56 protein-coding genes (1 of these 56 cut by a window edge) are annotated in these 56191 nt (G+C 61.2%); 31 read left to right on the top strand and 25 right to left on the bottom strand.

The window, feature by feature from the left end:
* The 14 genes from M5B99_RS22425 to recX all read left to right on the top strand — a co-directional run.
* Positions 1 to 1612: the 3' portion of a phage tail protein gene (locus M5B99_RS22425; protein ID WP_248806050.1), read on the top strand. The gene continues 926 nt to the left of window position 1, outside the view; only the last 1612 of its 2538 coding nucleotides appear in the window; the start codon falls outside the window, past its left edge; its stop codon occupies positions 1610 to 1612.
* A complete protein-coding gene (locus tag M5B99_RS22420; RefSeq protein WP_248806049.1) occupies positions 1593 to 2879 on the top strand; it encodes a DNA circularization protein in 1287 nt (428 codons plus the stop codon). The genes M5B99_RS22425 and M5B99_RS22420 overlap by 20 nt, the downstream gene beginning before the upstream one ends.
* 3 nt (positions 2880 to 2882) lie before the next feature.
* Positions 2883 to 3929 (top strand): phage baseplate assembly protein, encoded by a 1047-nt coding sequence (locus M5B99_RS22415; protein ID WP_248806048.1) that lies wholly within the window; start codon positions 2883 to 2885, stop codon positions 3927 to 3929.
* Between the two features lie 165 nt (positions 3930 to 4094).
* On the top strand, positions 4095 to 4604 hold the full coding sequence (locus tag M5B99_RS22410) for a phage baseplate assembly protein V (protein ID WP_248806047.1): 510 nt from the start codon (positions 4095 to 4097) through the stop codon (positions 4602 to 4604).
* Positions 4604 to 5002: a phage GP46 family protein gene (locus M5B99_RS22405; RefSeq protein ID WP_248806045.1), complete on the top strand. Its 399-nt coding sequence runs from the start codon at positions 4604 to 4606 to the stop codon at positions 5000 to 5002. Before M5B99_RS22410 ends, M5B99_RS22405 begins: the two co-directional genes overlap by 1 nt.
* Positions 4992 to 6032, top strand: a complete 1041-nt coding sequence (locus M5B99_RS22400; protein ID WP_248806044.1) for a baseplate J/gp47 family protein — start codon at positions 4992 to 4994, stop codon at positions 6030 to 6032. The genes M5B99_RS22405 and M5B99_RS22400 overlap by 11 nt, the downstream gene beginning before the upstream one ends.
* Positions 6020 to 6619, top strand: coding sequence for a YmfQ family protein (locus M5B99_RS22395; RefSeq protein WP_248806043.1), 600 nt, complete (start codon positions 6020 to 6022; stop codon positions 6617 to 6619). Before M5B99_RS22400 ends, M5B99_RS22395 begins: the two co-directional genes overlap by 13 nt.
* Positions 6620 to 6630: 11 nt before the next feature.
* A complete protein-coding gene (locus tag M5B99_RS22390) occupies positions 6631 to 8124 on the top strand; it encodes a gp53-like domain-containing protein (protein ID WP_248806042.1) in 1494 nt (497 codons plus the stop codon).
* A 5-nt stretch (positions 8125 to 8129) separates the two neighbouring features.
* On the top strand, positions 8130 to 8708 hold the full coding sequence (locus M5B99_RS22385; RefSeq protein WP_248806041.1) for a hypothetical protein: 579 nt from the start codon (positions 8130 to 8132) through the stop codon (positions 8706 to 8708).
* Positions 8709 to 9019: 311 nt separating this feature from the next.
* On the top strand, positions 9020 to 9649 hold the full coding sequence (locus tag M5B99_RS22380; protein WP_248806040.1) for a glycoside hydrolase family 19 protein: 630 nt from the start codon (positions 9020 to 9022) through the stop codon (positions 9647 to 9649).
* Positions 9631 to 10167, top strand: coding sequence for a lysis system i-spanin subunit Rz (locus tag M5B99_RS22375; RefSeq protein ID WP_248806039.1), 537 nt, complete (start codon positions 9631 to 9633; stop codon positions 10165 to 10167). Before M5B99_RS22380 ends, M5B99_RS22375 begins: the two co-directional genes overlap by 19 nt.
* 192 nt (positions 10168 to 10359) lie before the next feature.
* The gene (locus tag M5B99_RS22370; protein WP_248806038.1) at positions 10360 to 10860 is read left to right on the top strand and encodes a CinA family protein; all 501 of its coding nucleotides are present in this window, start codon (positions 10360 to 10362) and stop codon (positions 10858 to 10860) included.
* Between the two features lie 83 nt (positions 10861 to 10943).
* On the top strand, positions 10944 to 12008 hold the full coding sequence (gene recA, locus M5B99_RS22365) for a recombinase RecA (protein ID WP_248806037.1): 1065 nt from the start codon (positions 10944 to 10946) through the stop codon (positions 12006 to 12008).
* 8 nt (positions 12009 to 12016) lie between these two features.
* Complete coding sequence (recX, locus tag M5B99_RS22360; RefSeq protein ID WP_248806036.1) at positions 12017 to 12484, top strand: recombination regulator RecX; 468 nt, start codon at positions 12017 to 12019, stop codon at positions 12482 to 12484.
* Between the two features lie 13 nt (positions 12485 to 12497).
* On the opposite strand, the gene M5B99_RS22355 is transcribed toward recX, so the two are convergent.
* Together M5B99_RS22355 and M5B99_RS22350 are read right to left on the bottom strand one after the other, a co-directional pair.
* The gene (locus M5B99_RS22355; RefSeq protein WP_248806035.1) at positions 12498 to 13613 is read right to left on the bottom strand and encodes an LOG family protein; all 1116 of its coding nucleotides are present in this window, start codon (positions 13611 to 13613) and stop codon (positions 12498 to 12500) included.
* A gap of 241 nt (positions 13614 to 13854) precedes the next feature.
* A complete protein-coding gene (locus M5B99_RS22350) occupies positions 13855 to 14283 on the bottom strand; it encodes a PA3611 family quorum-sensing-regulated virulence factor (RefSeq protein ID WP_248806034.1) in 429 nt (142 codons plus the stop codon).
* Between the two features lie 228 nt (positions 14284 to 14511).
* Here M5B99_RS22350 and M5B99_RS22345 point away from each other — a divergent pair, with 228 nt between their 5' ends.
* From M5B99_RS22345 to M5B99_RS22335, 3 genes are all read left to right on the top strand, one after another.
* On the top strand, positions 14512 to 15222 hold the full coding sequence (locus M5B99_RS22345) for a tRNA-uridine aminocarboxypropyltransferase (RefSeq protein WP_248806033.1): 711 nt from the start codon (positions 14512 to 14514) through the stop codon (positions 15220 to 15222).
* Between the two features lie 53 nt (positions 15223 to 15275).
* The gene (erdR, locus tag M5B99_RS22340) at positions 15276 to 15926 is read left to right on the top strand and encodes a response regulator transcription factor ErdR (protein WP_248806032.1); all 651 of its coding nucleotides are present in this window, start codon (positions 15276 to 15278) and stop codon (positions 15924 to 15926) included.
* 74 nt (positions 15927 to 16000) lie between these two features.
* The gene (locus M5B99_RS22335) at positions 16001 to 16366 is read left to right on the top strand and encodes a diacylglycerol kinase (protein WP_248806031.1); all 366 of its coding nucleotides are present in this window, start codon (positions 16001 to 16003) and stop codon (positions 16364 to 16366) included.
* 12 nt (positions 16367 to 16378) lie between these two features.
* Here the strand turns inward: M5B99_RS22335 and M5B99_RS22330 are convergent, their stop codons facing one another.
* Positions 16379 to 17305 carry a LysR family transcriptional regulator gene (locus M5B99_RS22330; RefSeq protein WP_100938686.1) on the bottom strand — a complete coding sequence of 309 codons (927 nt, stop codon included), beginning with the start codon at positions 17303 to 17305 and terminating at the stop codon, positions 16379 to 16381.
* 122 nt (positions 17306 to 17427) lie between these two features.
* On the opposite strand from M5B99_RS22330, the gene fpr reads away from it, so the two are divergent.
* The gene (gene fpr / locus M5B99_RS22325) at positions 17428 to 18207 is read left to right on the top strand and encodes a ferredoxin-NADP reductase (RefSeq protein ID WP_047526369.1); all 780 of its coding nucleotides are present in this window, start codon (positions 17428 to 17430) and stop codon (positions 18205 to 18207) included.
* 212 nt (positions 18208 to 18419) lie between these two features.
* Here the strand turns inward: fpr and tsaA are convergent, their stop codons facing one another.
* The 4 genes from tsaA to M5B99_RS22305 all read right to left on the bottom strand — a co-directional run bounded on the left by tsaA (position 18420) and on the right by M5B99_RS22305 (position 22347).
* Entirely contained in the window at positions 18420 to 19115 is a 696-nt protein-coding gene (tsaA, locus tag M5B99_RS22320; protein ID WP_248806030.1) for a tRNA (N6-threonylcarbamoyladenosine(37)-N6)-methyltransferase TrmO, read from the bottom strand.
* A 10-nt stretch (positions 19116 to 19125) separates the two neighbouring features.
* Entirely contained in the window at positions 19126 to 20739 is a 1614-nt protein-coding gene (locus tag M5B99_RS22315; protein WP_248806028.1) for an NAD(P)/FAD-dependent oxidoreductase, read from the bottom strand.
* Between the two features lie 108 nt (positions 20740 to 20847).
* Entirely contained in the window at positions 20848 to 21519 is a 672-nt protein-coding gene (locus tag M5B99_RS22310) for a COG3650 family protein (RefSeq protein WP_248806059.1), read from the bottom strand.
* A 228-nt stretch (positions 21520 to 21747) separates the two neighbouring features.
* On the bottom strand, positions 21748 to 22347 hold the full coding sequence (locus tag M5B99_RS22305) for a short chain dehydrogenase (RefSeq protein WP_248806026.1): 600 nt from the start codon (positions 22345 to 22347) through the stop codon (positions 21748 to 21750).
* 105 nt (positions 22348 to 22452) lie between these two features.
* Between M5B99_RS22305 and M5B99_RS22300 the strand changes: the two genes are divergently transcribed.
* Positions 22453 to 23361: a LysR family transcriptional regulator gene (locus M5B99_RS22300; protein WP_248806025.1), complete on the top strand. Its 909-nt coding sequence runs from the start codon at positions 22453 to 22455 to the stop codon at positions 23359 to 23361.
* A gap of 138 nt (positions 23362 to 23499) precedes the next feature.
* On the opposite strand, the gene M5B99_RS22295 is transcribed toward M5B99_RS22300, so the two are convergent.
* The 9 genes from M5B99_RS22295 to M5B99_RS22255 form a co-directional block, all read right to left on the bottom strand.
* Positions 23500 to 24003 (bottom strand): DoxX family protein, encoded by a 504-nt coding sequence (locus M5B99_RS22295; RefSeq protein ID WP_248806024.1) that lies wholly within the window; start codon positions 24001 to 24003, stop codon positions 23500 to 23502.
* Positions 24000 to 24776 carry a DNA-binding domain-containing protein gene (locus tag M5B99_RS22290; RefSeq protein WP_248806023.1) on the bottom strand — a complete coding sequence of 259 codons (777 nt, stop codon included), beginning with the start codon at positions 24774 to 24776 and terminating at the stop codon, positions 24000 to 24002. Before M5B99_RS22290 ends, M5B99_RS22295 begins: the two co-directional genes overlap by 4 nt.
* A complete protein-coding gene (locus M5B99_RS22285) occupies positions 24773 to 25663 on the bottom strand; it encodes a DUF692 domain-containing protein (protein WP_248806022.1) in 891 nt (296 codons plus the stop codon). Before M5B99_RS22285 ends, M5B99_RS22290 begins: the two co-directional genes overlap by 4 nt.
* A gap of 25 nt (positions 25664 to 25688) precedes the next feature.
* On the bottom strand, positions 25689 to 25994 hold the full coding sequence (locus M5B99_RS22280) for a DUF2282 domain-containing protein (RefSeq protein WP_248806021.1): 306 nt from the start codon (positions 25992 to 25994) through the stop codon (positions 25689 to 25691).
* Positions 25995 to 26207: 213 nt separating this feature from the next.
* Positions 26208 to 26909 (bottom strand): ABC transporter ATP-binding protein, encoded by a 702-nt coding sequence (locus tag M5B99_RS22275; RefSeq protein WP_248806020.1) that lies wholly within the window; start codon positions 26907 to 26909, stop codon positions 26208 to 26210.
* The gene (livG, locus tag M5B99_RS22270; RefSeq protein WP_248806019.1) at positions 26910 to 27677 is read right to left on the bottom strand and encodes a high-affinity branched-chain amino acid ABC transporter ATP-binding protein LivG; all 768 of its coding nucleotides are present in this window, start codon (positions 27675 to 27677) and stop codon (positions 26910 to 26912) included.
* The gene (locus M5B99_RS22265) at positions 27674 to 28927 is read right to left on the bottom strand and encodes a high-affinity branched-chain amino acid ABC transporter permease LivM (protein ID WP_248806018.1); all 1254 of its coding nucleotides are present in this window, start codon (positions 28925 to 28927) and stop codon (positions 27674 to 27676) included. Before M5B99_RS22265 ends, livG begins: the two co-directional genes overlap by 4 nt.
* On the bottom strand, positions 28924 to 29847 hold the full coding sequence (gene livH, locus M5B99_RS22260) for a high-affinity branched-chain amino acid ABC transporter permease LivH (protein WP_248806017.1): 924 nt from the start codon (positions 29845 to 29847) through the stop codon (positions 28924 to 28926). Before livH ends, M5B99_RS22265 begins: the two co-directional genes overlap by 4 nt.
* A gap of 232 nt (positions 29848 to 30079) precedes the next feature.
* Positions 30080 to 31198 carry a branched-chain amino acid ABC transporter substrate-binding protein gene (locus M5B99_RS22255; RefSeq protein WP_248806016.1) on the bottom strand — a complete coding sequence of 373 codons (1119 nt, stop codon included), beginning with the start codon at positions 31196 to 31198 and terminating at the stop codon, positions 30080 to 30082.
* 361 nt (positions 31199 to 31559) lie between these two features.
* On the opposite strand from M5B99_RS22255, the gene M5B99_RS22250 reads away from it, so the two are divergent.
* The gene (locus M5B99_RS22250; protein WP_248806015.1) at positions 31560 to 31865 is read left to right on the top strand and encodes a DUF2288 domain-containing protein; all 306 of its coding nucleotides are present in this window, start codon (positions 31560 to 31562) and stop codon (positions 31863 to 31865) included.
* Positions 31866 to 32097: 232 nt separating this feature from the next.
* Here the strand turns inward: M5B99_RS22250 and M5B99_RS22245 are convergent, their stop codons facing one another.
* The 3 genes from M5B99_RS22245 to M5B99_RS22235 all read right to left on the bottom strand — a co-directional run bounded on the left by M5B99_RS22245 (position 32098) and on the right by M5B99_RS22235 (position 37172).
* On the bottom strand, positions 32098 to 34272 hold the full coding sequence (locus M5B99_RS22245; protein WP_248806014.1) for a hypothetical protein: 2175 nt from the start codon (positions 34270 to 34272) through the stop codon (positions 32098 to 32100).
* A 198-nt stretch (positions 34273 to 34470) separates the two neighbouring features.
* On the bottom strand, positions 34471 to 36678 hold the full coding sequence (locus M5B99_RS22240) for a putative bifunctional diguanylate cyclase/phosphodiesterase (RefSeq protein WP_248806013.1): 2208 nt from the start codon (positions 36676 to 36678) through the stop codon (positions 34471 to 34473).
* Between the two features lie 125 nt (positions 36679 to 36803).
* Complete coding sequence (locus M5B99_RS22235; RefSeq protein ID WP_248806012.1) at positions 36804 to 37172, bottom strand: YkgJ family cysteine cluster protein; 369 nt, start codon at positions 37170 to 37172, stop codon at positions 36804 to 36806.
* Between the two features lie 264 nt (positions 37173 to 37436).
* Between M5B99_RS22235 and M5B99_RS22230 the strand changes: the two genes are divergently transcribed.
* Entirely contained in the window at positions 37437 to 38783 is a 1347-nt protein-coding gene (locus M5B99_RS22230) for a spinster family MFS transporter (protein ID WP_248806011.1), read from the top strand.
* Between the two features lie 809 nt (positions 38784 to 39592).
* Here the strand turns inward: M5B99_RS22230 and rapA are convergent.
* On the bottom strand, positions 39593 to 42439 hold the full coding sequence (gene rapA / locus M5B99_RS22225; RefSeq protein ID WP_248806010.1) for an RNA polymerase-associated protein RapA: 2847 nt from the start codon (positions 42437 to 42439) through the stop codon (positions 39593 to 39595).
* 246 nt (positions 42440 to 42685) lie between these two features.
* Here rapA and M5B99_RS22220 point away from each other — a divergent pair, with 246 nt between their 5' ends.
* Complete coding sequence (locus M5B99_RS22220; protein WP_248794528.1) at positions 42686 to 43027, top strand: aspartate-semialdehyde dehydrogenase; 342 nt, start codon at positions 42686 to 42688, stop codon at positions 43025 to 43027.
* Here M5B99_RS22220 and M5B99_RS22215 read toward each other — a convergent pair.
* The 3 genes from M5B99_RS22215 to M5B99_RS22205 all read right to left on the bottom strand — a co-directional run bounded on the left by M5B99_RS22215 (position 42997) and on the right by M5B99_RS22205 (position 45661).
* Complete coding sequence (locus M5B99_RS22215) at positions 42997 to 44226, bottom strand: aminotransferase class V-fold PLP-dependent enzyme (RefSeq protein WP_248806009.1); 1230 nt, start codon at positions 44224 to 44226, stop codon at positions 42997 to 42999. The two genes, M5B99_RS22220 and M5B99_RS22215, sit on opposite strands and share 31 nt — an antisense overlap.
* Positions 44223 to 44693 (bottom strand): RidA family protein, encoded by a 471-nt coding sequence (locus tag M5B99_RS22210; RefSeq protein ID WP_248806008.1) that lies wholly within the window; start codon positions 44691 to 44693, stop codon positions 44223 to 44225. The genes M5B99_RS22215 and M5B99_RS22210 overlap by 4 nt, the downstream gene beginning before the upstream one ends.
* An 89-nt stretch (positions 44694 to 44782) precedes the next feature.
* A complete protein-coding gene (locus M5B99_RS22205; RefSeq protein ID WP_248806007.1) occupies positions 44783 to 45661 on the bottom strand; it encodes a LysR substrate-binding domain-containing protein in 879 nt (292 codons plus the stop codon).
* A 188-nt stretch (positions 45662 to 45849) separates the two neighbouring features.
* Here M5B99_RS22205 and M5B99_RS22200 point away from each other — a divergent pair, with 188 nt between their 5' ends.
* Both M5B99_RS22200 and ccoM read left to right on the top strand, forming a co-directional pair.
* The gene (locus M5B99_RS22200; protein ID WP_248806006.1) at positions 45850 to 46011 is read left to right on the top strand and encodes a hypothetical protein; all 162 of its coding nucleotides are present in this window, start codon (positions 45850 to 45852) and stop codon (positions 46009 to 46011) included.
* A 144-nt stretch (positions 46012 to 46155) separates the two neighbouring features.
* Positions 46156 to 46272, top strand: a complete 117-nt coding sequence (gene ccoM, locus M5B99_RS30065) for a cytochrome c oxidase subunit CcoM (RefSeq protein ID WP_017127681.1) — start codon at positions 46156 to 46158, stop codon at positions 46270 to 46272.
* Between the two features lie 180 nt (positions 46273 to 46452).
* Here the strand turns inward: ccoM and M5B99_RS22195 are convergent, their stop codons facing one another.
* Positions 46453 to 47928 carry an inorganic phosphate transporter gene (locus M5B99_RS22195; protein ID WP_248806005.1) on the bottom strand — a complete coding sequence of 492 codons (1476 nt, stop codon included), beginning with the start codon at positions 47926 to 47928 and terminating at the stop codon, positions 46453 to 46455.
* Between the two features lie 215 nt (positions 47929 to 48143).
* On the bottom strand, positions 48144 to 48344 hold the full coding sequence (locus M5B99_RS22190; RefSeq protein ID WP_040064907.1) for a hypothetical protein: 201 nt from the start codon (positions 48342 to 48344) through the stop codon (positions 48144 to 48146).
* Positions 48345 to 48963: 619 nt separating this feature from the next.
* On the opposite strand from M5B99_RS22190, the gene pcaR reads away from it, so the two are divergent.
* From pcaR to M5B99_RS22155, 7 genes are all read left to right on the top strand, one after another.
* Entirely contained in the window at positions 48964 to 49806 is an 843-nt protein-coding gene (gene pcaR / locus M5B99_RS22185; protein WP_248806004.1) for a pca regulon transcriptional regulator PcaR, read from the top strand.
* 193 nt (positions 49807 to 49999) lie between these two features.
* The gene (locus tag M5B99_RS22180; protein WP_248806002.1) at positions 50000 to 50857 is read left to right on the top strand and encodes a CoA transferase subunit A; all 858 of its coding nucleotides are present in this window, start codon (positions 50000 to 50002) and stop codon (positions 50855 to 50857) included.
* Positions 50857 to 51636, top strand: a complete 780-nt coding sequence (locus M5B99_RS22175; RefSeq protein ID WP_248806001.1) for a CoA-transferase subunit beta — start codon at positions 50857 to 50859, stop codon at positions 51634 to 51636. The genes M5B99_RS22180 and M5B99_RS22175 overlap by 1 nt, the downstream gene beginning before the upstream one ends.
* Positions 51633 to 52838, top strand: coding sequence for a 3-oxoadipyl-CoA thiolase (gene pcaF / locus M5B99_RS22170; RefSeq protein ID WP_248806000.1), 1206 nt, complete (start codon positions 51633 to 51635; stop codon positions 52836 to 52838). The genes M5B99_RS22175 and pcaF overlap by 4 nt, the downstream gene beginning before the upstream one ends.
* Before the next feature lie 128 nt (positions 52839 to 52966).
* The gene (locus M5B99_RS22165) at positions 52967 to 54262 is read left to right on the top strand and encodes an MFS family transporter (protein ID WP_248805999.1); all 1296 of its coding nucleotides are present in this window, start codon (positions 52967 to 52969) and stop codon (positions 54260 to 54262) included.
* An 84-nt stretch (positions 54263 to 54346) separates the two neighbouring features.
* A complete protein-coding gene (gene pcaD / locus M5B99_RS22160; RefSeq protein ID WP_248805998.1) occupies positions 54347 to 55141 on the top strand; it encodes a 3-oxoadipate enol-lactonase in 795 nt (264 codons plus the stop codon).
* A 130-nt stretch (positions 55142 to 55271) separates the two neighbouring features.
* Positions 55272 to 56171: a polysaccharide deacetylase family protein gene (locus M5B99_RS22155; RefSeq protein WP_248805997.1), complete on the top strand. Its 900-nt coding sequence runs from the start codon at positions 55272 to 55274 to the stop codon at positions 56169 to 56171.
* The last annotated feature ends 20 nt before the right edge of the window (positions 56172 to 56191 follow it).

Genomic DNA, 56191 nt, shown 5'->3' with positions numbered 1-56191 from the left:
CGTGCCGGTGATGGACTTTCTCAAGGGCGTGTTCGACTGGTCGCCTCTAGGGATGATCGTCAATAACTGGGGGGCGATCGGCGCACTTTTTGAACAGCTCTGGGGCGCAATCGAAGCTGTCAGTGCTCCGTTGGCGGACTTCCTCAAGATGCTGTTCGACTGGTCGCCGCTGGGGATGATCGTCAATCATTGGGGGGCGATCAGCGCATTTTTCGAAGCTCTCTGGGACACGATCAAAGCCGCGAGCGCCCCGCTGATGGGCTTTTTCAAGGGGTTGTTCGACTGGTCGCCGCTACAGATGATCCACAATGCCTGGGGGGGGATCAGCGCATTTTTCGAAGCTCTCTGGGACACGATCAAAGCCGCGAGCGCCTCGCTGGTGGGCTTTTTCAAGGGGCTGTTCGACTGGTCGCCGCTGCAGATGATCCGCAATGCCTGGGGGGCGATCAGCGCCTTTTTTGAACAGCTCTGGGGCACAATCAAAGCCTCCGGCGCGCCGCTGGCGGACTTTTTCAAAGGGCTGTTCGATTGGTCGCCGCTAGGGATGATCGTTAATCACTGGGGGGGTATCAGCGCATTTTTTGGGACGCTCTGGGATACGATCAAAGCACTGAGCGCGCCGGTGGTCGACTTCCTCAAGGCGCTTTTCGACTGGTCGCCGCTGGGGCTGATTGTCAATAACTGGGGGGCGATCAGCGCTTACTTCGGAACGCTCTGGGACACGATCAAAGCGCTGAGCGCACCGGCGATGGACTTCCTCAAGGCGCTTTTCGACTGGTCGCCGCTGGGGCTGATTGTCAATAACTGGGGGGCGATCAGCGCTTACTTCGGGACGCTCTGGGACACGATCAAAGCGCTGAGCGCACCGGCGATGGACTTCCTCAAGGCGCTTTTCGACTGGTCGCCGCTGGGGCTGGTCATCAATAACTGGGGCGCTATCAGTGCTTACTTCGACACGATCTGGGCAGCCCTGCAAGACCCCGCGCAGTTGTTCAAGGACTTCTTCCAGACCTTGTTCGACTGGTCTCCCATCGGGCTGATCGTTGCCAACTGGGAGCCTATCAGCAAGGTCTTTTCTGCCTTGTGGGAGGTACTGCAAAGCCTGGCAGCACCGGTCATGTACTTTTTTCAGACGATGTTCGACTGGTCTCCGCTGGGGCTGATCATCAAGAACTGGGATCCGATTGTCGCCTGGTTCGCTGGCTGGTGGAGCAAGTTGCAAACCTTTATCACGCCGATCAAGCAGTTGTTCAGTGGTGGTTTCGGTGACTTTGTCGCCAAGGTCACCAGCAAGGTCGATGGCCTGGCGCAGCAACAAGAGGTCGCCAATGCCAAGGCGGGCAAGGACGGCGGTTCTTCTTTCTGGAACTGGGGCGACTCGTCGAGCAGTACTGACTCCGGTCTGACGAACAACACCAACAGCCTGATCCAGCAAACCGCCGCCAACAACCGCACGCAACTTGAAGGCGGCTTGACCGTGAGCTTCAGGGACGCGCCAGCGGGCTTGCGCGTCGAGCAAGCACAAACCAATCAACCGGGCCTGGACCTGACGCCTCGCGTCGGTTATCGCTCGCTTTCCTACGGAGGTGCCTATGGCGACCAGCTGGCGTGAGCGTTTGTTGCCGGCGTCGTTTCGCGGCGTACCGTTCTGGGTCGACGTGGCGAAAACCCCGGTCGGCCAGAAAGGCCAGTTGCATGAATACCCCCAGCGCGACCAGGCGTTTTTCGAAAGTCTTGGCCAGCAGGCGAAGATCCATGATCTGACGGCGTTTATCGTCGGCGCCGATTGCCTTGAGCAGCGTGACAGCCTGCTCAAGGCGCTGGAGGAGGGCAGCGGCGAACTGGTCCACCCGTGGCTGGGCCGGATGCAGGTCAAGGTCGGTGCCTGTGACATGACCCAGACCCGCAAGGATGGCGGGCTGGTGACCTTCAACCTGAAATTCTACCCGGATGAACCACTGCCATTCCCCAAGGCCGTCGTCAACACCCAGGAGCAATTGCAGGTGGCGTCGGACAAATTGCTCGATTCCTCGGTGGTGCGTTTCGACGGGGCGATGGCGCTGGTCAACGAGGCTCGGGTCGGCCTGGAAAACCTGCGCAAGGGGATTACCTTGGCGTATCAGGTGGTCGAGCACGAGTTGCAGCCGCTGATCGAGACGTACGCGAATATCTATGCCCTGGTCCGCACGATCAAGGAGTTCCCCCAGCAAGTCAGCGCCGCGGTCAAAGGTGTGCTGGGCGAATTCAAGGGCTTGGTGGGTGAAGTCAAGAGCGTTGCGGGCGAAGTCCGGGGCTTGAAAGATTTTGCCGTCCAGGGCTATCACGGAATGCTTGCCGACCTCTCGAAACAGGTCGAAGACGCCAAGTCCCTCGACGCGTCGCAACTGACTATCGGCAAGGACTCCGCTGCGGCCTCGCAGGCCACGGTGAACCTGATCCAGGACGCGTTGCTGGTACAGATCGCCCAGTTTGTGTCGCTGATACCGGTGGCGACGCCGGCGGTGAAGCTGACGACCACACCGTCGCTGGCCCAACAAGCCCGGCAGCCGGTGCAACGCGCCGATGTGCCAGTGGTCGACGACGTGCTGGCGCTGCGTGACAGTCTCAACGAAGCGATCTGGCAGGCCGCGCTCAAGGCCGACGCGGTGCATTACCAGGCACTGACTAGCGTACGTCAGGCGCTGGTACAGCATCTCAATGCAGTGGCGTCCAACGGAGTGCGGCTGATTGACCTGAGTCCCAAGAGCAACCAGCCGGCCCTGGTCGTGGCCTATCAGAAGCTCGGTGATGCCACGCGAGTGGGTGAGGTGGTGCAGCGCAACCGGATTTCGCACCCCGGTTTCATCCCGCCGGTGTCGTTGCAGATCTCCCGGGAGTAAACCATGAACGACATCGACAATGCCGTCGTCCTTTTGGTCGATGGCCTCAGTTATGAGGGCTGGAAGAGCATCGAGATCAGTGCCGATCTCGAGCGTCAGTTCCGTACCTTCAAGCTCGGTATCACCTGGAAATGGCCGGGACAGACCCTGGCCGTACCGATCAAGGCTGGCGCTCGTTGTTCGGTCCTGATCGGTTGTGACCAGGTCCTGACCGGTTATGTGTTCAAGGCGCCCATCAGCTATGACGGCAATCAGATCAGCCTGACCGTCGAGGGCAGTTCGCTGACCCAGGACCTGGTGGATTGCGCGGCCGTCAACCAGCCGAGCCAATGGCGTGAACAGAGCCTGCTGAAGATCGTCGAGGCGCTGGCCAAACCCTACAAGGTCAACGTGCGCAGCGAGATCCCGGAAACCACCAAACTGCAGACCCACAGCATCGTGCCGGGTGAGACGGTGTTCAAGTCCATCGATCGGTTGCTGACCTTGTATCGAGTGTTCTCCACTGATGATGCGGCCGGCAACCTGGTGCTCGCCAAACCCGGAAGTGCCGGGCGGGCGACTGATGTTCTGGAACTGGGCAAGAACATTCTCTCTGCCAATACGCCTAGGGACTACAGCAAGGTGTTCTCCGAGTACCGAGTGATCGGCCAGCACAAGGGCAGCGACCAGAAAAGCGGCAGCGCGGTGAGCGAAGTCTCCGGGGTGTCCAGCGGGGTCAATGCGGATCGCAAGCGCGTCACGGTGATCAGCGAGAGCGTGCAGATCACCGCGGAGCTGGCCCAGCAAAGGGCTGACTGGGAACGGGCGACGCGCCGCGCCAAGGCCCTGACGACGACTTACACCGTGCAGGGTTGGCGACAGTCCAACGGTGACTTGTGGCGACACAACCTGACCGTGCGGGTGAAGGATCCGGTGCTGGACGTGGATCAGGACATGCTGATCTCCAAAGTGACCTGGTCGTTGTCCGCCCAGGGCTCGATCACCACCCTGGTGGTGGCGCCGCCGCAGGTCTTCGATGCTACCCCCGCGTCGGCGAAGGCCACGAAGTAATCATCCTCATCTTATTCGGATGCTGTTCCGCCACCTTCGCGGGCAAGCTCCGCTCTCACAGGTATTCGGTCGTACACACAATCCGAATTCGACCGGGACATTGTGGGAGCGGAGCTTGCCCGCGAAGGCGGCTTCCCTGACCCACCGCTTGCCCAAGGACCCCCCATGAGCCTACTGACACGCCTGCTGGCGCGCGGCACTGTCGTGCTCGCCAACTCGGCCAACAAACTGCAATCGCTGCAAATGCGCCTGACCGCCGGTGAAGTGAACGACGACATGGAGCACTTCGAGCCCTACGGCTTCACCAGCAACCCGCTGGCCGGCGCCGAAGGCATCGCCACCTTTCTCGGCGGCGACCGTTCCCACGCTATCGTCCTGGTGGTCGCCGACCGCCGCTACCGCCTGCAGAACCTCGCTCCTGGCGAAATCGCCCTCTACACCGACGAAGGCGACAAGATCCACTTCAAGCGTGGCCGGATCATCGATATCGAAACCGCCACCCTGAACATCCGCGCCAGTACCGCGGTGAACATCGACAGCCCGAGCCTGACCCAGACCGGCAAGATCGTCTCCCAGGGCGACCAGGTCGCCGCCGGCATCAGCCAGATGAATCATGTGCACGGCGGCATCCAACCCGGCAACGGCCAGAGCGGCGCGCCGGCGGGAGGTGCCTGATGTTCGTTTCCAACGACCTGAAGACGGCGCTGACCCGTTCGGTGCTGATCAGCCTGTTTACCTGGCGTCGCGCCAACAGCGATGACCCGATCGATGACGATGAGCGTTTCGGCTGGTGGGGCGACAGTTTTCCCACGGTGACCGACGACCGTATCGGCTCGCGGCTATGGCTGTTGCGGCGGGTCAAGCTCACCGCGCAGACCCGGCTCGACGCCGAATTCTATGCCCGCGAAGCCTTGCAATGGCTGCTCGACGATGGCCATTGCAGCGCCATCGAGATTCAAAGCGAACGGCTCGACGCCCAGCGACTGAACCTGCGTACGGTTCTGACCCTGGCCAGCGGCGAGCGCCTGGATATCAACCCGAACCATAGTTGGCAGGTGACTTATGCCGTTTGAAACCCCTTCGCTACCGGTGTTGATCAGCCGCACCCAAGGCGACCTGGCCGGCGATTCGCTGCGCCAGTCCGATGCACAGGTCCTGGCCCGCACCTTGAGTGGTGCGGCCTTCGGTCTCTATGGCTACCTCGACTGGATCGCCGAGCAGATCCTGCCCGACACCGCCGATGAAACCACCCTGGAGCGCATTGCCGCGCTGCGTTTGCATCAACCACGCAAAGCGGCGCAAGCGGCCAGTGGCAGCGTCAGCTATACCGCGGCGGCGGGGGCGGTGCTGGATGCCGGGACGTTGCTGCAGACCAGTGATGGGCGCAGTTACACCGTGACTGTCGGTGGCACCACCAGTGGCGGGACCAATACCGCGCAGATCCAGGCGCTGGATGCCGGCAGCCTGGGTAACGGTGATGCCGGCCTGACCTTGTTTCCGGTACAGCCGGTGCAGGGGATCGGCAATACCTTCACCGTGCTGGACCCGGGCTTGAGTGGTGGCGTTGCGGCGGAAAGTATCGAATCGCTGCGGGCGCGGGTGATCAGTTCCTACCGCATTATTCCCAACGGCGGTTCGGCGGCGGACTACGAAACCTGGGCGTTGGAGTGTCCGGGGATTACCCGTGCCTGGTGTCGCGGCAGCTACCTGGGGCCGGGCACTGTCGGTTTGTTCGTGATGCGCGACAACGATCCGGTGCCTTTGCCCGATGACGGGCAACTGGCGTTGGTCCAGGCCTATATCGACCCGTTGCGTCCGGTGACCGCTGAGTTGCATGTACTGGCGCCGGTACTGGTCCCGATGACCTACACCTTGCGCCTGATCCCCGATACCACTGCCACCCGTGCTGCGGTCGAAGCTGAGTTGCAGGACCTGCACGATCGTGAGGGAGGCCTGGGTGAGACGCTGTTGCTGACCCATATCGCCGAGTCCATCAGCAGTGCCAGCGGTGAGCAGGATCACTTGCTGGTCTCGCCGTCCGCCGATGTGCCAGCCGCCGCCAATCAGTTGCTGACCTTCGGAGGTTGCGTATGGCTGGAGTAAGAATGGTCGAGCAATATCAGGAGCAGTTGCGCAGCCTGCTACCGGGGGGCCCCGCCTGGGACCCGGAGCGGGTGCCGGAGATCCAGCAGGTGCTGCTCGGGATTGCCCAGGAACTGGCCCGTGTCGATGCTCGGGCCGTGGACCTGCTCAATGAAGTGGACCCGGTGACGGTCAGTGAACTGGTGCCGGATTGGGAGCGGGTGATGAACCTGCCCGACCCGTGCCTGGGTCCCAATCCCTTGTTCGATGATCGCCGTGTGGCGGTGCGTCGGCGGCTGTTGGCGGTGGGCGGCCAGAGCGTCGGCTATTTCCTCGATATCGCCCGCAGCCAGGGTTATCCGAATGCCAGCATCATCGAACTGCAAACCCCGCGCATGGGGCGGGCACGGTTTGGCAAGGCGCGTTTCGGCACGTGGCAGGCGCAGTTCATGTGGACACTCAACACTGGAGGTCGACTGCTTATGGGCCGGCGTTTCGGTGCGAGCTACTGGGGTGAGCGTTTTGGCGCGAACCCAGGCAGCGCTCTTGAATGCCTGATACATCGCAGTGCACCGGCGCATACGCTGGTGCATATCAATTATGACTAGGGGATAGAAACGTGGATTATCCAAAAAGTGTGCCCAGCGTGGGGCTGGTCAATGGCAAATTTGTTGATGAGAACCCGGTAAACGGAACGCCGGGGTCATTGATTCCGGCGGTATGGGGGAATTCGATCACTGATGAAGTTGTGAATGTAATAAAAGCCTCGGGTCTGGTTCCTGATGAATCTGATCCTGGACAGCTATTACTGTCTATTCAAAAGATGAATCAATCAGATTCGGTTAAATATGCTTTGGATACAGGGGGGGCTGGCGCTTATGCTGCTAGTTATACTCCCCCCCTCAAGGCGCTTGTTGATGGTTTGGTACTACGTTTCAAGGCCCAGAATGGCAACCCTGGGGCAAGCACATTTAGTCCGAACGGACTGACCGCGGCGCCTATTGTCGGTGCTGCGCACTCCGCGCTCCAAGGCGGCGAGATTGTTGCCAATGGTGATGTATGGGTGCAATGGAATAGCTCGATTGGCAGCGGATCCTGGGTACTAGTCGATAGCACCGGCGGCGCCATTCAAGTTGGTGGGGCCACCAAGAGTCAGCACGCTGTCCAGCTCTCTCAGCTAGGAAATTACAATGGGATTGCCTATGCCTCGGCCAGCACGACGCTGAACGCCACTTTTTTGGGTAAGACCCTCGTTGTCAACGCCGACGGAACGACCCAGACTCTTCCAGCCGCCGCCGGACTTCTTCCAGGTTCAAATATCCATATCTCTTCTTTTGGTACCTGCACGATCAAGGGTAGCGCGGCCGAGATGATTATCGGTCCGACGGGGGTGGTTGCTAACTCCTTAATTCTCAATGTGGGTGAGCAAATTACACTGACGACCAATGCGATCGGCTGGTATGTATCGAGCTACGCGCGTGTTGGTAAGCAGTATTCAAGCATCACTCCCATTTTGGGGGCGGTTGCCGGTGTTACGTCACATATTGGCGGCATGGTGTATGGGTGGGGTGGCGTGAACAATTCCTACAGTTTGCCAAGTTCATCGGCGAACGCTATCCCCGCTGGAGCAACTGTGACGATTCCTAACTTTGGTTCGTTGCCGATGCTAATCGTTCCGCAAGGTACGGATAAAGTACAAACGCCAAGTTATCCTGCAGTAAGCGCGTTCTCAGTGCCGGCAGGAGCTAGTGCTGACTTCACATATGTCGGTTCGGGCATATGGTTTATTACCGGCACTGCAGTCAATAGCAGCAGTGCCGATTTTTCAGCATCGCTTGCCCCGGCAGGATACCAACGATTGCCGAGTGGCTTGATTATTCAGTGGGGATCTATCTCCGTTGGTGTGTCAAGTACGGTCACGATTGCGTACCCCATTGCGTTCCCTACCCAATTTCTTGGCGCGTATGTGTCAAACGGGTTTGCCACATACACTGCCTCGAGTACGCCATTTGTTGGCATCACACCAACATCGACGCCACTCTCTACCGCCGTGGTGCAGAATGGCTATTCATCAAGCGCCAACACTGTTTATTGGTTTGCATTCGGGAAATAATAATCATGGGTCAAAAGTTCGCAGCATACGATGCAAATGGGGATGTGATCGCCTATTACGATGATATCGACAGTCCGGTACCAGGCGGTGTAACCGCCATTGAAATCACTGAAGCGCAGTGGCTGGGATGTATCAGTAGTCAAGGCTGGCGCGTATCGGATGGCACGCTCGTTGAGCCTGTTCCGCCTACTTCTGGTGAACTACTCGTTGAAGCCCAGCGCGTGCAGACACAAGTTATTGATTCAGCTTGTGCGTCGGCTATCACGGCGGGTTTCAGCTGTGACGCGCTGGTTAGCGGCACGCCCTATCATTATCCCTCGAATATAACGGATCAGGCCAACCTGTCGGCCTCGGTGCTGGCCTCGTTGTTGCCGGGGAATGCCGCTGATTGGGTCACGCCCTTCTGGTGTGCGGACGAAAGGGGGGTATGGGGTTACCGGCTGCATACGATGGTGCAGATTCAGCTTGTGGGGGCATGTGGGAAGACGGCGATTACTGGCTTCATCGGCCATAAAATTGTGCTAGATGGGCAAATCAAGGCGGCCACCACGGTTGACGCCGTGCAAGCGGTGAGCTGGAGCTGAATATGGGCAAGCTCAAGCATTTCCTGTTGAACTGACTGGTTTATCTGGATGAAGGCGGCAATACGCTGCTGCTGGGCGACCGGGGCGAGACGATCAGCTCTCGCTCAGCCAAGGCCCAGGTCGCTGGCAAGCGTTGGGGCTGCGTCATGTGCAAGTTTTTGGACTGGTTCCAGAAGGACCACTGCCAAAAATCCATGGAGCCTTATGCGGGCGCCGACGCCGTTGTGCCCGACGACTAGCCCGTCAAGTAGTCCTGATCATCACCGCCAAATCAACCGCCTCGAGCGGTTTTTTTACACCTGGAGAAACTCATGCCCATTACCCAGCAGCAATTGCTGCAGATCCTCCCGAACGCCGGCGACCAAGCCGGCGTTTTTGTTCCTGTGCTCAACACAGCGATGAACGCCTATCAGATCGTAACCACGCAGCGCGTTGCTGCGTTCCTGGCGCAAGCTGGTCACGAGTCAGGCCAACTGCGGTCGGTGGTCGAGAACCTGAACTATGACGCGCAGGCCTTGGTCGCCACCTGGCCAAACCGGTTTACTCCGGCCTTGGCCGCGCAGGTCGCCCGGCAGCCGGAGCAGATTGCGAACATCATCTATGCATCGCGCATGGATAACGGCGATGCATCCTCTGGCGACGGCTGGAACTATCGCGGTCGCGGGCTGATCCAGATCACCGGTCGCAGCAACTATCGCCAATGCAGCCTCGGGCTGTTCGGCGACGAACGCCTGTTGCTGCAACCGGAACTGCTGGAGCAACCGCAATGGGCCGCCGAGTCGGCGGCCTGGTTCTGGGAACAACAAGGGTTGAACGCCCTGGCCGACGCCGATCAGTTCAACAGCATCACCCGCAAGATCAACGGCGGCCTGAACGGCCTCGAGGATCGACTGCAAATCTGGGCCCGGGCGAGGGCGGTGCTATGCGCCTCCTCGACCTGATCCCGGCGCCCTGGCGCCTGGGCGTTGGCGTCGCACTACTGGCCTTGCTGGCCGGTGGCGCGGCGGCCGGCGCCTGGCATATTCAAGACTGGCGCTACGGTCAGCAACTGGAGCACCAAGCCCGGTTGCAGGCCGACACGCTCAACCAACTTTCCCTCGCCGCGGCCGCGCAACAGCGCGCCGAGCAGGACAAACGCCAGGCCCTGGAGCAACGACTCCAGGTCAGCGACCAAACCCATTCCAAGGAGCTGAACGATGTGCAACAGGATCAAGCTCGCCTGCGTGATCGTATTGCCACTGCTGATCTGCGGCTGTCAGTCCTCCTCGAGGCCAACGATCCCGCCAGTGGCTGTGACATGCCAGCCGCCACCGCCACCGGCGGCGTGGTTCATGCAGCCGCTAGAGCCCGACTTGACCCGGCGCATGCTCAACGAATTATCGCCATCACCGACGACGGCGACCGCGCCCTGATTGCCTTGAAGGCCTGTCAGGCGTATGCCGGGGCGGTCTCCCGCTGACATCCGGATGCAATCTCGTGTCTTGAAAGCGCGGTCCGCTCGTGTAGGGTGTTCATTTTGCACAACCGAACCTCAGGTGTACGAACCCTGTAGGAGCTGGCTTGCCAGCGATAGCGATGGTGAGTTCACCGCCGTCATCGCTGGCAAACCAGTTCTTACAGGGTTCCGCTTCGCCTCGACCAGGAGAGGAACATGGATGAAATCACCCGGCTTGCCGCTGAACTCGGCAAGCGCTTGCAGACGCTCAAGACCGATGTCACCACCGCCGAGTCCTGTACCGGCGGCGGTATCGCCGAGGCGATCACCCGGATTCCCGGCAGCTCGGCCTGGTTCGAAGCCGGCTATGTCACCTATTCCAACCGGCAGAAGAGCCTCCAACTGAAGGTGCCCGAGAGCCTGTTCGGCCAGGTCGGCGCCGTCAGCCGGGAAGTGGTCGAAGCCATGGTCCGCGGGGCGCAGGCCCACAGCAATGCGCGCTTCGCCGTGGCGGTCAGTGGCGTGGCCGGGCCGGATGGCGGCTCCGCCGAGAAACCGGTGGGTACCGTCTGGCTGGCCTGGGCTTGCGGCGATGACGTCAGCGCCGAACTCCGGCACTTCCCCGGCGATCGCGAGGCGGTCCGTCGACAGACGGTGCAGGCCGCGCTGGAAGGCCTGTTACGACGGGCGGATGCAGAAATCGCAAATCAGGGGTAGGCGATCCGCCAACGCTGTGGAATAATACTGGCTACTTATACAGGTGTTGGCCGTCAGGCCTTATTGATTACGTGAGGACTTTAATGGACGACAACAAGAAGAAAGCCTTGGCTGCGGCCTTGGGTCAGATCGAACGTCAATTCGGCAAGGGTGCCGTAATGCGGATGGGCGATCATGACCGTCAGGCGATCCCTTCGATCTCCACCGGTTCCCTGGGTCTGGACATCGCCCTGGGCATCGGCGGTCTGCCGAAAGGCCGTATCGTCGAGATCTACGGCCCGGAATCCTCGGGTAAGACCACCCTGACGCTTTCCGTCATCGCCCAGGCGCAAAAAGCCGGTGCGACCTGCGCCTTCGTCGACGCCGAACACGCCCTGGACCCTGAATACGCCGGCAAGCTGGGCGTCAATGTCGACGACCTGCTGGTATCCCAGCCGGACACCGGCGAACAGGCCCTGGAAATCACCGACATGCTGGTGCGCTCCAACGCGGTGGACGTGATCATCGTCGACTCCGTGGCCGCCCTGGTGCCAAAAGCGGAAATCGAAGGCGAAATGGGCGACATGCACGTCGGCCTGCAAGCCCGTCTGATGTCCCAGGCCCTGCGCAAGATCACCGGTAACATCAAGAACGCCAACTGCCTGGTGATCTTCATCAACCAGATCCGCATGAAGATCGGCGTGATGTTCGGCAGCCCGGAAACCACCACCGGTGGTAACGCGCTGAAGTTCTACGCCTCGGTGCGCCTGGACATCCGCCGTACCGGCGCGGTGAAGGAAGGCGACGAAGTGGTCGGCAGCGAAACCCGCGTCAAGGTCGTGAAGAACAAGGTCGCTTCGCCGTTCCGTCAGGCCGAGTTCCAGATCCTTTACGGCAAGGGCATCTACCTCAACGGTGAGATGATCGACCTGGGCGTGTTGCACGGCTTTGTCGAGAAGTCCGGTGCCTGGTACAGCTACAACGGCAGCAAGATCGGTCAGGGCAAGGCCAACTCGGCCAAGTTCCTGGCGGACAACCCGGAAATCGCCGCGACCCTCGAGAAGCAACTGCGTGACAAGTTGCTGACTCCAGGTGTGGACACCAAGGCCAACTCCGGTGCGACGGCTGTCGTCGCAACCGAAGACGACCTGGCTGACGCTGACCTCTGAGTAAAGCAATGACCGCCGTACTGGATACCCCGGTCGCCGTACGGCGCACTGCCATGGACCTGCTCGCGCGACGCGAGCACGGTCGAGTCGAGCTGACGCGTAAACTGCGCCAGCGCGGCGCCCCGCCTGAAATGATCGACACAGAACTCGACCGCTTGACGGAAGAGGGGCTGCTGTCCGAATCCCGTTACCTCGAAAGCTTCGTTTCCTACCGAGCCCGTTCCGGCTACGGCCCTTTGCGCATTCGCGAAGAGCTGAGCCAGCGCGGTCTGCAGCGTGCCGACATCGAGTTGGCCTTGCGTGAAAGCGGTTTCAACTGGCAAGCCCAACTGGAAGACACCTGGCGCCGAAAATTCGCCGGGCATTTGCCCATCGACGCCCGTGAGCGTGCCCAACAGGGACGCTTCCTGAGTTATCGGGGTTATTCCATGGAAATGATCGGCCGCCTGTTCAGCGGCCGTGGGCTGGATGACTGAGGCTGGACGCTGATCACGTCGCCTTGATCGGCTCGCGCGCGTGCTCCTGTGCCGGCACCTTGGCCTTGCTCCAGTTTTCCGTACGGTTGATAAAGTCCACCAGCTCTCGCAGGCGACCCTGGTCCCGGGCTGTGAAGGCGAACGACAAGCGCGTCAGGTGACTGAACTGTGGTTCATCGTGTTCCGGCTCGCTGCAGGGGCCCTGATAGAAGAACCCACTGAGGCACAGATCGGCAAAGTCCTTTTGCATCTGCTCCATTGCGTGGTCGTTGAGCGGATGATTCATGCGGATCACGAACTGCTTCTTCAACCAGCGGCTGGAGTGGAAGTTGCTGTAGAACTGCTTGATCTCTTCCACGGCCTCGTCGGCACTGTAGACCAGGCGCATCAGCTTGAGGTCGGCAGGCAGGATGTAGTGATTGGCCTCCAGCTGATTGCGGATAAAGTCCAGTGCGCCCTGCCAGAAGCTGCCCCCAGGGGCATCCAGCAGAATCACCGGAACCAGCGGGCTTTTGCCGGTCTGGATCAACGTCAGTACTTCCAGGGCTTCATCGAGGGTGCCAAAGCCGCCGGGGCAGAGCACCAGTGCATCGGCTTCCTTGACGAAGAACAGCTTGCGGGTGAAGAAGAAGTGGAAGGACAGCAGGTTGTGCGTGCCGCCCACGGTTGCATTGGCATGCTGCTCGAAGGGCAGGGTGATATTGAACCCCAGGCTATGTTCCAGGCCGGCACCTTCGTGGGCCGCGGCCATGATGCCGCCACCGCCACCAGTGATCACCATCAGGTTGGACTGGGCCAGCGCACTCCCCAGGGCACGGGCTTGTGCGTAGAGCGGGTGTTCGCTGGGCGTTCGCGCCGAGCCGAACACGGTGACCTTGCGACGGCTCTTGAAATGGTCGAGGACGCGAAAGGCGTTCTCCAGTTCCCGCAGGGTTTGCAGGACGATCTTGGCATTCCAGCGGTTGCGGTCATCCTGGGCCATGCGCAGCACGGTCAACATCATGTCGCGGTAAAGCTCAAGATTCGGGCTATTGGGCGCAACCTGGTCGAGTTGCTCTTCGATCCGGCTGAGGTCGATCCCTTTGTTCTGGAAATGACGGGACAGCAAGTCATTCGGTTGGTAAGGCATTCAACGTCTCCTTCTGCACGGAACCCTTGGCTTGGCCGAAAGAAAAGTTCGCCAAGGCCGCGTCACTGCATGTGTCGCATGTGTGCCATGTCGATTTGATGATGAGCCTATAAAGTCATGGCTGGCAACCGCTTATTACCCCTTTGCAAAGGACTTTAGCAGCTCGTCAGTGGCGCTGCGCGCAGGTGCGGGGGCGAAACGGCGCGCCGAAGATGAACGGCGGCGCGCGATGCGGCGGGGCTTACTTTTTCTTCTTCACCGCGGTTTCTGTCGGGCAGTCGCTTTCCACGAAACGGGCGGAGGCGACGGGACGGTTGGTCTTGTTCTCGGTGAACTCGTAGCGCATCACCGCACCCTTGGCCATCAACTTGCGGTAGTTGGCATTGCGGCAGACGCTGGCGCCCAGTTGCAGGTAAACCGCCTTGGCGTTATCGCGCATATTTTGCGCGTAATCGACCTGGACGCTCAGGTGATCGATCAGCTCGTTGCCTTCAACGGTGTAGCCGACATCGAGGATGTTCTCGTCGAGTTCGCGGGGCAGGCCTTCGTTGCTCTGCTCGGCCACGTCCTTGAGCATTTTGTTCAGTTCGAAATCCTTCAACGACGCCGCCTGGGCACTGAAGGGCAGGGCCAGTAAAAGGGCCAGGGACGGTACGATAAGGCGCAGCATGCAACTCTCCTGATTCGGTAACTGGTGCTTCGACCCGTTACCGGGGCGTGCGTTCAGTGGTCGCGAAGTATAGAGGGCGGCTGTAGGCCCTACTAGGGTCGGGCAGACGGAAATGTCGACGGATGAGCGCTCAAACGCCGCTCGGGTCTCTGGTAGACTCCGCCCACTTTTACCCTTGCGAGTCGTATTGTTCGTGTTCAGCCCTTCCTCCTGCCGACGTTTTTTTTGATGAGCCATGCCGTATCCCGTTTGCGTGCCGAACGCCTGGCCCGTGCAAAAACGCCCTTCCTCGCCCGCGGATCGCGCGCCGAGCGTTGCCCGGGCTGCCGTGTGATTCCACAGTATTGCCTGTGCGCCTGGCGCCCCAGGGTGGCATCGAATTCGGCCATGTGCCTGCTGATGCACGATGTCGAACCGATGAAACCGAGCAATACCGGCTGGCTGATCGCCGATGTGATCGCCGATACCAGCGCCTTCAGTTGGTCGCGGACCGAAGTCGATCCGCAACTGCTGGCCCTGCTGGACGATCCGCAGTGGCAGCCGTTTATCGTGTTTCCGGGAGAGTTCGTGGCGCCGGAACGGGTGGTGACGCAGGTACGGCCGGCACCCGGCAAGCGCCCGCTGTTCATCCTGTTGGATGCGACCTGGACCGAAGCGCGCAAGATGTTTCGCAAGAGCCCTTATCTGGAGCGTTTCCCGGTGTTGAGCCTGGAATCCGAACAGCTGTCCCGCTACAAGCTGCGCCGTTCCAAACGTGATGATCATTTCTGTACCGCGGAAGTCGCGGCCTTGTGCCTGGAACTGGCTGGGGACACCCGTGCGGCCCAGGGGCTGGATGCGTTACTGGACGTGTTTACCGCGCATTATCTGGGGGCGAAGTTTCAGTTGCCGATCAACACTGAAGACGAAGCCCACGAGCATCTGAAGACTTTCCTGTAATCTAGTGGCCGCATAGCGTCTAGCCTGACGCATAAAACAGGATCATTGGAAAAATGACCATGTACGAAATCCTGATTGCCGACGACCATCCTCTTTTTCGCAGCGCCTTGCACCAGGCACTGACCCTGGGCTTGGGGCCCGATGTACGACTGGTGGAGGTGGCCAGCATTGCCGAGCTGGAAACCCGCCTCACCGAGAAAGCCGACTGGGACCTGGTCCTGCTGGACCTGAATATGCCGGGTGCCTACGGCTTCTCCGGCCTGGTGCTGCTGCGCGGGCAATACCCGCAGATTCCGGTGGTGATGGTCTCGGCCCAGGAGGAAGCCTCGGTGATGGTGCGCTCCCGTGAGTTCGGTGCCAGCGGCTTTATCCCCAAGTCCAGCTCCCTGGAAGTGATCCAGCAAGCGGTGCGCAGCGTCCTCGATGGCGATGTCTGGTGGCCGCCCCAGGCATTCGAAGCGGTCAGCGTGTCCGCCGAGGCCAAGGCTGCCAGTGCCGGCCTGGCCAGTTTGACGCCCCAGCAGTTCCGGGTGTTGACCATGGTCTGCGAAGGTTTGTTGAATAAACAGATTGCCTACGAGTTGAGCGTTTCGGAGGCGACCATCAAGGCCCACGTCACGGCGATTTTCCGCAAGCTGGGGGTGCGCACCCGGACCCAGGCCGCGTTGCTGCTGCAACAACTTGAGTCAATTTCGAGCCAGTGATCGCTGGCTCTTTCATCTTTGTTTGACCTTGGTTGAGTTAGCTTTCCTACTCCATTTCGCGCAGTAGCTTACCTATGCCGTCGCCCTTTAAAGGTCAAACCGGTTTTAAACGCATGCTCAATGCCGTGGGCTACTCTTTCGATGGCTTGCGTGCGGCCTTCACCGGCGAAGCGGCCTTTCGCCAACTGGTCTGGCTCAACGTCGTGTTGATCCCGCTGACGTTCCTGTTTCAGGTCAGTCGGGTCGAGCGTGCGCTATTGATTGCCGTGTGCCTGCTGGCGCTGATCGTCGAGTTGCTCAATTCGGCGGTCGAAGCGGCCATTGACCGCATTTCCCTTGATCGCCACCCCTTGTCCAAGAATGCCAAGGACATGGGCAGCGCCGCGCAATTCGTGGCCTTGAGCATGATTGCCCTGGTCTGGGCGGTGATTCTGCTTTAAACGCCGATGGCGTCAGGCAATGGTCGGCAGGACGATCTCGTCGCTGCGCTGGACCCCGGCGGTGAAGGAGCGGCACAGTTCGAGGAATTCGCGCATGGCGGAGGTCTGGTATTTCTGTTTGTGCCAGATGAAATAGAACTGTCGCGACAGGTCCAGGTCCGGGGTTTCCACCGCCACCAGGCTGCCACGACGGAACGCATCGCGCAGGGCCAGGCGTGAAATGCAACCAATTCCCAGGCCCGACTCTACCGCGCGCTTGATCGCTTCGGTGTGCTCCAGCTCCAGGCGGATATTCAGCGCGCTGCGATGATGCCGCATGGCCTGGTCGAAGGTCAGGCGCGTGCCGGAGCCCTGTTCGCGCAGGATCCAGGCTTCGCGGGTCAGCTCCTCCATGCTGGCTTGGCCGCGTTGGGCCAGCGGGTGCTGGGGGGCGCAGAACACCACCAGTTCGTCTTCGACCCAGGTCTGCACTTCGATGTCCGGGTGGCTGCAATCGCCTTCGATCAGACCCAGATCAATTTCGTAGTGCGCGACCTGTTGCACAATGTTGGCGGTGTTCTGCACATGCAGCTTGACCTGGCTTTCCGGGTGGATCTGCATGAAGCTGCCGATCAACAGGGTTGCCAGGTAGTTGCCGATGGTCAGCGTGGCGCCCACCGCCAGCGAGCCGAAACCGGATTTGCCGTTGAGCAGGTCCTCGATTTCCTTGGCCTGGTCCAGCAGCGCCACGGCCTGGGGCAACAGCTGTTTGCCCAGGGCGTTGAGGCTCAGGCGCTTGCCGGCGCGGTCGAACAATTGACAGCTCGACTGGCGCTCCAGCTCGGTGATCGAGGTGCTCGCGGCGGATTGTGACAAGGCCAGCAGCCCGGCGGCCCGGGACACGCTTTCCTGCTGGGCAACGGCGACGAAGACTTGAAGTTGACGGAGAGTAAATCGCATATCGATATAACCGATAACCCTTATCTTAATAATCCAGTTAACAGATATTGTCGCCGCCATTAGAATGCTATGCAATCGCGCTTATTGACGGCGCAGGCCAAATTTCCAGGAGCCCTATCCCAATGAGCAACATGAATCACGAGCGTGTCCTCAGTGTTCACCACTGGAACGACACTCTGTTCAGCTTCAAGTGCACCCGCGACCCGGGCTTGCGCTTTGAAAACGGTCAGTTCGTGATGATCGGCCTGCAGCAGCCAAACGGCCGACCGCTGATGCGTGCTTATTCGATTGCCAGCCCGAACTGGGAAGAGCATCTCGAATTCTTCAGCATCAAGGTGCCGGACGGTCCGCTGACCTCCCAGTTGCAGCACCTGAAGGAAGGCGACGAGATCATCATCAGCAAGAAACCTACGGGTACGCTGGTGCTCGACGACCTCAAGCCGGGCAAGCACCTGTACCTGCTCAGCACCGGTACTGGCCTTGCGCCCTTTATGAGCGTGATCCAGGACCCGGAAACCTATGAGCGTTTCGAGAAGGTCATCCTGTGCCACGGTGTGCGCTACGTCAACGAAGTGGCCTACCGTGAGTTCATCACCGAGCACTTGCCGCAGAACGAATTCTTCGGTGAAGCCCTGCGTGAGAAGCTGATCTACTACCCCACCGTGACCCGCGAGCCGTTTGAGAACGAAGGCCGCCTGACCGACCTGATGCGTAGCGGCAAGCTGTTCCGCGATATCGGCCTGCCGCCGATCAACCCGCAGGACGACCGCGCCATGTTGTGCGGCAGCCCGAGCATGCTCGACGAAACCAGCGAAGTGCTCAACAGCTTCGGCCTGAAGGTCTCGCCGCGTATGCGTGAGCCGGGCGATTACCTGATCGAGCGTGCGTTCGTCGAGAAATAGGCCTGTCTGATTCGACTTCGTGGCGAGCGGGCTTGCCCGCGTTCGGCTGCGAAGCAGTCGTAAACCATGCTCTTGGTTGTTTCTGATAGACCGCGATTGCAGGTTTTCAGGGGCGCTTCGCACCCCAACGGGGGCAAGCCCCCTCGCCACAGCGTTACGAAAAAGCCCGCGTTGCCTGAGAAGGCAGCGCGGGCTTTTGCGTTTCTGGCGTTTTAGCGGGCGGGGATCACTTCCAGTACACGTATCGTTCCGGTTTCGGGGTAATGCCAGCGCACATCCAGGTCCCAGAACTGGGCGCCATATTCCCGTTCGGGCTTGGGCGTCTGGTAAGCCGGACGCGGGTCCTGGGCCAGGCATTGCTCGATCAGTTCGACCAGGGGCTCTTCAAGGCGCAGGGCATGGCCGTGGGCCTGTTGCCGCGCGTTGTCCGTCCAGAGCACGGGAATCAGCGCCGGCGCGGCACTGGCGATGCCATTGACAGCGCCTGGAATGATGTCGGCGTAAGGGACGTACGGCTTGATATCGAGAATCGGCGTGCCATCCAGCAGGTCGATGCCGGAAATCCACAAGCGCTGGGTTTCGACCCGGTCCAGTTTGACCACCGACTGACCGATACCGTTCGGCCGGTGGGTCGCCCGGGTGGCGAAGACCCCCATGGACTGGTTGCCGCCCAGGCGTGGCGGGCGCACCTTCAACCGTGGCTTGTCTTCCAGGGCCTGATGGAACAGGAACAGCAGCCAGACATGGCTGACCTGCTCCAGCCCCTGTACCGCCTCGCCCTGGTCGAACGGCGCGACCAGTTCCAGTACGCCGCGCGCTGCCGGCGCCAGCTGTGGCTGGCGCGGGATGGCGAACTTCTCCTTGAAGCAGGAGCGCACGAAACCGATGGGGGAGACGCTATAGCTCATGGTCCGGCCCTCAGGCCCCGAGCCCGAGCATGTCCCGGGCCACGGCTTCGGCTATGCGAATACCGTCGACACCCGCCGAGAGGATCCCGCCGGCATAACCCGCGCCTTCACCTGCCGGGAACAGGCCCTTGACGTTCAGGCTCTGCATCGACTCGTTACGGGTCATGCGCAGCGGCGAGGAAGTGCGGGTTTCAATCCCGGTCAGCACGGCGTCATGCAGGGAATAACCCTTGATCTGCCGTTCGAATGCCGGCAAGGCTTCGCGAATGGCTTCGATGGCGAAGTCCGGCAGGGCCAGGGCCAAGTCACCCAGGGCCACACCTGGTTTGTAGGAAGGTTCCACACTGCCCAGGGCTGTGGACGGCTTGCCGGCGATAAAGTCGCCGACCAGCTGTGCCGGGGCTTCGTAGTTGCTGCCGCCGAGGACGAAGGCGTGGGACTCCAGGCGCTCCTGCAACTCGATACCGGCCAGCGGACCGCCCGGATAGTCGACTTCCGGGGTAATGCCGACGACGATCCCGGAGTTGGCATTGCGCTCGTTGCGCGAGTACTGGCTCATGCCGTTGGTGACCACCCGGTTCGGCTCGGAAGTCGCCGCGACCACGGTGCCGCCCGGGCACATGCAGAAGCTGTAGACCGAACGGCCGTTCTTGGCGTGGTGCACCAGCTTGTAGTCGGCCGCGCCGAGTTTCGGATGCCCGGCGTACTTGCCCAGGCGCGCCCGGTCGATCAGCGATTGCGGATGTTCGATACGGAAGCCCACCGAGAACGGCTTGGCTTCCATGTACACGCCACGACCGTGGAGCATGCGGAAAGTGTCGCGGGCGCTATGACCGAGGGCCATGATCACATGCCGGGAGTGGATCTGTTCGCCGCTGTCGAGCTGCACGCCGGTCAATTGGCCGGCGTCGATCAGCACATCGGTGACCCGCTGCTGGAAGCGTACTTCGCCGCCCAGGGCTTCGATCTGTTGGCGCATGTTCTCCACCACGCCGGTGAGGCGGAAGGTGCCGATATGCGGTTTGCTGACGTAGAGGATTTCTTCCGGCGCGCCGGCCTTGACGAACTCGTGCAGGACCTTGCGACCGTGGTGGTTCGGGTCCTTGATCTGGCTGTAGAGTTTGCCGTCGGAGAAGGTCCCGGCACCGCCTTCGCCGAACTGCACGTTGGACTCGGGGTTGAGCACGCCTTTGCGCCACAGGCCCCAGGTGTCCTTGGTACGTTCGCGCACTTCCTTGCCGCGTTCGAGGATGATCGGCTTGAAGCCCATCTGTGCCAGCAACAGCCCGGCGAAGATCCCGCAGGGACCGAAGCCCACGACCACGGGACGTTCCGTCAGGTCCGCGGGTGCCTGGCCGACCACCTTGTAGCTGATGTCCGGGGCCGGGTTGACGTTGCGGTCCTCGGCGAACTTTTTCAGCAGGGCCTCTTCGCCACGGGCCGAGAGGTCGATGGTGTAGATGAAGCACAGTTCGGAGGATTTCTTGCGGGCGTCGTAGCTGCGCTTGAACAAGGTGAAATCGAGCAGGTCATCGCTGGCGATGCCCAGGCGTTGGACGATAGCCGGGCGCAGGTCTTCGTCGGGATGGTCGATCGGCAGCTTGAGTTCGGTGATTCGTAACATGACAGGGTCCAGTGTGCGGGCCACGCGGGCGCGCCGGCTTTACATCAAACCGGTGATTATAAGCCCCAACGGCCAGATTCCGTGAGGCTAAAACAGCAGCTCGTCGAATCAGTCGTTACGGGCGCCACCGAAATAGCCGCAGCCGCGCTGGACCTGGCCGTTGACCCGCAGTTCGGCGCTCAGGTGACGGACGCTGCCGGTGGTGCTGTCGACGCAGGACTGCGGCGCGACCCATAGCTCGATGCGCTGGGAATTGGCTTCGCTGCTCAGGCTGAAGCGCCCGTCACCCAGTTGTTCTTCCAGGTAGGGCAAGGCCAGGGGCGGCTGGTTTTCGCGTTGCAGGATCATGCCGTTGCCGCCGACTTTCAGGCTCCAGTCCGGGCCATGGCCGCTGGCGACCACGGTCTGGAATTTGAAGTCGGGATCGTTGCAACTGCCGGTGCCGCGTTCCAGGCGATAGTACTGCTGCAGATCCAACTGGCCGTCGCCACCATTGGCCGTGCTGGAGGAGAACCGCCCGCGCAGGTCGGCAAACAGCTTGCCCGACGGGCCGGAGAGGCTGGCGGCTTGCTGCAGGACGCTGGTGTTGCCAGTGTCGCTGACGACAAAACGGCGTTGTTCCTGGCAGGGCTGGAACATCAGCTTGCCATCGACGCTGGCGAGTTCGCCTTGCATCCGGCTCAGTCCCGCCGTGGAGGGCGAGGTGGCTGGCGCAAGCATCTGGCAGCCGGCGGCGAACAGCGGCAGGGCGAAAATCATCAAGGAACGGGCGGCGCGCATCATGGGGTCTCCTGGCAAGTGTCGCCACGTTACGCAGGCCGGGAGAGCTGCACAAGTCTTGACGCCAGTCTCCATGTTTTGCGGGGACTTTAGCGGCCTCTTCGCGGGCAAGCTCCGCTCCCACAGTCGTTCGCGTCGAACCTCAAGTCTGTGTACGCCCGAGAATCTGTGGGAGCGGAGTTTGCCCGCGAAAGGGCCCTGAAGGCCGACAAAAAAACTCGTGGGCATTCAACCGACGTAGTAGGTCTGACCGGTTTGCAAGCCTTCCACACTCTTGGCGTAGGCCAATGCCACATCCGCCGCCGGCACCGGCTTGAATCCACGGAAGTACGGCGCATAGCTGCCCATGGCTTCCACCAGCACGTTCGGGCTTACCGAGTTCACCCGCAGACCACGTGGCAGTTCGATTGCCGCCGCCTTGACGAAGCCGTCGATGGCGCCGTTGACCAGGCTCGCCGAGGCGCCGCTACGGATCGGGTCGCGGTTCAGGATGCCGCTGGTCAGGGTGAACGAGGCACCATCGTTGGCGTACTCACGACCGATCAGTACCAGGTTGACCTGGCCCATCAATTTGTCCTGCAGGCCAAGGGCAAAGTCCTTCTCGCTCATCTCGCCCAAAGGCACAAAGTTCACGTTACCGGCGGCGCAGACCAGGGCATCGAATTTGCCGGTTTGCTCGAACAGTTGGCGAATCGACGCGCTGTCGCTGATGTCCACGTGCAGGTCACCGCTGTTGCGGCCGATCTTGATGATCTCGTGACGCTGGCCCAGTTCCTCTGCCACGGCCGAGCCGATAGTACCGTGGGCGCCAATCAATAGGATTTTCATGCTGCCGTTCCTCCAGTGGGTGATTGAGCTTTCAGTCTAGAGTGGATTTTTCCATTGATAAGCGCACTAATAGGCAACCTTTGGTTTTCTTTTGGAAACAATCCAGTGAGCGAGATGGATGATCTGGCGGCCTTTGCCGTCTTGGTCGAGGCGGGCAGCTTTACCCTGGCCGCCCAGCAATTGGGCTGCAGCAAGGGACAATTGTCCAAGCGCATCAGCCAATTGGAGGCACAGTTTGCCGTGGTGTTGTTGCACCGCACGACGCGACGCTTGAGTCTCACCGCCGCCGGTGCGGCCTTGTTGCCCCAGGCCCAGGCACTGGTGGTGCAAGTGGAGCGGGCGCATCAGGCCCTGGCCCGGCTCAAGGACGATATTGCCGGTCCCGTGCGCATGACGGTGCCGGTGTCCCTGGGGGAAACCTTCTTTGACGGCCTGCTGCTGGAGTTTTCCCGGGATTATCCCGATGTGCAGATCGAACTGGACCTGAACAATGGTTTCCGCGATCTGGCCCGGGAAGGCTTCGACCTGGCCATTCGTACCGAAGTCGGTAGTGACGAACGGCTGGTGGCGCGGCCATTGCTGGTGATGAACGAGCTGACCTGTGCCAGTCCGGCTTATCTGGAACGTTACGGTGAGCCGCGCACGCCCCAGGACTTGGCCAATCACCGTTGTCTGCTCAACAGCCACTACAGCGGGCGCGAGGAATGGCAATACCACCGGCAGCATGAGCTGCTGCGGGTGCGGGTGGGCGGCCCCTTCGCCAGCAATCATTACAACCTGCTGAAGAAGGCGGCGCTGGTAGGGGCCGGCATCGCCCGCCTGCCGTCCTACGTCCTGCCCGCGGAGCTGGCCGACGGCCGTCTGCGCTGGCTGTTGCGCGATTACCGCACCCGCGATATGCCGCTGTACCTGGTGCACCCTTACCAAGGTGGCCTGCCGCGCCGTACGCAGGTGTTGGCCGACTACCTGATCGGCTGGTTCAAGCGTAGCGGCGAGGCGCTGGAGCGACTGTAGACGCCAATCTTGAAAGCAGCGCAAAACCTGTAGATATCGCCTGCCTGCAATAGCGTCCGGATAGTCGCTGCAAGACTCACGGGCCCCATCGCCAGCAAGCCGGATCCTACAAGAACCGCGCCGGGCGGGCGCTACCGATCAGCGATAACGCCTGGCAATCAGCTGATCGATGGAGAACACGCCCGGCCCCTTGGCCATCAACAGCAGCAGGATCGCCATCCAGGTGCCGTGGGTCGGGTAGGCGTCCGGGTAGACGAACAGCTGGATGGTCAGCGTCATGCCAAACAGCGCCAGGGCCGAGAAGCGTGTGGCGAACCCCAGCAGTATCAGGACCGGGAAGAAGTGCTCGGAGAAGGCGGAGATGTGCGCGGCGATTTCCGGCGACAGCAGCGGCACCTTGTACTCGCTGGCGAACAGCGGAACGGTCGAGCTCGCCAGGTGCGGCCAGCCCAGGTCAAAGGTGCCGGAGATCAGGTCCACGGCGAAGCCCTCGACCTTGGTCTGGCCGGATTTCCAGAACACCGCCGCGATGGAGAAACGCGCGACAAAGGCAATCAGGCTGTAGGGGATCATCTCGAAGAGCCGGATGATCCGCCCGATCAGGTGCGCGATGGGATTCTGCGATTGAGTCTGAGTGTTCATGGGCGGACCTTCTGTTCCGGGTGCAGGTGGATGATGGCGCTGTAGCGAATCAACAGGGCCAGGGCGTGGCTCGGATCGAACGCTGCGTTGGCGTCGTAGGCATAGGCAATGGCCAGTTCCAGCGGACAGTGATTTTGCAGGCTCTGGATAAACACCAGGGTGCCGACATCGATCCGGAACACCTCGACTTGCCAGTGCCGGCGCAGGACCAGCGCGGCTTCAGCCTGCGTCGGGTCGATCTGTTCCAGGTGGCCTTCGCCTTGATGGGCTTCCCATAACGACACGACCGCATGGGACGAATTAAGCACGGCGACGCAGGGGTGCAGGTGAACCTGCAGGCGGTTGAGGATCTCGGGGGCGGCGAGGTAGACGCTGATCTGCTCCGGGCTCAAGGGTGTCGCATCGGCGGCATGATAAGTCTGGATCCGCAAGCGCTCGAGCCGGGCCACGTCGGCCAGGTAAGGTACGCTCGCCGCCGGGGCGAAGCCCTGGATAAAACTGCCGAGGTCCTGGCCGTAGTCGTTGAGGATCGGGCTGACCGGCGGGAAGTGCTGGACATAGAGGCCGGCCATGGCCCGGAAGAATTCGTCACCGACCAGTGCCATGACCACCGGGTAGCTGTCCGCCAGGGCATTGATCAACGAACTCCGGACATTGTTGCGATACACCGCGAAACGACTGGCCGGGTCGGCCCCGTTGCGGCTGCACAGGCCCGCGGGGCAAGGCCGCTGCGGGTCGAGCAGCGCGGCGCTGAAGCTGGCCTGGTCGCTCATGCTCGCACCTCGGCCCGCTCCAGCAGTTTCTCGGCCCGCACGGCCTCGGCCAGGAGTACGGCGAAGGTGGGGAGCTGGTTGTCGCGTTCGATCAGGGTCGGTATCGGTCCGATCTTCTCCAACACCTGTTGATACAGGGCCCAGACCGCCTGGTCGACGGGCGCGCCGTGATCGTCGATCAGCAGGCGGTCACCGAGGTTGTCGGTATCTTCGGCAAAGCCGGCCAGATGGATTTCTGCCACGGCGTGCAGTGGCAGGGCCTCGATATAGGCCAACGGATCATACTGGTGGTTGATGCTGGAGACGTAGACGTTGTTCACGTCCAGCAGCAGTCCGCAACCGGTGCGGCGGATGACTTCGCTGATGAACGCCGCCTCGTCCAGGGTGGAGCGCTGGAACTGCAGGTACGTCGCCGGGTTCTCCAGCAGCATCGGGCGTTTCAAGGTGCTTTGCACCTGGTCGATATGCGCGCAGACCCGCTGCAAGGTGGCGTGGTCATAGGCCAATGGCAACAAGTCGTTGAGAAACACCGGGCCGTGGCTCGACCAGGCCAGGTGTTCGGAAAAGGACTGGGGTTGATAACGTTCGAGCAGTGCCGCGAGCCGCTTGAGGTGTTCGTTGTCCAGCGGGCCTTCGGCGCCAATGGACAAACCGACCCCATGCAGCGACAGCGGGTACTGATCGCGGATCAAACCCAGGTAATGATGAAACGGTCCGCCTGCGACCATGTAGTTTTCGGCGTGAACCTCGAAGAAACCAAGGTCGGGACGGGTTTCCAGGACCACCTGGAAGTGTTCGGCCTTGAGCCCCAGCCCGGCACGGGGCGGGAGCTCGGAGCCGACGGCCTGAGCGCGATGAAGGGCGGCGGGTTGCATTGGCGTGGTCATCGTCGGCACTCAGGCAAGTGGGTGATCAGGCTTTTTCCTTGAAGGCTTGCGGCTGACCGAAACCGGTCGGCGAAGTGCTGCTGGCGGTCTTGTCGCAGGTGCCTTTGGGGACGAGTTTCCAGGCGTTGCCCTGGTTGTCCTTGGCCGCGGTGCCGGCGCAGGTGGTACCGGCGCCCGCGGCGCAATCGTTCTTGCCTTTCATGGCCACGCCGAAGCATTTTTCCATGTCGTCGGCATGGGCGCTCATCGGCAGGGCCGCCATGCTCAGGGCGGAACCGAGGGCCAGGGCGAGGGTGGCAGCGGACAGGGCGCGGGTGGTGGAAGTGCTCATGGTCGATCTCCGATGTGTCGTCAATGATGAAAGCAGGGCTTGGGTGGGTTTCATTGCTTTCCTGCCTTACTTGAGCCTTGAGGGCTGGGTTTGTTACAGCGTGCGGCAAAAATACTCGATTATTTTTTGCGTCGGTACACGGGCGGGGGGCTGGTGTTGCTACGGGCAAAGAAAAGCCCCGACAGGTCGGGGCTTTGCTGGTTACGCGGGGCATCAACCGCCCAGATACGCCTCACGCACTTTCGGGTCGGTCAGCAGGTCGTTGCCGCTGCCTTCCATCACCACCCGGCCGTTTTCCAGCACGTAGGCTCGGTCGGCGATTTTCAGCGCCTGGTTGGCGTTCTGCTCCACCAGGAACACCGTCACCCCGTCCTTGCGCAGCTGTTCGATGATATCGAAGATCTGCTGGATGATGATCGGTGCCAGGCCCAGGGACGGTTCGTCCAGCAACAAGAGTTTCGGCTTGCTCATCAGCGCCCGGCCAATGGCGAGCATCTGCTGTTCACCGCCGGACATGGTGCCGCCGCGCTGGTTGAAACGCTCCTTGAGGCGTGGGAACAGTCCCAGGACCTTGTCCATCTGCTCCTGGTAATCGCCCTTGTTGGTGAAAAAACCACCCATGGAGAGGTTTTCTTCCACGGTCAGGCGGGCGAACACCCGGCGGCCTTCCGGCACCACGGCAATGCTCTTGCGCATGATGATGGACGACTCCTGGCCCACCAGCTCCTCACCCATGTAGCGAATGCTGCCGCTGTGGGCACGTGGCGAACCGCAGAGGGTCATCAGCAAGGTGGACTTGCCCGCGCCGTTGGCGCCGATCAGGGTGACGATCTCGCCCTGGCGTACCTCGACGTTGACGCTGTGCAGGGCCTGGATCTTGCCGTAGAAGGTGGAAACGTTTTCGAATTGCAGCATTTACGCTTCCCCCAGGTAGGCTTTGATCACTTCGGGATTTTCACGGATCTGTTCCGGCGTACCGTCAGCCAGGGGCGTGCCCTGGTTGATCACGACGATATGGTCGGAAATGCTCATGACCAGTTTCATGTCGTGTTCGATCAGCAGCACGGTGACGTTGTGCTCTTCGCGCAGCACACTGATCAGGGCCTTGAGGTCTTCGGTTTCCTTGGGGTTCAGGCCCGCCGCCGGTTCGTCGAGCATGAGGATCCGTGGACGGGTCATCATGCAGCGGGCGATTTCCAGGCGTCGTTGCTGGCCGTAGGCCAGGGTGCCCGCCGGGCGGTTGGCGAACTCGGTCAGGTTGACCTTGTCCAGCCAGTACTCGGCGTACTCCATGGCCTCGCGCTCGCTCTTGCGGAAGGCGGGGGTCTTGAACAGTCCGGCCAGGAAGTTGGTGTTCAGGTGCCGGTGCTGGGCGATCAGCAGGTTCTCGACCGCGGTCATGTCCTTGAACAGACGCACATTCTGGAAGGTCCGCACCACGCCCTTGCGGGCAATCTCATGGCCGGCCAGGCCCTGGATCGGTTGGCCGTCGAGCAGGATGCTGCCAGCGCTCGGCTTGTAGAAACCGGTCAGGCAGTTGAACACCGTGGTCTTGCCGGCGCCGTTCGGGCCGATCAAGGCCACCACTTGTTTTTCCTTGACGGTCAGGGCCACGCCGTTGACCGCCAACAGGCCACCGAAGCGCATGCTCAGGTCGGTTACTTTCAGGATCTCACGGCTCATTTACGCAGCTCCATGTGAGGACGTTGCATGGGCAGCAGGCCTTGTGGACGCCAGATCATCATCAGCACCATCAAGGCGCCGAACATCAACATGCGGTATTCGCTGAACTCACGCATCATTTCCGGCAGCAGGATCATCACCACGGCGGCGAGGATCACCCCCAGTTGCGAGCCCATGCCACCCAGCACGACGATGGCGAGGATGATCGCCGACTCGATGAAGGTGAACGACTCCGGCGTGACCAGGCCCTGGCGGGCGGCGAAGAAGCTGCCGGCAAAACCGGCGAAGCAGGCGCCCAGGGTGAAGGCCGAGAGCTTGATCACGGTGGGATTCAAGCCCAGCGCACGGCAGGCGATTTCGTCTTCGCGCAGCGCTTCCCAGGCACGACCGATGGGCATGCGCAGCAGGCGATTGATCACGAACAGCGCCAGCAAGGCCAGCAACAGGGCCACCAGGTAGAGGAACACCACCTTGCTCACCGGGTTGTATTCCAGCCCGAAGAACTCGTGGAAAGTCCGCATGCCTTCCGCGGCGGTGCGTTCGAACGACAGTCCGAAGAACGTCGGTTTGGGGATGTTGCTGATGCCGTTGGGGCCGCCGGTGAGACCGGTGAGATTACGCAGGAACAACCGGATGATTTCACCGAAGCCCAGGGTCACGATGGCCAGGTAGTCACCGCGCAGGCGCAGCACCGGGAAGCCCAGCAGGAAGCCGAAGCTGGCCGCCATCAGGCCGGCGATCGGCAGGCAGATCCAGAAGCTCAGGCCGAAGTAGTGCGACAGCAGCGCGTAGCTGTAGGCGCCGACGGCGTAGAAACCGACGTAACCCAGGTCGAGCAGGCCGGCGAGGCCGACCACGATGTTCAGGCCCAGGCCGAGCATCACGTAGATCAGGATCAGCGTGGCGATGTCGACCGCGCCCCGCGAGCCGAAGAACGGCCAGACCAGGGCGGCGGCGATCAGGCCGATGATGATCCAGCGCTGGGTCCGCGGCAGGCTCAGGAACTGGCCGACCTTGGGCGAGACCAGCGGGCCACGGGATGACTTGAACAGCGCCCCGACTTGTTGGCTGAAGAGCACGCGCAGGAACATCAATACCGAGCACAGGGCGATGACACCCAGGGTCAGCGGACCGGTGCCATGCACTTCGAGGTTGATCCCGACGATGCTCAGCTTGAGCCCGAGCACCGGGAAGGCCACGGCCCAGACCAACAAGGCACTGAACAGCGCCGATTTGAGATATTTGTTCATACTTTCTCAACCTCCGGACGGCCCAGGATGCCGGTCGGCCGGAACAACAGCACCAGAACCAAAAGACCGAATGCCACCACGTCCTTGTACTCGTCGCCGAACACGTCGGCGCCAAAGGCTTCGGCCACGCCCAGCACCAGCCCACCGAGCATGGCGCCCGGAATGCTGCCGATGCCGCCCAATACCGCTGCGGTAAAGGCCTTCAGACCCACCAGGAAGCCGGCGTTGGGGTTGATCACACCGTATTGCATGCTCAGCAGCACGGCCGCGACCGCTGCCAGCGCGGCACCGATCACGAAGGTCAGGGCGATGATGTTGTTGGTGTTGATCCCCAGCAGGTTGGCCATCTTGATGTCTTCGGCACAGGCGCGACAGGCGCGGCCCAGGCGGGAGCGGGAGATGAACAGGGTCAAGCCGAGCATCGCAAGCAGCGTGACGACGAACACCACGATCTGCATGTAGGAAATCAGCACTTCATGTGCACCACCTGGCCCGAAGGAGATATTGCCGGGGATCAGGTTGGGGATGGACTTGTCCTTGGAGTCTTGCGCCAGCAGAACGGTGTTCTGCAGGAAAATCGACATACCGATGGCGGAGATCAGCGGAATCAGGCGATTACTGCCACGCAAGGGGCGGTAGGCGATCCGTTCGATACTGTAGCCGTAGGCGCTGCTGACGACGATGCTCGCGATAAAAGCCGCAGTCATCAGCAGGGGGACGCTGTCGAGTCCCAGCATGCTCAGCCCGGCAATGGCGATGAACGCCACGTAGGAGCCGATCATATAGACCTCGCCGTGGGCGAAGTTGATCATTCCAATGATGCCGTAAACCATCGTATAGCCGATGGCGATCAGGGCATAGGTGCTGCCAACGGTCAGACCGTTAACCAGCTGTTGGAAAAAGTGATAGATGTCAGGCATTAAAGCGCTCCTAAAAACCTGATACGCATTTCACTGGTGGAGTCATTTTCCCGCTCGGACCCCGTGGATCTGCATCCACTTCGGGTGCAAGTTTTGCCAGCGAACCGCTGATGACGGTTTTGAGATTTTCAGGTGGACGGGTTTCCGGATCACGGAAAAACAGGCCCATTACCTCGTAAAACAAAGCCCACGGCACGCCGTGGGCTTTATTGGCAGTCAGTCAGGGCGAGCCTTACTGAGGCGATGCTTCGGTTTTAGGTTTGCCGAAGTGCCACTCGTAGACTACGAATTTGAAGTCTTTGAGGTCACCCTTGGCATCGAAGCTCAGGTCGCCTGTCGGGGTCTTGAAAGTGCCGGCGTGGATGGCCGCGGCCACTTTGGCCGGGTCTTCGCTCTTGGCGGCGGCGATACCGTCGGCAATCACTTCAACCGCGGAGTAGGAAGGGAACACGAACGGGCCGCTCGGGTCTTCTTTCTTGGCTTTGAAGGCGTCAGCCAGGGCGACGTTGGCCGGATCCTGGTCGAAGGACTTCGGCAGGGTCACCAGCAGGCCTTCGGAAGCGTCCTTGGCGATCTGCGAGATGGAGTCGTTACCCACGCCTTCCGGACCCATGAACTTGGCCTTCAGGCCTTTTTCCTGGGATTGACGCAGGATCAGGCCCAGCTCCGGGTGGTAGCCGCCGTAGTAGACGAAGTCGACATTGGCTTGCTTGAGCTTGGCGATCAGCGAAGAGAAGTCCTTGTCGCCGGCGTTGATGCCTTCGAACACGGCAACCTTGACGCCTTTCTTCTCCAAGGTCTGTTTCACGGCGGTGGCGATGCCTTCACCGTACTGCTGCTTGTCGTGGAGTACCGCAACGATCTTCGGCTTCACGTGGTCGGCGATATAGTTACCGGCGGCAGGGCCCTGGGCGCTGTCCAGGCCGATGGTACGGAACACCATTTTGTAACCACGGGCGGTGATTTCCGGGCTGGTGGCAGCCGGGGTGATCATCACTACGCCTTCGTCTTCGTAAATGTCCGAAGCCGGTTGAGTCGAGCTGGAGCACAGGTGGCCGACAACGAATTTCACACCGTCGTTCACGACTTTGTTGGCCACGGCGACCGCTTGCTTCGGATCGCAGGCATCGTCGTATTCAACGGCTTCGAGTTTCTTGCCATCGACGCCGCCCTTGGCGTTGATCTGCTCGATCGCCATTTTGGCGCCACTGAACTGCATGTCGCCGTACTGGGCTACAGGGCCGGTTTTCGGGCCGGCAATGCCGATCTTGATGGTGTCTGCAGCGAAAGAATGGCTGGCAACCCCGGCCAGAACCATAGCGGCGAACAGTTTGGAAATCTGCTTAGTCATTAGTGCTCCACTCTTGCTGTTGTAGTTTTTAGAGTCCTACGGCCGGAGCTGTGGGACCGGGTCAGATCTAACGCCGATATCCCGGTTCTTGCCCCGGCAACTGTACCGATACAGTTTAGTGTGCGCCCTCATCGATTGGATAGCGGGCAGCCGGAGGCAAAATCGAGATATGTCGCTTAAGTGAAAGAAAGAGACAGAATAGCGGCAGAATGTCATGCAGATTTTAGTCTGGATGTTGCTAGCTTTCAGCTGCAATCCCTGGCGCCCTCCATCCCCTCGATCACCCCTTCAGTTTCATCTGGGTGTTTCCAAGCGAGCCTCGACGTTATGATTGCGCCGATTTTTTCTCAGGTGGACCCCCATGACTCAAGAACCTAGCACCCTCTATGCCAAGCTGCTTGGTGAAACCGCATCTATTCGCTGGGAAGAGCTGCAACCGTTCTTTGCCCGAGGTGCCCTATTGTGGGTCGAGCCGGCACTGGATCTGATCGCCGCCGCGCAGGCCGTGGCCGAGAACCAGGCTGGGAAAGTCGCTGCGTGGCTGGCGAGCGGGGAGCTCGCCAAGGTGTCTGAGTCGCGGGCGCTGGATCTTTTCGAACGGGATCCGGAGCTGTGGGCGGTGGTGGTTTCGCCCTGGGTGATGGTCCAGGAAAGAGCAACAAAATAATTCGGTGCACTTTAATCGTGCATAACCCTTGTGCATTTATAGCCGGGCGGTGTGTAGGTCAGTAACCGCGTTGCGCAGTAATGGCAGTTTGCCCGTGGAGAAAATCTACAGTCTTTCGGGCATTGCGGATTCTCCCGGATACGACGCCGTCCTGTAGGAGCCGGCTGCCGGCGATTGCGATGTGATATTCACCACCGCCATCGCCGGCAAGCCGGCTCCCACAAGATCATGCTCAGTACTCGGTCTTGCCGGTGTGGTTGTTCAGCGAAATGACCTTGGTCTTGCCGATGCGGTGACGATAAATCTCGCGCAGGTACTTGATCGCCTTCTTCACGCAGTCGCGGGACAGGCGGATATCGTTGATCGAGACGAACTTTTCCTTGTCGTTGATCAGCTCGCGGTACTTCTTCTCGTACATCGGCTTGATCGCGTACCAGTTGGTGTCGAGGATTTTCGCCGGGTTTTCGAATTCATTGAGCAATTCATCAAGGCTGTCTTCGTCGAACTCATCGCGGGTGATGAAGTCCAGCATCGAGTTGTCCAGCGTATCGTCGAAGCGGTACGGGTTGCGCGCAAAGCAACGCTTGATAAAGGCCACGATCAACGTCAGGAAGTCGTCCGACAGGCACGGGCTCTTGGCGATCAGGGTGGTCAGCGACAGGTTTGCCGACGCGCCGATCACCAGGGCGTAACGCTTGAGCGTGGTATTGGGGAACAGGCTGTTGAGGTGAGTCTTGAGCCGGTTCAGGTCCATGTAGGACAGTTTGTAGTCCTTGGGCAGGGAGACGATCGAGACCACCGACGAGCAGTTCTTGAAAAAGTGCAGGTCGTGCAGCGCCGCCGCGTCGTAGCCCGAGGTCTTGTACTGGTCGAGGGCCGCGCGATAGCGCTTGGACTCGATCGGCAGGAGGCTGATGCCTTCGATGGCCTGGGTCACTTTGTTGAAGTGCGGCAGGTCGATGGAACGGAAGAACAGGTCGTCGATATTCAGCCGCTGAGGCTCTTTCTCGAACACTTTGAACTTGTCGCCGCTGGGCGTCGGCTGTTCCGGTACCACGGATTCGGCGTAGGCAATGGCTACCGGGCCGGCCAGACTCATAAACAGGTCGTTGGCATCCAGGCGAATGGTCTCGCCGATGTCGATGCCGGCACGCCGGAAATAGTTCTGGTCGTAGTCCGTGGTCACTGCCTGGGCGGTCAGGATGTTGAAAATCTGCTGGGAGATGTACTGGTTGGCGTGCTTCTCCATGGCATTGACATCAATGTTCTGGATGTTGCCGTCATCGCTTTCTTCGGCGTAGCGCATGATGTCGTTGGAGATCAGCATCATTGCGTTCCACGGGCGAATGCGGCCCATGACGCTGGCTTCACTGCTGTCCTCATTGTCGAAGTTGTAAGAGAAGTCCCATTCTTCGGACAGGTACTTGCAGAGCAGGCGACCGGCGTTGATGTGCAACGCTTCGGACATTTCACTGCGGTGGTCGGAAATGTTCGGCAGTACGCAGATACCACTGGTGAAGATTGGCTCGAACACGAAGGAGTGGCCGCTCTTGCTGTCGTGCTCGTCGGCCGGCTTGGTGTCGAAGGTCTTGTTCATGTAGGAGTATTGCTGGGCCAGGCCGAATTCCGAGGCCATGCCTGAGCCGGTGCCGCCGCCGGCACTGAAGATCGAGAAGTACAGGCGCGACTGGTTGGCCTTGATCCCGCAGGAGTCGATCAGGTACGAGTGGATCATCTTCCAGTCGGGGCTGGAGAAGCGCTGGGTGTCCTTGTTCAGGATGATCTTGGCCAGGTACTGGCCAAGGATCGGCGCGTTGCCCGCGCCACCGGCATGGACTTCCGACAGGTCCATGATCTTCATCTTGCTGTAGTCGCGGATAAAGCCGCTTTTTTCACCCTTGCGCGAGAAACGGATGCGCCCGGCGATGTCCTTGTCCAGGTCGCCGAGCATCACCAGCGGTTCTACCAGGAACACCGGCTTGGCGGATTTGTTCTGCACCAGGCGCAGGTTGTTGCGGATCCATTGCGCGGGACGATAGCCCTTGTCGCTGACCTTATCGTCGTTGTTGAACTCGTTGAGGTAGAACTTGCGCGCGTTGTACACCAGTTCCGCGACGTCCAGAGCAATGTTCGAGCCGCAACGACCCAGGCCGATCAGACACACGGACGGGAATTCCTGGTCGCGGCGTGCCTCGCTTTCGCCTTCGGCATGGGCTGAACGGGGGAACACCAGGTCGCGCAGGCCGTCGAGGTTGTCAAGGATGCGGTCGGTGTTGGTTTCGGTGAAGTACAGATACTGCTGGGTCGACAGCGGACGGGGAGTGGAATAGGCCTTGTAGGGTTTTTCCGCGACCGTTGGCAATGTCAGATCGGATACTGCGTTGGCTGGAATATTTTTAGAGGTCATTGTGCGCCATTTGCCTGGTCTGGTTCGGTCGTCGAAAGGATATCAACGCGCCATCACGGAATGAGAGATCGCGACTGTACCTCGCGATATTGGCTTGAGCGATAGGGTTTATCCCTAGGCTCCCCTAGGGGGGGATCCTTGTTTCCAATACCGAGGGATCGGCCAGAAATTGGCGTTCTTTAATTGACGGGGAACTTTTTATGAATTTTGGACTATCAGCGGGTTGAACGCGGTGCTGGGGAATTGCCGGCGCTGGTTGACTTGGCGCAGCACCGGCAACAGCTCCTCGAGTGGAGTCGGTCGGCTGAGCAGGTAGCCTTGGATATAGTCGCAGTTGTACTGCGCGAGGAACTCGTATTGCTGTTGGGTTTCGACGCCTTCGGTGACCACTTGCAGGTGCAGGGTGTGGGCCATGACGATGATCGCCTGGACGATTTCCATGTCCTGGGTCGATTTGGGAACGTCGAGGATGAACGAGCGATCGATCTTCAGGGTGTTGAGAGGCAGGCGCTTGAGGTAGGCCAGGGACGAATAGCCGCTGCCAAAATCGTCGATGGACAGTGACACGCCGAGGCTGCGGATCTGCCGCAACAGTTGCAGGGTGCTGGAGATGTTGCCCATCAGGGCATTCTCGGTGACCTCCAGCTCCAGGCGGTGGGGTGGCATGCCGGCGCCGCGCAGGATACTTTCGATTTCATCGGCCAGTTCTTCCCGTGCCAGGTTCAGGGCCGAGCAGTTCACCGCGATCTTCAATTCGTCGTAGCCGTGCTCTGAGAGCCAGGCCAGGTCCTCGCAGGCTTTGCGCATGACCCAGCTATCGAGTTCGGCGATCATTCCGTTGGCTTCGGCGATGCTGATGAAACGGTCGGGCGAGAGCAGTCCATGATGGGGGTGCTGCCAGCGCACCAGGGCTTCGAGTTTGGCGACCTGGCCGCTCTTGAGGTCGTATATCGGTTGGTAGTACAGGGCCAGGCCGCTGCCGTCACACAGGGCATGACGCAATTCTTCCTCGAGTTGCAGCTCCAGGGTGGCGCGGGTTCTCAGGTTGGAACTGAAGAAGTGCAGGCTGTTGCGCCCCGCGCCCTTGGACTGATAGAGCGCCAGGTCGGCGTTTTTCAGCAGTTCCTCGCAGGATTTGCCGTCATCGGGAAACACGCTGATGCCGATGCTGGTGGTCATGACCATACGTCGGCCGGCCAGTTCGATGGGGTCCTTCATTTTCAGCATGATGCGTTGGGCCATGTGCCGGGCTTCATCACGGTTGTGCAGGCCGATGAGGATGCAGAATTCATCGCCGCCAAAGCGTGCCACCACATCGTCGTGACTGCGGGTCGCGCTCTTGATATGCCCGGCGATGACCTTGAGCAGTTCGTCGCCGGCATCGTGGCCGAGGCTGTCGTTGATCCGCTTGAAGTGGTCGATATCGAGGAACATCACCGCCAGCATGCCGCCGCTGGTGCTGCGCTCCATCAGCCTTTCGGCGAAGAGCTGGTTGAAGCCGCGGCGGTTGATCAGGTTGGTCAGGGCGTCGTAGTGGGCCACTTGCGCCAGTGACAGGCGCGCCTGGTCCAGCTGGCTGAGCAGGGCATTGACCCGTCGCAAGTCGTGTTCCTTGTTTTGCAGTTTCTTGTCAGCCAGGGCCGCGCTGATGCTGCTGCCGATGATCAACAGGGCGATCAGGGCGATGGTCAGGCCCAATTGCAGGTGATTGTTGTCCGCTGGGGCGGGCAAGGCACTGCCCGCCGGCAGCATCAGGTGCAACGACCACATCCCGATAAAATGGGTGCTGAAGATTCCGGCGCCCATCACCAGGCTGGCAGTGTATTTGAGCAGTTGGTGAAAGATCCCGCTGCCGGTGCGAAAGCGCCGGGACAAGATCAGGGCCGCGAGGCTGGCGCCAACGGCCACCAGGACAGAAAGGCCGACCAGACCCGGGTTGTAGTACTGAACCGCGGGCGATTGCAATGCCGACATGCCGACATAGTGCATGGTCGCGATGCCCAACCCCATGAACAGCGCGGCGCGCAGGTACTGCGAGGGGCGTAGCTCGGCATACCCCAGGGTGTGCAGGGCCAGGAAGGACGCCAACAGGGCGATCAGCAGTGACGAGAGGGTGGTCGGCAGGTCGTATTGAATGTCGATGGGCGCCTGGAACGCCAGCATGCCGATGAAATGCATGGCCCAGATGCCGCCGGCCAGGCAGCAGGTGCCGACCCAGCGCCAGACCCGCTGTTGCGAAGGTTTTTCCGCATGGCCGACACGCTCGGCCATGTCCAGCATGGCAAAAGACGCCGCGCAGGCGACCAGATAAGCCAGCAGGACCAGCAACGGATTGTGGCTGCAATTGAGCAGAAGCTGCTCGGTCTCGGGAAGCTCGTTAACAAAATGCAAACCCAGCCATTCCATAGCATGCCCCACTTGACGCCTTGGACTACCGGTGCGCCCGGCACCGACCAATGCGTTGCAGTATAGAGGCTGACTTCAGGCTGCAAGGGGGCATGGCACAGTGATGCCAATGATTTGGGAATGACCTAAATAGCGATGGGGACTAAAAAACCGGCCTGTTCCGGCTCCAGTGGTGGCAGTCCGGCCGCAGCCCGGGCCTTGTCGCAGTACTCGTTGTGCACGCCGTCGACCCATGAAGCCTCGAACTCCCGGCAGGTGCTCGAGCGTTGGTGGTAGATCGAGCAACTGACCTGCTCGCCGACTTTGCCCTCAAGGGCGGTGCAGCGCGGGGCGCGGCTTTCGGTGCCGAGCATGGCCACATGGTTGACGCCGACCTGGGTGACCAGTTCGTCGGGCACCAGGCCACCGGCCGAGGCGCATTCTCCCCAATAGAAAGACACGCGGAAATACGCACAGCAGGCACCACAATTCAGACACGGATTAGCGTCGGGCATGGAAGGTCACGGAGAAAGTGGGGGGAGGAGAACGGTGGCTATTCTAGGCTTCGGCCCGGGCTTTGGAAGGTATTTTTTTGGCATCATCTTTGCCGGCATCCCGGTCCGCGGCAATAAGGCACCGGGGCAGGGCGCGCAGGGCATTGCCGGGTATCAGCGCCACGAATGGTGGCAGACAGCCCGGGCGCCGCTCACTAGATTGAGGGCTCCGGGCTCAACGCGTCTGGCGGGCAGGCCCCTATAACAATAAAAGAGACGGACCCCATGCAGAACTCGACCCAAGCGGCGAATGCCTGGCGCATTCTGTTCCTGTTGTTCCTCGCCAACCTCTTCAACTTCTACGACCGCACCCTGCCTGCGATCATCATCGAGCCGATCCGCATGGAGTGGCATCTGAGCGACTTCCAGATCGGCATCATCGGCACTGCGTTCACCATTGTCTATGCCATTGCCGGCCTGCCCCTGGGGCGGATGGCCGACAACGGCTCGCGCAGCAAACTGATGGGCTGGGGCCTGGCGGTCTGGAGTGGGCTGACGGCCGCGAACGGCCTGGTGGGCAGTTTCGCGACCTTCCTGCTGGTGCGCATGGGCGTCGGTATCGGCGAGGCCGCTTATGCGCCAGCCGCCAACTCGCTGATCGGCGATCTGTTCCCGGCGCACCGCCGGGCGCGGGCCATGGGCATCTTCATGCTGGGCTTGCCGCTGGGGCTGGTGCTGGCGTTCTTCACCACCGGGGCCATGGTCAAGGCTTTCGACAGCTGGCGCGCGCCGTTCTTTATCGCGGCGGTACCAGGGTTGCTGCTGGCGGGGTTTATGTTCTTTATCAAGGAGCCCAAGCGCGGCGCGGCGGAAACGGTGAAGGTGTCCCAGGAGAAGGTCGACCGTCCGGTGCGCCGCCTGATGGCGATCCCGACGTTTCTCTGGCTGGTGCTGGCCGGGCTGACCTTCAACTTCGCCACCTACGCCTGCAACTCGTTTCTGGTGCCGATGTTGCAGCGTTATTTCCTTATGCCCTTGCAGGAAGCCGCGGTGGCGACCGGTTTGATTGTCGGGGTCACCGGGTTGGTCGGGTTGACGTTGGGCGGTTGGGTCGCGGACAAGCTGCACCAGCGTATTGCCAATGGCCGGCTGTTGTTCGCCGCGGTGAGCCTGGTGATCTCGACGCTGACCACCGGTTGGGCGCTGCATGCCGGGCGCATCGAGATCGGTGTGTTCGTGGCGGTGTTCAGTGTCGGTTGGCTGTTTGCCTACAACTTCTATACCTGTGTTTATACGGCCATCCAAGACGTGGTCGAGCCGCGGCTGCGGGCGACGGCGATGGCCGTGTACTTTGCCGGATTATATCTGTTGGGCGGTGGTTTGGGGCCGGTGGTGGTCGGTTTGCTGTCCGATCACTTTGCCCATGCGGCGATGCTGGCGGCGGGGGCCGAGCAGATGAGCGAGGTCTTCAAGGCTGTCGGGCTGCATGATGCGATGTACCTGATTCCGGGAGCCTTGTTGTTGACGCTGGCGTTTCTGTTCCAGGCGGCGCGGTGTTTCAGCAAGGATGCGCAGCGTATGCGCGAAGGGATGGCCGCGGATGCACCGGGTGTGGCGCCTGTGACCGCCTGATATTCAGGTAGACCGAGTCGCGCCCTTCGCGGGCAAGCTCCGCTCCCACAGTATCGGGGGCGTTCTTCTGTTTTGTGTACGGCCTAAAACTGTGGGAGCGGAGCTTGCCCGCGAAAGGGCCCTCAAGAGCGCCGACTCCCACAGTATCGGGGGCGTTCTTCTGTTTTGTGTACGGCCTAAAACTGTGGGAGCGGAGCTTGCCCGCGAAAGGGCCCTCAAGAGCACCGACTCCCACAGTATCGGGGGCGTTCTTCTGTTTTGTGTACGGCCTAAAACTGTGGGAGCGGAGCTTGCCCGCGAAAGGGCCCTCGAGAGCACCGACTCCCACAGTATCGGGGGCGTTCTTCTGTTTTGTGTATGGCCTAAAACCGTGGGAGCGGAGCTTGCCCGCGAAAGGGCCCTCGAGAGCGCCGACCCCCACAGTATCGGGGGCGTTCTTCTGTTTTGTGTACGGCCTAAAAACTGTGGGAGCGGAGCTTACCCGCGAAAGGGCCCTCGAGAGCGCCGACCCCCACAGTATCGGGGGCGTTCTTCTGTTTTGTGTATGGCCTAAAACTGTGGGAGCGGAGCTTGCCCGCGAAAGGGCCCTTAAGAGCGCCGACTCCCACAGTATCGGGGGCGTTCTTCTGTTTTGTGTACGGCCTAAAAACTGTGGGAGCGGAGCTTGCCCGCGAAAGGGCCCTCAAGAGCGCCGACCCCCACAGTATCGGGGGCGTTCTTCTGTTTTGTGTACGGCCTAAAACTGTGGGAGCGGAGCTTGCCCGCGAAAGGGCCCTCAAGAGCGCCGACTCCCACAGCGACGGGTTAGATCAACCCGCCACCAACACCCGAATCGCTTCGAGGCGCAGTGCGGCTTTTTCCAGCATGGCCAGGCCCTGTTCACGTTGTTGACGCAACGCCGCCAGTTCGCTGTCACGCACGCTCGGATTGACCGCCTGCAACGCCGTCAGGCGCGCCAGCTCTTCATCGGTATCCGCCGCCAGGCGCCGTTGAGCCTCGGCCACGCGTTCGGCGTGACGCGGTGCGATCTTGGCTTCACCGGCGTTGATCTTCGGCGTCAGGCTGTCGCGCTGGGCCTGGATGAACTTGTTGGCGCTGGCCCGTGGCACGCTTTCCAACTGATCGTTCAAGGTTTCGAACGCCACCCGGGTCGACAGGTCGTTGCCATTGGCATCCAGCAGGCAGCGCAACGCCGCCGGCGGCAGGTAGCGGCCCAGTTGCAGCGAGCGCGGCGCGACCACTTCGCTGACATAGAGCAGCTCCAGCAGTACGGTGCCGGGCTTGAGCGCCTTGTTCTTGATCAGCGCCACGGCGGTGTTGCCCATCGAGCCGGACAGCACAAGATCCATACCGCCCTGCACCATCGGGTGTTCCCAGGTAATGAACTGCATGTCTTCGCGCGACAGCGCCTGGTTGCGGTCATAGGTGATGGTCACGCCTTCGTCGTCGCCCAGCGGGAAGCTGGCGTCGAGCATCTTCTCGCTCGGCTTGAGGATCAGGGCGTTTTCCGAATGGTCTTCGCTGTCGATGCCGAAGGCGTCGAACAGGGTTTCCATATAGATAGGCAGGGCGAACTGGTCGTCCTGCTCATGGATTGCCTCGACCAACGCGTCACCTTCGCCGGCGCCACCGGAGTTGAGTTCCAGCAGACGGTCGCGACCGGTGTGCAGCTCGGCTTCCAGGCGCTCGCGCTCGCCGCGGGCTTCGTCGATCAGCGCTTGCCACTGGCCGTCATCGGCGTTTTCCAGCAATGGCAGCAGGCGTGGGCCGAACTGCTGCTGCAGGGCGTTACCGGTCGGGCAGGTGTTGAGGAAGGCGTTCAGCGCTTCGTGGTACCACTGGAACAGACGCTCTTGCGGGCTGGTCTGCAGGTACGGCACGTGCAGTTCGATCACGTGTTTCTGGCCGATCCGGTCGAGACGGCCGATGCGCTGCTCCAGCAGGTCCGGGTGGGACGGCAGGTCGAACAGCACCAGGTGGTGGGAGAACTGGAAGTTGCGACCTTCACTGCCGATTTCCGAGCAGATCAGCACCTGGGCGCCGAACTCTTCGTCGGCGAAGTAGGCGGCGGCGCGGTCGCGTTCGAGGATATTCATGCCCTCGTGGAACACCGTGGCCGGAATGCCGGAGCGCACGCGCAGGGCATCTTCCAGATCCATGGCGGTTTCGGCATGGGCGCAGATCACCAGGACCTTGGTGCGCTTGAGCATTTTCAACTGGTCGATCAACCACTCGACGCGCGGGTCGAAGCGCCACCAGCGGGCTTCGTCGTCGGTGTCCGGCTGGGCCTGGAAGCTGACTTCCGGGTACAGCTCGGCGTGTTCGCCCAACGGCAGTTCGAGGTATTCGTCCGGGCACGGCAGCGGGTAGGCGTGCAGCTTGCGCTCCGGGAAACCTTGCACGGCGGCGCGGGTGTTGCGGAACAGCACGCGGCCGGTACCGTGGCGGTCGAGCAGCTCGCGCACCAGACGGGCGCTGGCATCGCTGTCGCCAGCGTTGACGGCGGCCAGCAGGGCCTCGCCTTCGTCACCGAGGAAACCCAGGATGGTCTTGTGCGCGGCAGGCGACAGACGGCCTTTGTCCAGCAGTTCCTGGACGGCTTCGGCCACCGGGCGATAGTTCTCGCTCTCGGCGCGGAAGGCCTTGAGGTCATGGAAGCGGTTCGGGTCGAGCAGGCGCAGACGGGCGAAGTGGCTGTCCTGGCCCAGTTGTTCCGGGGTCGCGGTCAGCAGCAGGACGCCGGGAATGGTCTCGGCCAGTTGTTCGACCAGAGCGTATTGCGGGCTGACCTGGTCTTCGTGCCAGACCAGGTGGTGGGCTTCGTCGACCACCAGCAGGTCCCAGCCGGCGGCGAACAGCGCATCCTGGGCCTTCTCGTCTTCCACCAGCCACTCCAGGGCCACCAGGGCCAACTGGGTGTCTTCGAACGGGTTGCTGGCATCGCTCTCGATAAAACGTTCGGCGTCGAACAGCGCGACCTGCAGGTTGAAACGCCGGCGCATTTCCACCAGCCACTGGTGCTGCAGGTTCTCCGGCACCAGGATCAGCACGCGGTTGGCGCGGCCCGAGAGCAACTGGCGATGGATCACCAGGCCGGCTTCGATGGTCTTGCCCAGGCCTACTTCGTCGGCCAGCAAGACCCGTGGTGCGATGCGGTCGGCCACTTCCCGGGCAATGTGCAACTGGTGGGCGATCGGTTGCGCGCGCACGCCACCCAGGCCCCAAAGCGAGGATTGCAACTGGCGGCTGGTGTGTTCCAGGGTGTGGTAGCGCAGCGAGAACCAGGCCAGCGGGTCGATCTGCCCGGCGAACAGGCGGTCGCTGGCCAGGCGGAACTGGATGAAGTTCGACAGCTGGGTTTCCGGCAGCGTGACGGCTTCGTTCTGTGTGTTGAGGCCGTGATAGACCAGCAATCCGTCGACATCGTCGACTTCCCGCACGGTCATCTTCCAACCTTCGAAGTGGGTGATGGTGTCGCCCGGCGAGAACCTCACGCGGGTCAGGGGCGCATTCCGTAGCGCATACTGGCGGGTGTCGCCAGTGGCCGGGTAGAGCACGGTCAACAAGCGGCCGTCCTGTGCCAGAACGGTGCCTAAACCCAACTCCGCTTCGCTGTCACTGATCCAGCGTTGCCCCGGTTGATACTGCTGCGCCATGCTGCCTGACTCCCGCCTTGAAAAAGCCGACTATGTTAACGGAATCGACGCTTTCAGGCTAAAAGAAGCTCACAAATACCGCGCTTTTAGCGAGCATCCCGCCTTTAGTAGGTGCAAGACCTGAAAGAAAGGGTAGCTCATCGGCATCTCGGGCACCTTTGTCTGTTAATCCGGTCACAGTTTGACCATCCTGGGCTCAAGTCGCCGAGCACGCCGCCGACAGCCTGACGACAGGAGAATGCCATCATGCTGCCACCGATACTGCCCTTGAGTGTCGTACCGATCACGTCCCAGACGGATCCGATTCGACCGCGACCGGACATTCCCCCCGTGGTGCCGGTGCAACAAAGCTCCAATGAGAGCACCATCGACCTGCAAAAGCGTGACCCGGACGAGGCCGGCTGGTTGCTGCGCGAAGAACAGCGGCGCCAGCAGGAACAGCAACAGCGCCGCCGCGAAGCCGATGACGACCCTGAGTTGCACCTGGCCGTCCCGGGCGATGAGTTGAATGCCGACAACACCGTACCGGTGGTGGCGCTGATGGAAGATCAGCCGCGTCAGGGACTGCTGGTGGACGTCGAGGTCTGACGGCGCTCGCTGGCCAGTGCTCGCAGGGCCTGGAGCAAGGTGTCGATTTCCTCCACGGTATTGAGATGGCTGATGGCGATCCGTGCAATGGCCGACAGACCCCGAACCTGCATGTCCAGCGGCGTATAAGCGGTGCCATTGGCCCCCAGGTTGATGCCGCTTTCGGCCAGCCGCTGTTTCAATTCAAAAACGTCCCAACCTTCCAGCGTGAACGCAATCAGCCCTGATTGTTGTCCGGGCAGGCCCAGGTCGCACAGCGCCAGGCCGCTGATCTGCCCCAGTGCCTGGCGCAGTGGCTGGCTCAATGCCTGGATTCGCTGGTAGATGTGCTCGATCCCCAGCTCCACGGCTTCTTTCAGCGCATTCGCCAGTCCAGCCAGTAGCGCCAGGGAGACTTCGCTGGTTTCAAAGCGGCGGGCATCGTTGCGTAGGGTGAAGGTGTGACCGTCCCAGGGTGCCGAGAGCACATCGAGTTGGGCCGGCCTGAGTCGTGCCAGGAATTCCGGGCGTATATACAGCAGTGCGGTTCCCCTCGGACCGCGGAGGAACTTGCGGGCGGCGCCCTTGAGCACATCGCAGCCCAGGGCCTGGACATCGCAGGGCAGTTGGCCCAGTGCTTGTCCGGCATCGATGAAGTAGGCAATGCCATGTCGCCGCGCCACTTCGCCGATGGCGCGGGCCGGGTTGATCAGGCCACCGTTAGCCGGCAGCCAGGTCAGGGCGATCAGCTTCACGCGTGAATCGAGCATCCGCTCCAGGGCGGCCACCGACACCGCGCCGCTCTCGTCACAGGGGATCACCTCGAGCCGGGCACCGGACTGCAGGGCTTGAGTCATGCAGGCCAGGTTGCCGCCCCATTCATGCCGTCCCACCAGGATCCGATCGCCCGCGTGCCAGCCCCCCAGGGCGTTGAATGCCATGCCCCAGGCCGCCGAGCCGCTACTGGTAAAGGCGATGGCGGCGCTGTCGGTGCCGAGCAGTCGGGCCGCCCAGTGGCGCGCCTCTTCCTGCAATCTGGTCCCTTCGATGGCGGCTTCCATGGGGCCGATTGTCGCTTCGCGCTGTAGTTGCGCGCTGATGGCGTCCAGCGTGGCCTGGCTGGGCAGGGAGGCGCCGGCGTGATTGAAATGGATCATCCGGGCGCAGCCGGGCGTGGCGGCGCGCAGTTGGAGGATTTCCTCAGCCAGTGGAACATTCATGGGTGCAGCTCGAAAATCGCATCGATTTCCACGGCAACACCGCTGGGCAGGCTGGCGACACCGATGGCGGTACGTGCATGGCGGCCCTTGTCGCCGAGGGCATTGACCAGCAGATTGGAAGCGCCGTTGGCCACGACTCCCTGGCGCTGGAAGTCGGCGCTGCTGGCGACAAAGACACCCAGGCGGACGATCCGCACCAGGCGCGACAGATCATCGTCAAGGGCGTGGCCCAGTTGCGCCAGCAGGCCGAGCGCGGCAAGTTCCGCGGCCTGCGCGCCTTGGACTTCGTCCAGGCTGTCGCCCAGGCGTCCGACAAAGGCCGGCTTGCCGTCTCGCAGGGGAATCTGTCCGGAAATGAACAGCTGGTTCTGGCTGACGACGTAGTTCACATAGTTGGCGATCGGCTGCCCCGGTTGCGGCAGGGTCAGGTCCAGCTGGGCCACTCGGTCGGACAGGGAATGATTCATTGGGCAAACCTCCGGGAAAGAGGCTTGAGCATGCTGGGCCGGCGGTAGATCGACAAACGCATAGATTCAATCCGACGTATCCAGATAACTCATGTGTCGGCGGCGCTGCACTGCTCCAGCAGCCACTCGCAGAAGCATTCCGCGGCGGGGCTCGATGTATTGTTCGGTTTGACCAGCCAGTAGCCGATCGCGCTTTCAAAGGCTGGCTGGTCGAAGGCATTCACCAGTACACCCTCCTTGAGGCGGCGTTCGATCAGGCGCTGGCGCCCCATGGCGATACCTTGCCCGGCGATGGCCGCTTCGACCACGATGTTGTAGTCGTGGAGCATGACGCGGGGGTAGTGCTGAACGTCGAGACGATAGTGGCGGGACCAGTCGATCCATTCGAATGGTTGCGGTGCCTGTGACATGAGCAATGGGCCGTGCTCGATGCCCGCCGCCTTGAAGGCCGGGCTACAGACCGGAAAGAGGCGTTCGCCCATCAAGCGTACGGCGTTGACATGGGGCCAGCCACCTTTGCCATAGCGGATCGCCAGGTCCACCTCGGCGCCGGCCACATCGGCCAGTTGGATCGTGGGTTTCAGCTCGACCCTGATCTGCGGGTGGCGAAGGCCGAAATCGGTCAGGCGCGAGGCCAACCAGAGGGTGGCGAAGGAGGCCAATAGGCCAATGCGCAGCACCTGGTTTGGTCGGGGCAAGCTGAGCTGGCGGGTGGCCTGGGCGATCTGCTCCAGGGCCGGGCGGATTTGCTGGTAGTACTGGTCGCCATCCTCTGTGAGATCAATGGCGCGAGTACGTCGGATAAACAGCTGTCTCTGCAGATGCTGCTCGAGTTTCTGCACCTGGTGGCTGATCGCGCTTTGACTGACGCACAGCTCATCGGCGGCCTTGATAAAGCTCAGGTGGCGGGCCACGGCCTCGAAGGCGCGTAGGGCCATCAACGGCGGCAGATCCTGGTGCAACGCCACTTCGGCTCTCCTTTGCATTGGGTCAGGTCAGGGATTGTGCTGGGAAAGCGCGGGACTGCCCAGGCCTTGTTGAGCCTGAGGTCTGGATAACCGGCTGACTTGCCCGCATTATTAGCCCATAGCGCGTGTTGAAGGTTGCCGATAGGGGCTCTTTGATAGAATTCGACGGATAGCGATGTAATCTGACCATGAACCAAGATGACAAGTTGATCGACCTTAATACCGAACGGGCCAAGCGTGTCCATGACCTCAATGAAAAACGCCTGAATGAAGTTCGCCAGGCATTCGAGCAAGCCCTGCCGTTGGGCAAGGGCAAGAAAAAACCGAAGAACAAGCCGAAAAAACGCTGATACCCCCACTGATTCTTGATATGGATCAGTTATTCCCCTTCTCCCGCGCCCTGCCTTGGGCGGCATTGACCTTGGTCAATTTTTCACTGTGCCTGCTGGGCTAACTTAGCTCCATCGCAACAAGGCAAGTGCAGGAGGCCAATCATGTTCTTCGATAACGTGGTGATCGCCGGAGTGCTGACTGTAGGCCTCATGGTGATGTTCTTCGCCGGTTTTGGATTTTTTATCTGGAAAGACTCACATAAACGGAAAAAACCGTAGAGCTTCCAGGGAACGAGCACGCAAGGCATTTTGGGCGACTTCGGTCGCCCTTTTTTTTGCTGTTTTTTCAGAGATTGCCGGCGTTGGAACAGGTATTGGATCGTGGTTCCCAGTCATACTTGGAAATAAAAAAGGTGCGGTCCCGACAGGAGCGCACCTTTTTTCGTTACCCGTCCGGAATCAGCTGCCGAGTACCTTTGTCGCCAGCCAGAACAGACAGGCGGACAAGCCGATGGTCATTGGCAGGGTCAGCAGCCAGGCCAGCAGGATGGTCTTGATGGTGCTGCCTTGCAGGCCGCTCTTGCTGGCAATCATGGTCCCGGCCACACCCGACGACAACACATGGGTGGTCGAGACGGGCAGGGCGACGATGTTCGCCAGGGCGATCAAGCCGGCGGTGGTGATTTGCGCCGACATGCCCTGGGCATAGGTCATGCCCTGCTTGCCGATCTTCTCGCCGATGGTCATGACCACCCGCTTCCACCCGATCATGGTGCCCAGCCCCAGGGCCAGCGCCACCGCCATGATCACCCAGAACGGTGCGTATTCGGTGGTAGTGGTCAGGTCCTTGCGCAGTTTCTCCAGGTCAGACTTTTCACGAGAGTCCAGGCCCGGCAACTTGCTGACTTGCTTGGCGGTATCATCCAGGCAGAGCAGGTCGCGACGCACTTCAATGCGCTTGTCCGGCGACAGCGAATGGTAGTCGGTCACGCCCGTGAGATTGCTCATCAGGGCGTTGATGTTCGCTTCGGTCCGTTGCGGATTGCAGCGGAACTTGCCCGGCAGGTCGTCGGCTACGTTCTTGCCCAGGGCGAGGAATTCGCTCAGGGTTGCGTTGTTACGCTGATAGAACTGGCTCAGGTGCAGGGTCGCGTCGCGGGTGCGCTCGATCTGATACGTGGTGGTGCTCAGGTCGAGGACGAACTGCGCCGGGACGATACCGATGAGCACCAGCATGATCAGGCCGATGCCTTTCTGGCCATCGTTGGAGCCGTGCACGAAACTCACGGCCATGGCGGAGATCACTAGCACCAGGCGGTTCCAGAACGGCGGGTGCTTCTTGTCGTCGATCTTGCGCCGCTGTTCCGGGGTTTTGTGCATCTTGGACTGCGGACGCCACCATTTCAGGCCGACCAGTATCAGGCCCGCCACCAGCAAGCCGGCAATCGGCGAGAAGATCAGCGAGGCGCCGATATCGACCGCCTTTTGCCAGTTCACCCCTTCGCTCACGGGAATGCCATTGAGCAGGGCATTGGCCAGGCCGACACCGAGGATCGAGCCGATCAGGGTGTGGGAACTGGAGGCCGGGATACCGAAGTACCAGGTGCCCAGGTTCCAGGCGATGGCTGCCGCCAGCAGTGAAAACACCATGGCCAGGCCATGTCCGGTGTTGACGTTGATCAGCAGCTCGACCGGCAGCAGGTGGACGATTGCATAGGCGACGCCGACCCCGCCCAGCAGCACGCCGAGGAAGTTGAACACACCGGAAAAGAACACCGCCAGATGAGGTGGCATGGCTTTGGTGTAGATAACGGTGGCCACCGCGTTAGCGGTGTCATGAAAGCCGTTGATGAACTCGAAGCTGAGGACAAAGGCCAGGGCGAGCACCAGGCTCACAAGCACCCAGGCATCCAGTCCGCTGAATAAATCGATCATGAAGGTTTTCTGACCCGGTCATAAGGGGGCGCGATTATGCCAGAAAACTTTCAGGTGAGGGCCTGCCTGACACCATTTGACCTGAGTGGGTGGTCAGGACCGACGATTGACATGCGGATGGCGCAAGTCTTGGTGTCCGGCGGGCCAGGCATTGTCCGGGTAGGAAAGGCCTGGCGGCGAAGGGCGAGGCCCTGCGAGGTCCAATGCCGATAAGCCTAAGGCTCTTCGGCCTTGAGTTCCTTTTCCATCTTTTGCAGTTCCTGGGTAAAGGCCTGGTCCAGAAGACTGGCTCGTTTGCGCCAGGGTTTGCGTTCCGGATCGGGTTGCGCGGCGTAGGTGGTGACAGCCCCGCCGTAAACATCCTTGTAACGTTGTTCCTGGCGCTCAAGTTCCGCGCGCAGTTCGTCTTTCGTCACAGTACTACCTAATTTGAGTTGAGTTATTGTGTTCCATTAAACACAACCGCCCTGATGAGACGTTCAATCCCGGGCTTGAGCGCTGAGAGTCGGAACCCTTGTCGGGCCGGACGGCCTTGAGGTCGTCCAGGGTATTATAGCGGTCGGTTTGACTGACACTATCGCGAAGATAAGGGAATTCGTCAACTTTGTTGATGAGTTTTGTGATGTAGGAGTTTTTAACTGTAACTTAAGGACGAGGTAAGCGCTGCCTGTTTTTTGACGACAGTTATCAATTCAAGTTGCAGTGCAATAAGCCCGATACTTGCAAGTACAATCCCGGATCTGTTGACGCGCCGCTGTTCAATGTCCTGCTCGACGCCTTGCGCATGAGCGCCAGGGGAAAAAAAACGGCCTCACTTCGTGGGTGAGGCCGGACCGACGCAATCTTCCCGGTGGGTACCTGACCAGTATCCCGGGAAAGCCGCGGCGGCGCGTCCAAGGTATAAGCTGCGGCGATCAGGGTCAATTGCGATTATCGGCCATTGGTTCGATAATCGCACAAAGTTGAGTGGCCCCGGCTTGTCTATCCGCCGGGCCCGGCCTGTAATGGGCCTCCGCGGCAGACAAGGAATTTGTAATGAACGACCAACTGCGTGACGCCTTCACCTCCGTGGCTCCGCCCATCGTGGCCTCGCCGGCCAAGCGTATCCAGGCGTTTACCGGTGACCCCGACTTCATGACTTCGCTGGCCCGTGGCCTGGCGGTAGTCCAGGCGTTCCAGGAGCGCAAGCGGCACCTGACCATTGCACAGATCAGCCACCGCACGGAAATTCCGCGGGCGGCGGTGCGACGTTGCCTGCATACCTTGATCAAGCTCGGTTACGCCACCACCGACGGACGGACCTATTCGCTGCTGCCCAAGGTGTTGACCCTGGGGCACGCCTATCTGTCGTCCACGCCCCTGGCGGTGTCGGCGCAGCCCTATCTGGACCGTATGAGCGAGCAGTTGCACGAAGCCTGCAACATGGCGACCCTGGAGGGCGACGACATCCTCTACATCGCCCGTTCCGCCACCACCCGGCGGCTGATCTCAGTCGATCTATCGGTGGGTGGCCGCCTGCCGGCCTATTGCACGTCGATGGGCCGAATCCTCCTGGCGGCGCTGGACGATGCTTCCTTGCACGAATATCTCGAGCACGCCGACCTGCAGGCCAAGACCAGCCGGACCCTGCATACCCCCGAGGCCCTGCTCGAATGCCTGCAACAGGTTCGTCGGCAGGGCTGGTGCATCGTCGATCAGGAACTGGAGCAAGGTTTGCGCTCGATTGCCGTGCCGGTCTACGACGCTTCCGGGCAAGTGCTGGCGGCGCTGAACGTCAGTGCTCATGCCGGGCGTGTCAGCTGCAGCGAGTTGGAGCAACGTTTTCTGCCGAGCATGCTCAAGGCCAGTCGCGAGCTGAGTGCGCAGTTGTTTTCCTGAGTACAGGAGGCGGCGTTTTCCCAAATGAAGCCTTTGAAGGATAAACGGTAGCTTGCAAACAATTCGTTCGATTATCGAACAGTTAATCGATTATCGGATTGTTTGAGCGCCGAACCCCGGCTTACCCTGAGCTCATCACGGCGCTGAACCTCGCGCCACCCCTCAGGTATGTTGAAACCGGGAGTCTGCACCCATGGCTGAAATCCTTTCGCTGCATGACGCGGTGAAGCAGTTCGTCAACGACGGCGATACCGTCGCGCTCGAAGGCTTCACCCATCTGATTCCGATGGCGGCGGGTCATGAAATCATTCGTCAGGGCAAGAAAAACCTGACGCTGGTGCGCATGACACCCGACCTGGTCTATGACCAGCTCATCGGTGCCGGTTGCGCCCGCAAGCTGATCTTCTCCTGGGGGGGTAATCCTGGTGTGGGTTCGTTGCACCGCCTGCGCGATGCCGTCGAGAAGCACTGGCCGCATCCGCTGGAAATCGAAGAGCACAGCCATGCCGACCTGGCCAACGCTTATGTGGCCGGTGCCTCCGGCTTGCCGTTCGCGGTCCTGCGGGCCTACGCCGGCTCCGACCTGCCGAAGGTCAATCCGCTGATCAAGACGGTCACCTGTCCGTTCACCGGTGAAGTGCTGGCCGCCGTACCTTCGGTACGCCCTGATATCACCGTGATCCATGCCCAGAAAGCCGACCGCAAGGGCAATGTGCTGCTCTGGGGGATTCTCGGCGTGCAGAAGGAAGCGGCCCTGGCGGCCAAACGTTGCATCGTCACCGTCGAGGAAATCGTCGACGACCTGCAGGCGCCGATGAACGCCTGCGTCTTGCCGACCTGGGCCCTGAGTGCCGTGTGCCATGTCCCCGGCGGTGCCCACCCGTCCTACGCCCATGGTTATACCGAGCGTGACAACCGTTTCTACCAGGCCTGGGACCCGATCGCCCGCGACCGTGCAACCTTTACCGCCTGGATCGACGAGTACATCCATGGCACCGCGAACTTCGCCGAGTTCCAGAGCAAACTGGCCCACGCTTCGGAGGTTAAGTAATGACCTACACCACCAACGAAATGATGACGGTGGCCGCTGCCCGCTGCCTGAAGAACGGCTCGGTCTGCTTCGTCGGCATCGGCCTGCCGTCCAAGGCCGCCAACCTGGCACGCCTGACCTCGTCGCCGGACGTGGTGCTGATCTACGAGTCGGGTCCGATTGGCGCCAAGCCCAGCGTACTGCCGCTGTCCATCGGTGACGGCGAACTGGCGGAAACCGCCGATACGGTGGTGCCGACCGGCGAGATCTTCCGCTACTGGCTACAAGGCGGGCGCATTGATGTCGGCTTTCTCGGCGCGGCCCAGGTCGACCGTTTCGGCAATATCAACACCACGGTGGTCGGCGACTATTTCTCGCCCAAGGTCCGTTTGCCTGGTGCCGGTGGCGCGCCGGAAATCGCCGGCTCGGCGAAAAGTGTGCTGATCATCCTCAAGCAGTCAGCACGTTCCTTCGTCGACAAGCTGGACTTCATCACCTCGGTCGGTCACGGTGAAGGCGGCGACTCGCGCAAACGCCTGGGCCTGCCGGGTGCGGGACCGGTGGGGATCATCACCGACCTGTGCATCATGGAGCCGCAAGCCCCCAGCCACGAGTTCGTGGTGACTGCATTGCACCCGGGGGTGACCCGCGAACAAGTGATCGCCGCCACCGGCTGGGCCGTGCGCTTTGCCGATCAGGTCGCGGTCAGCGATGTTCCCAGCGAGACCGAACTGAACGCCTTGCGCGACCTCGAAGCCCGCACCGCCGCGGCCCATGGCCAAACCCCCGGAGAAGCATGATGCGCGATGTCTTTATCTGTGACGCCATTCGTACTCCCATCGGTCGCTTCGGCGGCGGTCTGGCCGGTGTGCGCGCCGACGACCTGGCGGCGATCCCGATCAAGGCGCTGATGGCGCGGAACCCGTCGGTGAACTGGGGCGAGGTCGATGAGGTGTTTCTCGGCTGCGCCAACCAGGCCGGCGAGGACAATCGCAACGTCGCGCGCATGGCACTGTTGCTGGCAGGCTTGCCGGAGACGGTGCCCGGCGTGACCCTCAATCGCCTCTGCGCCTCGGGCATGGACGCCATCGGTACCGCGTTCCGCGCCATCGCCAGTGGCGAGATGGAGCTGGCGATTGCCGGCGGCGTCGAGTCGATGTCCCGGGCGCCCTTCGTGATGGGCAAGGCGGACGCGGCGTTCTCGCGCAGTATGAAACTGGAAGATACCACCATCGGCTGGCGCTTTATCAACCCGCTGATGAAGGCGCAATATGGTGTCGATGCGATGCCACAGACCGCTGACAACGTCGCGCACGACTATCAGGTCTCCCGCGCCGACCAGGATGCTTTTGCCCTGCGCAGCCAGCAGCGCACGGCTGCCGCCCAGGCCGCCGGTTTCTTCAATGAAGAAATCGTGCCGGTGCGTATCGCCCACAAGAAAGGCGAGACCGTGGTCGAGCATGATGAGCATCCTCGAGCGGATACGACGCTGGAGACCCTGTCCCGGCTCAAGCCCGTCAACGGCCCGGACCAGACCGTCACCGCCGGCAATGCATCCGGTGTCAATGATGGCGCCGCCGCGCTGATCCTGGCGTCTGCCGAAGCGGTGAAAAAGCATGGCCTGACAGCCCGTGCGCGGGTGCTTGGCATGGCCAGCGCGGGCGTTGCGCCCCGGGTCATGGGGATCGGTCCGGTACCGGCGGTGCGCAAGTTGACCGAGCGCCTGGGGCTGGCCGTCAGCGACTTCGACGTGATCGAACTGAACGAAGCCTTTGCCAGCCAGGGCCTGGCGGTGCTGCGTGAACTGGGCATCGCTGACGATGCGCCGCAGGTCAACCCGAACGGCGGCGCCATTGCTTTGGGGCATCCGCTGGGCATGAGCGGCGCACGCCTGGTGCTGACCGCACTCCATCAGTTGGAAAAGAGCGGTGGCCGCAAGGGGCTGGCGACCATGTGCGTCGGCGTCGGCCAGGGACTGGCGTTGGCGATTGAGCGGATCTGAGCGCCACTGGCAACAAAACAGGCGCCCGTATGACTGCCACGCACGGTCATTCGGGCGATTGTTCTTGCAAAGCAGGTCTGTTGCAAAGTATGTCTAAACTGCAACTTACCTCCTTCGAGTGATGAAACATGACAACAACAACGATGCCGTACACCCCCGAAGAACGTAACAAAAGGATTTTTGCGATTGTCGGTGCTTCTTCCGGCAATCTGGTCGAGTGGTTCGACTTCTACGTCTACGCCTTCTGCGCGATCTACTTCGCCCCGGCGTTTTTTCCCTCCGGCGACCCTACGGCGCAGTTGCTCAATACCGCCGGGGTGTTCGCCGCCGGCTTTCTGATGCGGCCCATCGGTGGCTGGCTGTTCGGCCGCGTGGCCGACAAACATGGCCGCAAGAACTCGATGATGATCTCGGTGCTGATGATGTGCGGCGGCTCGCTGGTCATCGCTTTCCTGCCGACCTACGCGGCCATCGGTGCCTGGGCGCCGTTTCTGCTGCTGGTAGCGCGGCTGTTCCAGGGGCTGTCGGTGGGCGGCGAATACGGCACCACCGCCACCTATATGAGTGAGGTGGCCTTGCGCGGCCAGCGTGGCTTCTTCGCTTCGTTCCAGTACGTGACCTTGATCGGCGGTCAGTTGCTGGCGGTGTTGGTCCTGGTGATCCTGCAGCAGTTCCTCAGTGAACCGGAACTCAAGGCCTGGGGCTGGCGGATTCCGTTTGTGATCGGCGCCATCGCGGCGTTGATCTCGCTGTTGCTGCGTCGCGCCCTGAAGGAAACCACCAGCAAGGAAACCCGCCAGGACAAGGATGCCGGCAGCATTCGGGCGTTGTTCCGCGATCACAAGGCAGCCTTCATTACCGTGCTCGGCTACACCGCCGGCGGCTCGCTGATTTTCTACACCTTCACCACGTACATGCAGAAGTACCTGGTGAACACCGCCGGCATGACGGCCAAGACTGCCAGTTTCATCATGACCGCCGTGCTCTTCCTCTATATGTGCATGCAGCCGTTGTTCGGCTTGCTCTCGGACCGTATCGGCCGGCGTAACAGCATGCTCTGGTTCGGCGCCCTCGGGACCTTGTGTACCGTACCGATCCTGCTGACCCTGAAAACCGTGACCAGTCCGTTTCTGGCCTTTGTGCTGATCACCCTGGCACTGGCGATCGTCAGTTTCTATACCTCTATCAGTGGCCTGGTCAAAGCCGAGATGTTCCCGGTCCAGGTTCGCGCACTGGGCGTGGGCCTGGCCTATGCGGTGGCGAATGCGCTCTTCGGCGGCTCGGCGGAATACGTGGCCCTGAACCTGAAGTCGGTGGGGATGGAAAACGTCTTCTACTGGTATGTGACGGCGATGATGGTCGTCGCCTTTCTGTTCAGCCTGCGCCTGCCGAAAGAAGCGGCCTATCTGCACCACGATCATTGAGTGGTTCGCGCGCCTTTTTATGGGCGCGCATGACCCGAGCAATCAGCGGGCAATACATTGGTTTTTTACTTGAAGGAGATGAACGTGGGGTTCGTACGACTTGCCGAGGGTGAACTGCATTACCAGCTTGAAGGTCCCGCCGAGGCTCCGGTGCTGGTGCTGTCCAACTCGCTGGGGACTGAATTGGGGATGTGGGACACCCAGATGCCGGCGTTTGCCGAGCACTTTCGGGTTTTGCGCTACGACACCCGCGGCCATGGTCGTTCGCTGGTCACGCCGGGACCTTACAGCATCGAGCAACTGGGGCTTGACGTCCTGGCGTTGCTCGACGCGCTGCGGATCGAGCGGGCGCATTTCTGCGGCCTGTCCATGGGGGGGCTGATCGGCCAGTGGCTGGGGATCAACGCCGGCCATCGCCTGCATCGGCTGATTGTTTGCAATACGGCGGCGAAGATCGGCGATGCGGCCGGCTGGGATTCTCGGATCGAAGCCGTTTCGACGGGGGGGCAGGCAGCAATGCTGGCCCTGCGCGACGGGGCAGTCTCACGCTGGTTCACCCCGGCGTTTGTCGAGGCACACCCGGATCGGGTCAAGCCGATCACCGAGATGCTCGCCGCCACCTCGCCCGAGGGTTATGCGGCCAACTGCTGTGCGGTGCGCGATGCGGATTTTCGCGATCAATTGGCGCAGATCCAGCTGCCGCTGCTGGTGATTTCCGGCACCGAGGATGCGGTGACGCCGCCTTCGGGCGGGATCTTTATCCAGCAGCACGTCGAAGGTGCTGAATACGCCGAGTTCCATGCCGCGCATCTGTCCAACGTGGAGGCCGGCGACGGCTTCAGCCAGCGGGTAGTGGACTTCCTGTCCGCCAAGGGGTGACGTGTTCCGAGTGAAATCCTTCTCTTTTAGATGAAACTTTCACTACGGCCTGAACGCCTTCCCGGATGTTGTGCTCTGATAAGGGCGATGGCCCTTCTGCCATTGCCTTGATCCGGACCCGCCCAATTCCATGAAGTCGTTTGCTGCATTGCTGTCAGGCCTTGTGATCGCCACGAGCCTTGCCGGTTGCATCGGTCCGCCGATGCCCCTGACCCCACAAACCGAACAAGCCCTGCGCTCGCAGCCGCCGATCCGTTTTCTGCTGACCTTCGATGACGGTCCCAACGCCTCGAGTTTCTGGAACCCGACGGCCTCGGTGCTCGATGACTTGGCGCACAACCCGATCGAGCCTGGGATCAAGGCGATATTTTTCGTCCAGACCCGTGCCACCCGTGCGGGTAACAGCGATATCGGGCGTGCGCTGATGCATCGCGAGCATGCCGAAGGGCATATCCTCGGCTTTCATACCGCGACCCCCTCGCACACCAATCACCGCTCTTTGAGCCCGGAAGAACTGGAGCAGTCGCTCAACGATGGCAGTGCCGACATTGCGGCGATCACCGGTGCGCCGCCGACGATCCTGCGCCCGCCGTTCTGGAACTACGACAAGCGCACCTTCGCCGCCTACCAGCGGCATGGCCTGCACGTGTTGTTGACCGACCTGAGTGCCAACGACGGTAAGGTCTGGGGGATCACCGCCAGCCCGCAGCGGCGGGCCAACCTGCTCAAGCACCTGGCCGAAGTCCGCGAGCAGATCGCTCGTGGCGAAATGCCAGTGGTCGATGGGGTGATTCCGGTGGTAGTGACCTTTCACGACCTCAATCGCTACACCGCCCGGCATATGCAGGAATACCTGCAGATCCTGATGGACTGCGCCCGTGACACCGGTGTGCGGACGGCCGAGCAGCCTTTCTATACCGATAGCTCGGCCTTGCTGCGAGCGATCATGGCGCGCACGGTGCATGACAGTTCCGTGCCTGTGCACCTGCCGGGGTTCTGGAATTGGTGGTGGGACGGTGATTCGCACTAGCGCGAGCAGAGTTGTCCAGG

It is taken from the genome of Pseudomonas sp. MWU13-2100, from assembly GCF_023242365.1.
Lineage (GTDB): Bacteria > Pseudomonadota > Gammaproteobacteria > Pseudomonadales > Pseudomonadaceae > Aquipseudomonas.
This window is presented reverse-complemented; position numbering and strand designations above follow the sequence as displayed.

Coding starts and splice junctions, on each gene's coding strand:
- M5B99_RS22385 (WP_248806041.1), top strand. CDS start 8,130: ATGGGTCAAAAGTTCGCAGCATACGATGCAAATGGGGATGTGATCGCC.
- M5B99_RS22410 (WP_248806047.1), top strand. CDS start 4,095: ATGAGCCTACTGACACGCCTGCTGGCGCGCGGCACTGTCGTGCTCGCC.
- M5B99_RS22310 (WP_248806059.1), bottom strand. CDS start 21,519: ATGCGCGCCGCCCGTTCCTTGATGATTTTCGCCCTGCCGCTGTTCGCC.
- M5B99_RS22155 (WP_248805997.1), top strand. CDS start 55,272: ATGAAGTCGTTTGCTGCATTGCTGTCAGGCCTTGTGATCGCCACGAGC.
- M5B99_RS22370 (WP_248806038.1), top strand. CDS start 10,360: ATGGATGAAATCACCCGGCTTGCCGCTGAACTCGGCAAGCGCTTGCAG.
- M5B99_RS22275 (WP_248806020.1), bottom strand. CDS start 26,909: ATGCTGCAATTCGAAAACGTTTCCACCTTCTACGGCAAGATCCAGGCC.
- ccoM (WP_017127681.1), top strand. CDS start 46,156: ATGTTCTTCGATAACGTGGTGATCGCCGGAGTGCTGACTGTAGGCCTC.
- pcaR (WP_248806004.1), top strand. CDS start 48,964: ATGAACGACCAACTGCGTGACGCCTTCACCTCCGTGGCTCCGCCCATC.
- M5B99_RS22350 (WP_248806034.1), bottom strand. CDS start 14,283: ATGCTGCGCCTTATCGTACCGTCCCTGGCCCTTTTACTGGCCCTGCCC.
- M5B99_RS22355 (WP_248806035.1), bottom strand. CDS start 13,613: ATGCCTTACCAACCGAATGACTTGCTGTCCCGTCATTTCCAGAACAAA.
- M5B99_RS22165 (WP_248805999.1), top strand. CDS start 52,967: ATGACAACAACAACGATGCCGTACACCCCCGAAGAACGTAACAAAAGG.
- recX (WP_248806036.1), top strand. CDS start 12,017: ATGACCGCCGTACTGGATACCCCGGTCGCCGTACGGCGCACTGCCATG.
- M5B99_RS22405 (WP_248806045.1), top strand. CDS start 4,604: ATGTTCGTTTCCAACGACCTGAAGACGGCGCTGACCCGTTCGGTGCTG.
- M5B99_RS22400 (WP_248806044.1), top strand. CDS start 4,992: ATGCCGTTTGAAACCCCTTCGCTACCGGTGTTGATCAGCCGCACCCAA.
- M5B99_RS22345 (WP_248806033.1), top strand. CDS start 14,512: ATGAGCCATGCCGTATCCCGTTTGCGTGCCGAACGCCTGGCCCGTGCA.
- M5B99_RS22315 (WP_248806028.1), bottom strand. CDS start 20,739: ATGTTACGAATCACCGAACTCAAGCTGCCGATCGACCATCCCGACGAA.
- M5B99_RS22395 (WP_248806043.1), top strand. CDS start 6,020: ATGGCTGGAGTAAGAATGGTCGAGCAATATCAGGAGCAGTTGCGCAGC.
- recA (WP_248806037.1), top strand. CDS start 10,944: ATGGACGACAACAAGAAGAAAGCCTTGGCTGCGGCCTTGGGTCAGATC.
- M5B99_RS22290 (WP_248806023.1), bottom strand. CDS start 24,776: ATGAGCGACCAGGCCAGCTTCAGCGCCGCGCTGCTCGACCCGCAGCGG.
- M5B99_RS22295 (WP_248806024.1), bottom strand. CDS start 24,003: ATGAACACTCAGACTCAATCGCAGAATCCCATCGCGCACCTGATCGGG.
- M5B99_RS22330 (WP_100938686.1), bottom strand. CDS start 17,305: ATGCGATTTACTCTCCGTCAACTTCAAGTCTTCGTCGCCGTTGCCCAG.
- M5B99_RS22200 (WP_248806006.1), top strand. CDS start 45,850: ATGAACCAAGATGACAAGTTGATCGACCTTAATACCGAACGGGCCAAG.
- pcaF (WP_248806000.1), top strand. CDS start 51,633: ATGATGCGCGATGTCTTTATCTGTGACGCCATTCGTACTCCCATCGGT.
- M5B99_RS22250 (WP_248806015.1), top strand. CDS start 31,560: ATGACTCAAGAACCTAGCACCCTCTATGCCAAGCTGCTTGGTGAAACC.
- M5B99_RS22220 (WP_248794528.1), top strand. CDS start 42,686: ATGCTGCCACCGATACTGCCCTTGAGTGTCGTACCGATCACGTCCCAG.
- M5B99_RS22375 (WP_248806039.1), top strand. CDS start 9,631: ATGCGCCTCCTCGACCTGATCCCGGCGCCCTGGCGCCTGGGCGTTGGC.
- M5B99_RS22215 (WP_248806009.1), bottom strand. CDS start 44,226: ATGAATGTTCCACTGGCTGAGGAAATCCTCCAACTGCGCGCCGCCACG.
- M5B99_RS22195 (WP_248806005.1), bottom strand. CDS start 47,928: ATGATCGATTTATTCAGCGGACTGGATGCCTGGGTGCTTGTGAGCCTG.
- M5B99_RS22245 (WP_248806014.1), bottom strand. CDS start 34,272: ATGACCTCTAAAAATATTCCAGCCAACGCAGTATCCGATCTGACATTG.
- M5B99_RS22335 (WP_248806031.1), top strand. CDS start 16,001: ATGCCGTCGCCCTTTAAAGGTCAAACCGGTTTTAAACGCATGCTCAAT.
- M5B99_RS22285 (WP_248806022.1), bottom strand. CDS start 25,663: ATGACCACGCCAATGCAACCCGCCGCCCTTCATCGCGCTCAGGCCGTC.
- M5B99_RS22255 (WP_248806016.1), bottom strand. CDS start 31,198: ATGACTAAGCAGATTTCCAAACTGTTCGCCGCTATGGTTCTGGCCGGG.
- fpr (WP_047526369.1), top strand. CDS start 17,428: ATGAGCAACATGAATCACGAGCGTGTCCTCAGTGTTCACCACTGGAAC.
- M5B99_RS22230 (WP_248806011.1), top strand. CDS start 37,437: ATGCAGAACTCGACCCAAGCGGCGAATGCCTGGCGCATTCTGTTCCTG.
- M5B99_RS22240 (WP_248806013.1), bottom strand. CDS start 36,678: ATGGAATGGCTGGGTTTGCATTTTGTTAACGAGCTTCCCGAGACCGAG.
- M5B99_RS22415 (WP_248806048.1), top strand. CDS start 2,883: ATGAACGACATCGACAATGCCGTCGTCCTTTTGGTCGATGGCCTCAGT.
- M5B99_RS22280 (WP_248806021.1), bottom strand. CDS start 25,994: ATGAGCACTTCCACCACCCGCGCCCTGTCCGCTGCCACCCTCGCCCTG.
- M5B99_RS22305 (WP_248806026.1), bottom strand. CDS start 22,347: ATGAAAATCCTATTGATTGGCGCCCACGGTACTATCGGCTCGGCCGTG.
- tsaA (WP_248806030.1), bottom strand. CDS start 19,115: ATGAGCTATAGCGTCTCCCCCATCGGTTTCGTGCGCTCCTGCTTCAAG.
- erdR (WP_248806032.1), top strand. CDS start 15,276: ATGACCATGTACGAAATCCTGATTGCCGACGACCATCCTCTTTTTCGC.
- M5B99_RS22235 (WP_248806012.1), bottom strand. CDS start 37,172: ATGCCCGACGCTAATCCGTGTCTGAATTGTGGTGCCTGCTGTGCGTAT.
- livH (WP_248806017.1), bottom strand. CDS start 29,847: ATGCCTGACATCTATCACTTTTTCCAACAGCTGGTTAACGGTCTGACC.
- livG (WP_248806019.1), bottom strand. CDS start 27,677: ATGAGCCGTGAGATCCTGAAAGTAACCGACCTGAGCATGCGCTTCGGT.
- rapA (WP_248806010.1), bottom strand. CDS start 42,439: ATGGCGCAGCAGTATCAACCGGGGCAACGCTGGATCAGTGACAGCGAA.
- M5B99_RS22175 (WP_248806001.1), top strand. CDS start 50,857: ATGACCTACACCACCAACGAAATGATGACGGTGGCCGCTGCCCGCTGC.
- M5B99_RS22210 (WP_248806008.1), bottom strand. CDS start 44,693: ATGAATCATTCCCTGTCCGACCGAGTGGCCCAGCTGGACCTGACCCTG.
- M5B99_RS22180 (WP_248806002.1), top strand. CDS start 50,000: ATGGCTGAAATCCTTTCGCTGCATGACGCGGTGAAGCAGTTCGTCAAC.
- M5B99_RS22380 (WP_248806040.1), top strand. CDS start 9,020: ATGCCCATTACCCAGCAGCAATTGCTGCAGATCCTCCCGAACGCCGGC.
- M5B99_RS22420 (WP_248806049.1), top strand. CDS start 1,593: ATGGCGACCAGCTGGCGTGAGCGTTTGTTGCCGGCGTCGTTTCGCGGC.
- M5B99_RS22265 (WP_248806018.1), bottom strand. CDS start 28,927: ATGAACAAATATCTCAAATCGGCGCTGTTCAGTGCCTTGTTGGTCTGG.